This window comes from Phytohabitans aurantiacus (assembly GCF_027923225.1).
GTDB classification, from domain to species: Bacteria; Actinomycetota; Actinomycetes; order Mycobacteriales; family Micromonosporaceae; genus Phytohabitans; species Phytohabitans aurantiacus.
Genome location: NZ_BSDI01000087.1, coordinates 1 through 41429 on the forward strand (window position 1 = coordinate 1; position 41429 = coordinate 41429).

41 protein-coding genes are annotated in these 41429 nt (G+C 69.0%); 15 read left to right on the top strand and 26 right to left on the bottom strand.

Going from position 1 to position 41429, the window contains the following annotated elements; genetic code table 11:
• From QMG73_RS43700 to lysS, 3 genes are all read right to left on the bottom strand, one after another.
• A partial coding sequence (locus tag QMG73_RS43700) for an ATP-dependent Clp protease ATP-binding subunit (RefSeq protein ID WP_281905754.1) occupies positions 1 to 1589 on the bottom strand: 1589 nt, incomplete at its 3' end.
• Positions 1590 to 1918: 329 nt separating this feature from the next.
• Entirely contained in the window at positions 1919 to 2269 is a 351-nt protein-coding gene (locus QMG73_RS43705; RefSeq protein ID WP_265252365.1) for a histone-like nucleoid-structuring protein Lsr2, read from the bottom strand.
• 100 nt (positions 2270 to 2369) lie between these two features.
• The gene (gene lysS, locus QMG73_RS43710; protein ID WP_281905815.1) at positions 2370 to 3824 is read right to left on the bottom strand and encodes a lysine--tRNA ligase; all 1455 of its coding nucleotides are present in this window, start codon (positions 3822 to 3824) and stop codon (positions 2370 to 2372) included.
• A 139-nt stretch (positions 3825 to 3963) separates the two neighbouring features.
• Between lysS and QMG73_RS43715 the strand changes: the two genes are divergently transcribed.
• Entirely contained in the window at positions 3964 to 4716 is a 753-nt protein-coding gene (locus QMG73_RS43715) for a class I SAM-dependent methyltransferase (protein ID WP_281905756.1), read from the top strand.
• Here the strand turns inward: QMG73_RS43715 and QMG73_RS43720 are convergent.
• From QMG73_RS43720 to QMG73_RS43750, 7 genes are all read right to left on the bottom strand, one after another.
• Positions 4698 to 5456 carry a type III pantothenate kinase gene (locus QMG73_RS43720; RefSeq protein ID WP_281905757.1) on the bottom strand — a complete coding sequence of 253 codons (759 nt, stop codon included), beginning with the start codon at positions 5454 to 5456 and terminating at the stop codon, positions 4698 to 4700. The two genes, QMG73_RS43715 and QMG73_RS43720, sit on opposite strands and share 19 nt — an antisense overlap.
• Positions 5457 to 5459: 3 nt before the next feature.
• Positions 5460 to 6335 (bottom strand): carboxylating nicotinate-nucleotide diphosphorylase, encoded by an 876-nt coding sequence (gene nadC / locus QMG73_RS43725; RefSeq protein ID WP_281905758.1) that lies wholly within the window; start codon positions 6333 to 6335, stop codon positions 5460 to 5462.
• Positions 6332 to 7966, bottom strand: coding sequence for an L-aspartate oxidase (locus QMG73_RS43730; RefSeq protein ID WP_281905759.1), 1635 nt, complete (start codon positions 7964 to 7966; stop codon positions 6332 to 6334). Before QMG73_RS43730 ends, nadC begins: the two co-directional genes overlap by 4 nt.
• Positions 7967 to 8025: 59 nt before the next feature.
• Positions 8026 to 8934, bottom strand: coding sequence for a septum formation family protein (locus QMG73_RS43735; RefSeq protein ID WP_281905761.1), 909 nt, complete (start codon positions 8932 to 8934; stop codon positions 8026 to 8028).
• Between the two features lie 86 nt (positions 8935 to 9020).
• Positions 9021 to 9434, bottom strand: coding sequence for an aspartate 1-decarboxylase (gene panD / locus QMG73_RS43740; protein ID WP_281905762.1), 414 nt, complete (start codon positions 9432 to 9434; stop codon positions 9021 to 9023).
• A 1-nt stretch (position 9435) separates the two neighbouring features.
• The gene (panC, locus tag QMG73_RS43745) at positions 9436 to 10257 is read right to left on the bottom strand and encodes a pantoate--beta-alanine ligase (RefSeq protein WP_281905763.1); all 822 of its coding nucleotides are present in this window, start codon (positions 10255 to 10257) and stop codon (positions 9436 to 9438) included.
• The gene (locus QMG73_RS43750; protein WP_281905764.1) at positions 10257 to 11126 is read right to left on the bottom strand and encodes a Rossmann-like and DUF2520 domain-containing protein; all 870 of its coding nucleotides are present in this window, start codon (positions 11124 to 11126) and stop codon (positions 10257 to 10259) included. The genes panC and QMG73_RS43750 overlap by 1 nt, the downstream gene beginning before the upstream one ends.
• Positions 11127 to 11238: 112 nt before the next feature.
• Between QMG73_RS43750 and QMG73_RS43755 the strand changes: the two genes are divergently transcribed.
• Complete coding sequence (locus QMG73_RS43755) at positions 11239 to 12201, top strand: SAM-dependent methyltransferase (RefSeq protein ID WP_281905816.1); 963 nt, start codon at positions 11239 to 11241, stop codon at positions 12199 to 12201.
• Positions 12202 to 12205: 4 nt separating this feature from the next.
• The gene (locus tag QMG73_RS43760; RefSeq protein WP_281905766.1) at positions 12206 to 13348 is read left to right on the top strand and encodes an NADH-quinone oxidoreductase subunit D; all 1143 of its coding nucleotides are present in this window, start codon (positions 12206 to 12208) and stop codon (positions 13346 to 13348) included.
• A gap of 3 nt (positions 13349 to 13351) precedes the next feature.
• Here QMG73_RS43760 and QMG73_RS43765 read toward each other — a convergent pair whose 3' ends face one another.
• The 4 genes from QMG73_RS43765 to QMG73_RS43780 form a co-directional block, all read right to left on the bottom strand.
• The gene (locus tag QMG73_RS43765; protein ID WP_281905769.1) at positions 13352 to 15250 is read right to left on the bottom strand and encodes a hypothetical protein; all 1899 of its coding nucleotides are present in this window, start codon (positions 15248 to 15250) and stop codon (positions 13352 to 13354) included.
• 132 nt (positions 15251 to 15382) lie between these two features.
• The gene (locus QMG73_RS43770) at positions 15383 to 16387 is read right to left on the bottom strand and encodes a glycine betaine ABC transporter substrate-binding protein (protein ID WP_281905772.1); all 1005 of its coding nucleotides are present in this window, start codon (positions 16385 to 16387) and stop codon (positions 15383 to 15385) included.
• Between the two features lie 137 nt (positions 16388 to 16524).
• Positions 16525 to 17256 carry an ABC transporter permease gene (locus tag QMG73_RS43775; protein WP_281905774.1) on the bottom strand — a complete coding sequence of 244 codons (732 nt, stop codon included), beginning with the start codon at positions 17254 to 17256 and terminating at the stop codon, positions 16525 to 16527.
• Positions 17253 to 17939, bottom strand: a complete 687-nt coding sequence (locus tag QMG73_RS43780; RefSeq protein WP_281905777.1) for an ABC transporter permease — start codon at positions 17937 to 17939, stop codon at positions 17253 to 17255. Before QMG73_RS43780 ends, QMG73_RS43775 begins: the two co-directional genes overlap by 4 nt.
• A gap of 2 nt (positions 17940 to 17941) precedes the next feature.
• Here QMG73_RS43780 and QMG73_RS43785 point away from each other — a divergent pair, with 2 nt between their 5' ends.
• The gene (locus tag QMG73_RS43785; RefSeq protein WP_281905779.1) at positions 17942 to 18931 is read left to right on the top strand and encodes an ABC transporter ATP-binding protein; all 990 of its coding nucleotides are present in this window, start codon (positions 17942 to 17944) and stop codon (positions 18929 to 18931) included.
• Positions 18932 to 19009: 78 nt separating this feature from the next.
• Here QMG73_RS43785 and QMG73_RS43790 read toward each other — a convergent pair whose 3' ends face one another.
• From QMG73_RS43790 to folP, 7 genes are all read right to left on the bottom strand, one after another.
• Entirely contained in the window at positions 19010 to 19504 is a 495-nt protein-coding gene (locus QMG73_RS43790) for a hypothetical protein (protein WP_281905781.1), read from the bottom strand.
• A 47-nt stretch (positions 19505 to 19551) separates the two neighbouring features.
• Positions 19552 to 19848: a hypothetical protein gene (locus QMG73_RS43795; RefSeq protein ID WP_281905782.1), complete on the bottom strand. Its 297-nt coding sequence runs from the start codon at positions 19846 to 19848 to the stop codon at positions 19552 to 19554.
• Positions 19849 to 19895: 47 nt separating this feature from the next.
• Positions 19896 to 21233, bottom strand: a complete 1338-nt coding sequence (locus tag QMG73_RS43800; protein ID WP_281905785.1) for an ABC transporter permease — start codon at positions 21231 to 21233, stop codon at positions 19896 to 19898.
• A 172-nt stretch (positions 21234 to 21405) separates the two neighbouring features.
• Entirely contained in the window at positions 21406 to 21873 is a 468-nt protein-coding gene (locus QMG73_RS43805) for a DUF3180 domain-containing protein (RefSeq protein ID WP_281905818.1), read from the bottom strand.
• A 53-nt stretch (positions 21874 to 21926) separates the two neighbouring features.
• A complete protein-coding gene (gene folK, locus QMG73_RS43810) occupies positions 21927 to 22451 on the bottom strand; it encodes a 2-amino-4-hydroxy-6-hydroxymethyldihydropteridine diphosphokinase (protein ID WP_281905787.1) in 525 nt (174 codons plus the stop codon).
• A complete protein-coding gene (gene folB / locus QMG73_RS43815) occupies positions 22448 to 22810 on the bottom strand; it encodes a dihydroneopterin aldolase (protein ID WP_281905789.1) in 363 nt (120 codons plus the stop codon). Before folB ends, folK begins: the two co-directional genes overlap by 4 nt.
• On the bottom strand, positions 22810 to 23652 hold the full coding sequence (gene folP, locus QMG73_RS43820; protein ID WP_281905791.1) for a dihydropteroate synthase: 843 nt from the start codon (positions 23650 to 23652) through the stop codon (positions 22810 to 22812). The genes folB and folP overlap by 1 nt, the downstream gene beginning before the upstream one ends.
• Positions 23653 to 23928: 276 nt before the next feature.
• On the opposite strand from folP, the gene QMG73_RS43825 reads away from it, so the two are divergent.
• The 7 genes from QMG73_RS43825 to QMG73_RS43855 all read left to right on the top strand — a co-directional run bounded on the left by QMG73_RS43825 (position 23929) and on the right by QMG73_RS43855 (position 32317).
• The gene (locus tag QMG73_RS43825; protein WP_281905792.1) at positions 23929 to 24243 is read left to right on the top strand and encodes a hypothetical protein; all 315 of its coding nucleotides are present in this window, start codon (positions 23929 to 23931) and stop codon (positions 24241 to 24243) included.
• A gap of 14 nt (positions 24244 to 24257) precedes the next feature.
• Positions 24258 to 24620 (top strand): hypothetical protein, encoded by a 363-nt coding sequence (locus QMG73_RS43830; RefSeq protein ID WP_265252341.1) that lies wholly within the window; start codon positions 24258 to 24260, stop codon positions 24618 to 24620.
• A gap of 34 nt (positions 24621 to 24654) precedes the next feature.
• Entirely contained in the window at positions 24655 to 28122 is a 3468-nt protein-coding gene (locus QMG73_RS43835; protein WP_281905794.1) for an ATP-binding protein, read from the top strand.
• A complete protein-coding gene (locus tag QMG73_RS43840; protein ID WP_281905796.1) occupies positions 28123 to 30039 on the top strand; it encodes an MFS transporter in 1917 nt (638 codons plus the stop codon). It abuts the gene before it with no gap.
• An 84-nt stretch (positions 30040 to 30123) separates the two neighbouring features.
• Complete coding sequence (locus QMG73_RS43845) at positions 30124 to 30594, top strand: hypothetical protein (protein ID WP_281905798.1); 471 nt, start codon at positions 30124 to 30126, stop codon at positions 30592 to 30594.
• Positions 30595 to 30605: 11 nt separating this feature from the next.
• Positions 30606 to 31724 (top strand): M23 family metallopeptidase, encoded by a 1119-nt coding sequence (locus tag QMG73_RS43850; RefSeq protein ID WP_407676947.1) that lies wholly within the window; start codon positions 30606 to 30608, stop codon positions 31722 to 31724.
• Between the two features lie 11 nt (positions 31725 to 31735).
• On the top strand, positions 31736 to 32317 hold the full coding sequence (locus tag QMG73_RS43855) for a hypothetical protein (RefSeq protein ID WP_281905820.1): 582 nt from the start codon (positions 31736 to 31738) through the stop codon (positions 32315 to 32317).
• Between the two features lies 1 nt (position 32318).
• On the opposite strand, the gene QMG73_RS43860 is transcribed toward QMG73_RS43855, so the two are convergent.
• The gene (locus QMG73_RS43860) at positions 32319 to 32756 is read right to left on the bottom strand and encodes a hypothetical protein (protein ID WP_281905801.1); all 438 of its coding nucleotides are present in this window, start codon (positions 32754 to 32756) and stop codon (positions 32319 to 32321) included.
• A gap of 197 nt (positions 32757 to 32953) precedes the next feature.
• Between QMG73_RS43860 and QMG73_RS43865 the strand changes: the two genes are divergently transcribed.
• From QMG73_RS43865 to QMG73_RS43875, 3 genes are read left to right on the top strand one after another with little or no spacing between them, the layout of a single operon-like run.
• Entirely contained in the window at positions 32954 to 35542 is a 2589-nt protein-coding gene (locus tag QMG73_RS43865; RefSeq protein ID WP_281905822.1) for an FtsK/SpoIIIE domain-containing protein, read from the top strand.
• The gene (locus QMG73_RS43870) at positions 35539 to 36204 is read left to right on the top strand and encodes a hypothetical protein (RefSeq protein ID WP_281905804.1); all 666 of its coding nucleotides are present in this window, start codon (positions 35539 to 35541) and stop codon (positions 36202 to 36204) included. Before QMG73_RS43865 ends, QMG73_RS43870 begins: the two co-directional genes overlap by 4 nt.
• Positions 36205 to 36214: 10 nt before the next feature.
• Entirely contained in the window at positions 36215 to 36475 is a 261-nt protein-coding gene (locus tag QMG73_RS43875; RefSeq protein WP_281905806.1) for a hypothetical protein, read from the top strand.
• An 8-nt stretch (positions 36476 to 36483) separates the two neighbouring features.
• Here the strand turns inward: QMG73_RS43875 and folE are convergent, their stop codons facing one another.
• From folE to QMG73_RS43895, 4 genes are all read right to left on the bottom strand, one after another.
• A complete protein-coding gene (folE, locus tag QMG73_RS43880; RefSeq protein ID WP_281905830.1) occupies positions 36484 to 37170 on the bottom strand; it encodes a GTP cyclohydrolase I FolE in 687 nt (228 codons plus the stop codon).
• Positions 37167 to 39182, bottom strand: a complete 2016-nt coding sequence (gene ftsH / locus QMG73_RS43885) for an ATP-dependent zinc metalloprotease FtsH (RefSeq protein ID WP_281905807.1) — start codon at positions 39180 to 39182, stop codon at positions 37167 to 37169. The genes folE and ftsH overlap by 4 nt, the downstream gene beginning before the upstream one ends.
• Positions 39183 to 39436: 254 nt before the next feature.
• Positions 39437 to 40012 carry a hypoxanthine phosphoribosyltransferase gene (hpt, locus tag QMG73_RS43890; RefSeq protein ID WP_281905809.1) on the bottom strand — a complete coding sequence of 192 codons (576 nt, stop codon included), beginning with the start codon at positions 40010 to 40012 and terminating at the stop codon, positions 39437 to 39439.
• 58 nt (positions 40013 to 40070) lie between these two features.
• On the bottom strand, positions 40071 to 40211 hold the full coding sequence (locus tag QMG73_RS43895; protein ID WP_281905811.1) for a hypothetical protein: 141 nt from the start codon (positions 40209 to 40211) through the stop codon (positions 40071 to 40073).
• Between the two features lie 156 nt (positions 40212 to 40367).
• Here QMG73_RS43895 and QMG73_RS43900 point away from each other — a divergent pair, with 156 nt between their 5' ends.
• Positions 40368 to 41324: a GlxA family transcriptional regulator gene (locus tag QMG73_RS43900; RefSeq protein WP_281905813.1), complete on the top strand. Its 957-nt coding sequence runs from the start codon at positions 40368 to 40370 to the stop codon at positions 41322 to 41324.
• Positions 41325 to 41429 lie beyond the last annotated feature (105 nt).

The following is a 41429-nucleotide window of genomic DNA, read 5'->3' on the forward strand; positions in this document are numbered from 1 at the left end:
CGGATCGCCTTGGAGACCGCCTTGACCGCGTCTTCCTGGCCGACGACCCGCTTGTGCAGCTCGTCTTCCATCCGCAGCAGCCGGGACGTCTCCTCCTCGGTCAGCTTGTAGACCGGGATGCCGGTCCAGTTCGCCAGAACCTCGGCGATCTGCTCGTCGTCGACCTCGGACACGACGTCCAGGTCGCCGGCCTTCCACTCCTTCTCCCGCTGCGCCTTCTGACCCAGGAGCTGCTTCTCCTTGTCACGCAGCTGGGCGGCCCGCTCGAAGTCCTGAGCGTCTATCGCCGACTCTTTGTCGCGACGGACCTGTGCGATCCGCTCGTCGAAGTCGCGCAGGTCTGGCGGTGCGGTCATGCGACGGATCCGCATCCGCGCACCCGCCTCGTCGATCAGGTCGATCGCCTTGTCCGGCAGGTACCGATCGGAGATGTACCGGTCGGCGAGGGTCGCCGCGGCCACGAGCGCGCCGTCGGTGATCGACACGCGGTGGTGCGCCTCGTACCGGTCGCGCAGCCCCTTCAGGATCTCGATCGTGTGGGCCAGCGACGGCTCGCCCACCTGGATCGGCTGGAACCGCCGCTCGAGCGCGGCGTCCTTCTCCAGGTGCTTGCGGTACTCGTCGAGGGTGGTCGCGCCGATCGTCTGCAGCTCACCACGGGCCAGCATCGGCTTGAGGATGCTCGCGGCGTCGATCGCGCCCTCGGCGGCACCAGCGCCGACCAGGGTGTGGATCTCGTCGATGAACAGGATGATGTCGCCCCGGGTGCGGATCTCCTTGAGCACCTTCTTCAGGCGCTCTTCGAAGTCACCGCGGTAGCGGGAGCCGGCGACCAGCGCGCCCAGGTCGAGGGTGTAGAGCTGCTTGTCCTTCAGCGTCTCGGGCACCTCGCCCTTGACGATCCGCTGGGACAGGCCCTCGACCACGGCCGTCTTGCCGACGCCGGGCTCGCCGATCAGGACCGGGTTGTTCTTGGTGCGGCGGGAGAGCACCTGCATCACCCGCTCGATCTCCTTCTCGCGCCCGATGACGGGGTCGAGCTTGCCTTCCCGGGCGGCCTGGGTCAGGTTGCGGCCGAACTGGTCCAGCACGAGGCTGGTGGACGGCGCGGCCTCACCCGCGGCGGCGCCGGCGGCAGCCGGCTCCTTGCCCTGGTAGCCGGAGAGCAGCTGGATGACCTGCTGGCGAACCCGGTTGAGGTCGGCGCCGAGCTTGACCAGCACCTGGGCGGCGACGCCCTCGCCCTCCCGGATCAGCCCCAGCAGGATGTGCTCGGTGCCGATGTAGTTGTGCCCGAGCTGCAACGCCTCACGCAGCGACAGCTCCAGCACCTTCTTGGCCCGCGGCGTGAACGGGATGTGCCCGCTCGGCGCCTGCTGACCCTGACCGATGATCTCTTCGACCTGCTGGCGGACGCCCTCCAGGGAGATACCGAGGCTCTCCAGGGCCTTGGCCGCAACGCCCTCACCCTCGTGGATGAGGCCGAGCAGGATGTGTTCCGTGCCGATGTAGTTGTGGTTGAGCATCCGGGCTTCTTCTTGAGCCAGGACGACAACCCGTCGCGCTCGGTCGGTGAACCGCTCGAACATGCCCTCGTGCTCCTCACTTGCCGTGCGCCATGATCTTGGCGGGGCCAGCGCCGGCGGACGTCCCGTCGGACGCCCGTGTCCTTACTCTATCGCCGCGGACCGACTCTGCTGTGGCCGTGCGTGCCTGACTAACCCTCGTCCGCGATGTTTTCCCCAACTCTGCCCGCTCTCGCGGTGTTCCCCCACGGTCCCGCAGTACGCGCAGAGCGAACACGCCCCCGCTGTCCACAGTCCGACAGGCCAGTTATCCACAGGTTGTGGATAACACGGCCGGGCCCGCGGCGCGCTGCGCCACGGGCCCGGTGCCGAGTTCGGTGATCAGCCGGGGCTCAGCGCCCGGCCTTCGCGTGGTACTCGTCAACAATCTCCTGCGGGATGCGCCCCCGGTCGGAGATGTCCTTGCCTTCCTTCTTCGCCCAAGCACGGATCGCCTTGTTCTGCTCGCGATCAGCCGCGGCACCGCCACGACCCCGGGCCGCACGACCGCCGACCACGACGCCGCCACGTCCGATCTTTGACCCGGCGACCAGGTATGGGGACATTACTTCCCGCAATTTGTCCGCGTTCTTCTTGGACAGGTCGATCTCGTACTGCACGCCGTCGAGCGAGAACTTGACCGTCTCGTCTGCGTCGCCACCGTCGAGGTCGTCGACCAACTTGTGAATGATCTGCTTGGCCACGGGCCGTTATCCTTCCGAGCAGGTTCCTCCCGCAAACAAGAGAACAATAGCTTGGAAGGCGCTCCTTCCGTCAATAGGATCGAAGAATCTACCCAGCCATCTACTCGGAGCGGACCAGCGGGAAGAGGATGGTTTCCCGAATACCGAGGCCGGTGAGCGCCATCAGGAGACGGTCGATTCCCATTCCCATGCCACCAGACGGCGGCATTCCGTACTCCAAGGCCCGCAGGAAGTCCTCGTCGAGGCGCATCGCTTCGTCGTCGCCCTTGGCAGCCAGCCGGGCCTGCGCGACAAGGCGTTCGCGCTGCACAACAGGGTCGACCAACTCGGAGTACCCGGTCGCCAGCTCGAAGCCGCGCACGTATAGATCCCACTTCTCGGTCAGCCCCGGCTGCTCCCGGTGGCTACGGACCAGCGGGCTCGTCTCCTCCGGGTAGTCACGCACGAAGGTTGGCGCCACCAGGTTCGGTACGACGAGCTCCTCGAAGAGTTCTTCGGCTAGCTTCCCCGGTCCCCACTTAGGGTCGACATCCAGATTGTGCTTCTCGGCGTACTGGATGAGCCGCGGCATCTCAGTACGGACGGTGACCTCCTCGCCGAGCGCCTCGGAAAGAACGCCGTAGAGAGTTACGGAGCGCCACTGCCCACCGAGGTCGAACTCGCTACCGTCGGCGTGGGTAACAACATTGGACCCAAAGGTCGCATGCGCCGCCTCCTGTACCAGTTCCCGGGTGAGGTTGCCGATCGTGTTGTAGTCGCCGTACGCCTCGTACGTCTCGAGCATCGCGAACTCGGGAGAGTGGGAAGAGTCAACTCCCTCATTCCGGAAGTTGCGGTTGATCTCGAAGACGCGTTCGATGCCGCCAACGACGCACCGCTTCAGGAATAGCTCAGGAGCGATTCGCAGATACAGATCAGTATCCAATGCATTGCTGTGCGTCACGAATGGTCGAGCCGTCGCGCCACCGTGCAGCAACTGCAACATTGGCGTCTCGACCTCAACGAACTCACGACGGTGCAGCGAGTCGCGCAGACTCCGCATCACGCCGGCACGTACTCGAACCGTTTCACGCGCCTGCGGACGCATGATCAGGTCGACGTACCGCTGCCGGACCCGAGCCTCCTCGCTCATCGGCTTGTGCGACACCGGAAGCGGACGGAGTGACTTGGCGGTCATCGCCCAGGAGTCGGCGAGTACGGACAGCTCGCCGCGCCGACTGGTGATCACCTCGCCGGTCACCCCGACGTGGTCCCCGAGGTCGACGACCCTCTTCCACTCCTCCAGCCGGTCGGGGCCGACCCGGTCGAGCGAGAGCATCGCCTGCAATTCGGTGCCGTCACCGTCGCGCAGTGTCGCGAAGCACAGCTTTCCGGTGTTGCGGATGAACATCACCCGGCCGGTTACGGAGACCGTGTCGCCCGTGGCGGTGTCGGTCGGCAGGTCGGCGTACCGCTCGCGGAGCTGGGCCAACGACGCCGTACGCGGATAGGTGATCGGGTACGGCTCGGCGCCGTCAGCGAGGATCCGATCTCGCTTGGACCGGCGAACCCGCATCTGCTCGGGAAGATCCTCGGCTGGTGAAGAGGCGGGTGTCTGCTCAGTCACGGCACGGCTTTCTGCTCAGAAGTGAAGAAGTGAAGTGGGATTCGTCCCCGAGCCTACTCAACTGGGAAATCGGTTAACCTTCGCCACGATGACGGACCACGTGCACGCGCTCTCGTTCGGAGCCGCCGCGGCGGCCTACGACCAGAATCGACCCACGTATCCGGTCGACGCCGTGACCTGGGCCGCCGGTGGGCCACCACCCCGCCGGGTCGTCGACCTGGGCGCCGGCACCGGCAAGCTGACCCGGGTCCTGCTCTCCGCCGGCTACGACGCGGTACCCGTGGAGCCGGACCCGAAGATGCGAGCGCGCCTGGCGGACGCGACGCCGGGCACGACGGCGCTGGCCGGTTCGGCAGAGACGGTTCCACTGCCTGACGGCGGCGCGGACGCGGTCGTAGCCGGGCAGGCGTACCACTGGTTCGATCCGGAGCGCGCCCATCCGGAGATCGCCCGGCTCCTGCGGCCGGGCGGCACGTTCGCGGCGATCTGGAACAGGCGTGACGACTCGGTGCCCTGGGTCGCCGAGCTGACCGTGATCACGCACGACCAGCCGGCTGTCCACGGCGGGTTCGATCCGGGCGACGAGCTGAGTTTCGGTGACACGTATTTCGGTCCGGTCGAGCGCGCCGAGTTCCACCATTCGACCACGCAGACGCCCGAAAGCCTGGTCGCGCTGGTCGCCACCCGCTCGTACTATCTGGTCGCCACGCCCGAGCACCGCGCCGAGATCGACGCGGCGGTTCGCCGGCTCTGCGCCGAGCACCCCGCTCTGGCCGGCCGCGAAACCTTCGAGCTCCCGTTCCAGACCTTCGCTTATAAAGCTCAGGTGTTGCGGTCGTAGACCATTCGCAGGCCGATCAGGGTGATCATCGGCTCGTGGTGGGTGATGGTGCGGCACTCGTCGATCACCACGGGCGCCAGCCCACCAGTCGCGATCACCGCGCGCAGCGGTCCAAGCTCTTCAGCCATCCGCTCCACGATCCGGTCGACCTGCCCGGCGAACCCGAAGTACATGCCGGACTGAAGGCACTCGACCGTGTTCTTGCCGATCACCGAGCGCGGCTTGGTCGGCTCGACCTTCCGCAGTTGCGCCGCTCGGGCCGCCAGCGCGTCGAAGGAAATCTCGATGCCCGGCGCGAACGCGCCGCCCAGGAACTCTCCGCGTTCACTGATCACGTCGAAGTTCGTGGTGGTGCCGAAGTCGACCACGATCGACGGGCCGCCGTACAGCGCGTGCGCGGCAAGTGTGTTGACCACCCGGTCGGAGCCGACCTCCTTCGGGTTGTCGATCGCCAACTGCACGCCCGTCTTGACACCCGGCTCGACGATCACGCTGGGCGTATCGCCGTAATAGCGCGCCAGCATCGTCCGCAGCGAGCGCAGCGCCGCCGGCACGGTCGAGCAGGCGGCCACACCGGTGATCTCCACGGCGTCGCCGGCCAGCAGGCCGCGCAGCTTCAGCCCCAGCTCGTCGGCCGTCGAGCGGGCATCCGTCTTGATCCGCCACGAGTGCACCAGCTTGTCGCCGTCGAACGTGGCGAGCACCGTGTTGGTGTTACCGATGTCAATGCACAGCAGCACGCGCTACTCCCGCAGGTCCATGGCGATGTCAACGATAGGCGAGGAGTGTGTGAGGGCTCCCACCGACAGGTAGTCGACGCCGGTGGCCGCGTACTCGGCAGCCACCTCCAGGGTCAGCCCACCGGTCGCCTCCAACTCGGCGCGGTCGCCCACCGCCGCCACCACGTCGCGCAGCGCGGCCGGCGTCATGTTGTCGCAGAGCAGGAACGTCGCACCGGCCTCCACCGACTCGACCGCCTCCTCGACGGTGGTCACCTCGACCTGTACGGGCACGTCCGGGAAGGCCTCCCGCACCCGCTGGTACGCCGCCGTCAGCCCACCCGCTGCCAGCTTGTGGTTGTCCTTGATCATCGCGACGTCGTAGAGGCCCATGCGCTTGTTCGCGCCGCCGCCGGCCCGCACCGCGTACTTCTCCAGGACGCGCAGCCCGGGCGTGGTCTTGCGGGTGTCGAGCACCTGCGCCTTGCTGCCCGCGAGCGCGTCGGCCCACTCCCGGGTGTGGGTGGCGACGCCGGACATCCGGCAGAGCAGGTTGAGCGCCGTGCGCTCGGCGGTGAGCAATGCCCGGGTCGGCCCGGCCACGGTGGCCAGCACGTCGTCGCGGGCCACCCACGCGCCGTCGGGCACCAGAGCTTCGCATCGGGTACTGGGATCGGCCAGCTCGAACACCGCGGCGGCGACCGGCAGTCCGGCCACGACACCGTCGGCGCGCGCGACCAGCTCGGCGGTCCCGACCTGGTCCTCGGGGATCGTGGCGATGCTCGTCACGTCGAGCCCGCCCGGGCCGAGGTCCTCCTCCAGCGCCCGGCGCACGATCAGCTCGACATCCAGCGGCGGCAGCCCGACCGCGACCAGCGCCTCGACAGTGGCCTTTTTCATACTGCCCCCTTCCAGGTTTCGGTGACCGAGCCATCCTGGCCGATACCGCCGAGGAAGTGGCCGAGCCACCGGTCGTCCGCGGCCGGAAAGTCTTCGCGCCAGTGGCAGCCGCGCGTCTCCTGGCGGGCGTACGCGGCGGCGACGAGCGCCGACGCGACCGTGACCAGGTTTGTGGCCTCCCAGCTCGCCGTGCGCGCCGTGCCTCGGGTCGCGCCGAGCGTGGTCAGCTCAGCGGCGGCGCCGGCCAGCGACTCGGCCGAGCGCAGTACGCCGGCGCCGCGAGTCATGGCGCGCTGCAGCGCGGGACGGCTGTCCTGGTCCACCACCCATCCGGCGTCACCTGCGGGCTCCGCCGGGTCGGCCTGCGGAGGCAGGCCGCGGGCGATGTCCTCGGCGATCCGCCGGGCGAAGACCAGCCCTTCGAGCAGGGAGTTGCTGGCGAGGCGGTTGGCGCCGTGCACTCCGGTGCAGGCCACCTCGCCGCACGCGTACAGGCCGGGAATCGAGGTGCGGCCGTGCAGGTCGGTGCGGACGCCGCCAGAGGCGTAGTGCGCGGCGGGCGCCACCGGGATCAGGCCGGTCGCGGGATCGATGCCGGCCGCGCGGCAGGCCGCGGTGATCGTCGGGAACCGGTGCGCCACGTCCGCCAGGTGCCGGGCGTCCAGGTAGACGTGGTCGGCGCCGGTGGCTGCCAGTACTCGATAGATCCCCTTCGCGACCACGTCGCGCGGCGCCAGCTCGGCCAGCTCGTGCTGGCCGACCATGAAGCGCTTCCCGTCGCCGTCCACGAGGTGCGCGCCCTCCCCGCGCAGCGCCTCCGAGATCAGTGGCCGTTGCACTGCGTGCATGTCGCCGCCCACGAAGGAGGTGGGGTGGAACTGCACGAACTCGATGTCGGTGACTGCGGCGCCCGCCCGCATGGCGACCGCCACCCCGTCGCCGGTGGAGACCGGCGGGTTCGTCGTCGCCGCGAAGATCTGGCCCATCCCGCCGGTGGCCAGCACGACCGCGCGACCGAGGATCGCGCCGACACCGTCTTCGCTGCCCTCTCCGAGCACGTGCAGCGTGATGCCGCAGACCCGGCCGTCCGCCGCGCGCAGCAGGTCCAGCACCAGCGCGTGCTCGACGAGCCGGATCCATGGGTCGCGGCGTACCGCGGCGTGCAGCGCACGCTGCACCTCCGCGCCGGTCGCGTCGCCGCCGGCGTGCACGATGCGGTTGGCCCGGTGCCCGCCCTCGCGGGTCAGCATCAGCGAGCCGTCCGGGTACCGGTCGAACTCCGCGCCGAGCCGCATGAGCTCACGTACCCGGGCGGGCCCCTCATCTACCAGTACGCCGACGGCTGCCGGATCGCACAGGCCGACCCCGGCGATCTCTGTGTCGGCGGCGTGGGCCGCCGGGGTGTCCAGCGGATCGAGTACCGCGGCGATGCCGCCCTGTGCCCAGCGGGTGGACCCGTCGTCGATGTTGACCTTGGTGACGACCGTGACGTGCAGGCCGGCCTCGCGCAGGTGCAGGGCGGCGGTCAACCCCGCGATGCCCGAGCCGACCACAACGACGTCGGTGGTCTCAGCCCAGCCGGGCGTCGGCGCGCCCAGCCGGTGGGGCACCGCCGGCAGTCCAACACTCATCTCATCAGTAGATCGCGTTGCGGCGCGTGGTAACGGGCGGGGTGGGGTAGGACACTCACCTAATCCGCGTACCGGATGGGCAGCCCGTTGGGGCCGGCGCCCTTCATCGACCGGTTGACCGTGCGCTCACTCAGCCACAAGTAGCAGCGGACGCCGCGGTTTCCGCCCTTCCATTCGTCTTCGCTGCCCGGCAGCGACACGACGCCCGTGCGGTACTTGATGTTGCCGTCGTTCGGCACCCCGGCGAACTTCGCGATCACCTTGCGGCACTCGTTGTGGAACTTGTCCCAGTCTGCACTCTTTGTGGGGTATGCCCCATCGGGCGCGGTCCATACGCCGGCGAACTCGCTGTTGTGGTCCTTGGCACACTCGGCCGCCGGCATCGTGTCGATGCTGCTGTCCTTCGCCAGCTTGACCGAGTAGCACCCGAGTGAAAGGGGCGAAGCGGCCTTGAGGACACCCTTGAGGGTGCCGGTGCGGGCCGCGGTGTCGCCGTTGTCCTCCACGTTGGTGACCTCGGTGACGTCACAGCGGAACCACCGGGCCCCGCCCGTCCACGCCTGCGCGGACGGCAGTGCCACAGCCAGCCGGAGCCGCCCGTTGCGCCAGTCGCTGCCCACGTACTCCTTGGTCTTGGTGTCGCACTCGGCGAACGCCGCCTTGATCTCGGCGGAGTCCTTGCCGGGCGGTGCGGTCAACCCGGCGGCCGCGCCGGTGAAGGTGCCCACGTACACGGTCTCCAACCGGTGCGTGGTGGCACAGTCGACCGGCTCGTACGAAGACAGGTACGCGGTCTCGGCGTAGTCGCTCTCGTGACAGATCTCAGCGGTAGGCGTGAACGGCTGGGGCTCCGCGACCGCCTTCCAGTCGTCGGACAGGTCGCCGTCGACGCCTGCCGGCTTGCCGCACGCGGAGAGCGCCAAGGTGGCAGCTCCCCCCACCGCCAGCACGGCTATCCACCGTCGCATCGTGCGTCCTCCCCAAGAGCACAACGATTTACCGGACGGCCGAGCATACGGCACCCGGCTGTGACGCCCTCCAACTTGAATCTCTTCTAACCTACGGAGGGTGCGCAAGCGCCGACCACACCCGGTGCCGCCACCGACGGGTCGGTGCCGAGCTCGATGACCCGATTGTGTGAGTCGACGTGCACCACCCTCGGCCGGTACGTCCGGGCCGTCGCGTCGTCGAGCTGGGCGTACGAGATCAGGATTACCAGGTCACCGGGGTGGACGAGGTGCGCGGCGGCGCCGTTGATGCCGATCACGCCGGTGCCGCGGGCGCCCGGGATCACGTACGTCTCCAGGCGCGCCCCGTTGGTCACGTCGACGATCGCCACCTGCTCGCCGGCCAGGAGATCGGCGGCCTCCATGAGGTCTTCGTCGACCGTCACGGACCCGACGTAGTGCAGGTCTGCCTGGGTCACCGTGGCTCGATGGATCTTGGACTTGAGCATGGTCCGGTACATCTCAGGCGACCTCCACGGCAGCGTTGTCGATCAAGCGCGTCGCACCGACCCGGGCCGCGACCAGCAGGCGTCCAGGGCCGTGCGCTGGCGCCGGGCCCAGGTCGGGATCGGTCAACACCAGGTAGTCAAGCTCCGCAGTGCTCCCGTCGAACACCGCACGGGCCGCCTTCTCCGCGTCTTCACCGCGCCGCGCCGCATCGGCACCCGCCCGGAGCGCCTTCGACAGCGTCAGCGCCGCGTCGCGCTCGGCGTCCGACAGGTACCGGTTGCGGCTGGACAGGGCCAGACCATCCACCTCGCGGACCGTGGGCACGCCGATGACCTCCACCGGCACGTCGAGGTCGCGCACCATCCGCTTGACGAGCGTGAGCTGCTGATAGTCCTTCTCACCGAAGAACGTGAAATCCGGTCGCGTGAGCTGGAGCAGCTTCAGCACGACGGTCAGCACGCCGTGGAAGAAGCCGGGCCGGCTGGCACCCTCGAACCGCTCGCCCAGCGGGCCCGGGTTGACCCGCACGAGCGGCTCGCCCGCCGGGTACATCTCGGTGCGGTCCGGCGCGAAAACCAGATCGACGCCGGCCGCCGCACATATCGCCAGGTCCGTGTCCAGGGTGCGGGGGTACCGGTCGAAGTCCTCGTTCGGCCCGAACTGGAGCGGGTTCACGAAGATCGTCGCGATCACCCGGTCGGCCCGGGCGCGAGCCGCACGCAGCAGCGCCTTGTGGCCCTGATGCAGCGCGCCCATCGTCATCACGACCGCGACCGTCCCGTCCAGGGCAGCTCGCCCCGCCGCCAGTTCAGCGCGGGTGTGCACCAGATCCATTACGTCGTCGTCTCCTCGCGATCGGTTAACGCGTCGAGCAGGGGCTCGGCGTCGAGTGGCCGCAGGCGGCCGGCGGCGATCGCCCGGTCAGCGGTGCGGCGGGCGAGCGCCAGGTACGCGGGCACCGACTCGGGTGCCACAGCGGAGAGCCGATCGAGGTGCCGGGCGACCGTGCCGGCATCGCCCCGGGAGACCGGGCCGGTCAGCGCGCCGTCGCCCAGCCGCAGCGTGTTGTCGAGCGAAGTGCGCAGCAGCGGGCCGAGCACCTTCTCCGGGTGGACCACGCCCGCGTCGCGGAGCCGGTCGAGCGCCTCGTTCACGAGCGTGACCAGGTGGTTCGCCCCGTGTGCCAGCGCGGCGTGATAGAGCACGCGGTCGTCCTCCGCCACCCACTCGACGGTGCCGCCGAGGTCTGCGACAAGCCGCTCGGCGAAGGGGCGCAGCTCCGGCTCGGCGGTCGCCCCGAAGGCGGCACCGGCCAGCTTGGCCAGGTCGTCGGCGGTGCCGGCGAACGTCATCGCCGGATGCAGGGCGAGTGGACGCGCACCGCTGGCCAGTACCGGGGCGAGAACCGCGAGACCGTGCGCTCCCGAGGTGTGCGCCACGACCTGCCCCGGACGCAGGGCCGCCGCCACGCCGGCGGCCACCTGGGCAAGCGCGTCGTCTGGAACGGCGATGATCAGCAGGTCAGTGGCCTCGCGGGCCACCTCGACCGGGGTCAGCTCGGCGGCTCCGGGCAGGAGGCGAGCCCTGCGGGCCTTCGACCCGGTGGAGGCGCCGGAGGCGGCCACCACACGGTGGCCGGAGCGCTCGAGCGCCGCGCCGAGCACAGCACCGACGCGGCCGGCGCCGATAACACCGACGATCATGCGTTGATCCAGTCCTTGCGGTCATAGGTACCGGTCGACGCAAGTATGCGTCGTTGTTACAGACGTGAGACAAGAGGGTGTGAAGGTTTTCACCGTGGTCGATCACGAGCGAATGAACTGGCAAAACGCCATGGAGGACGCCCTCTACGGCCCGCACGGCTTCTTCACCTCGGGTGCCGGGCCGGCCGCGCACTTCCGCACCAGCGTGCACGCGTCCCCGCTCTTCGTGTCTGCCGTGCTCCGCCTGATCACGCACCTCGACGAGGCGCTCGGCCATCCCGACCAGCTCGACGTGGTCGACGTCGGCGCGGGTCGCGGCGAACTCCTGACCGCCCTCGCCGCGGCGGCTCCACCGGCACTCCGCGACCGGCTGCGCCTGACCGCGGTGGAGAAGGCCGCCCGGCCGCCCGACCTGCCGGACGGGATCGGCTGGCGATCGGAGCCGCCCACCGGCGTGACCGGGCTGCTCATCGCGACCGAGTGGCTCGACAACGTACCGCTCGACGTGGTGGACGGGGATCGGTACGTCACGGTGGATCGGGCCGGTGCCGAGAAGCCGGGCGCCCCGATCAATGCCGACGACACGGCGTGGCTCGCCCGCTGGTGGCCGGACGGTGGCCGAGCCGAGGTTGGCCTGACGCGCGACCGGGCGTGGTCGGGAGCCGTGGAGATGGTGGTGCGCGGGCTGGCGCTGGCCGTCGACTATGGCCACCTGCGCGACGCTCGGCCGTACGGCGGCACCCTCACCGGGTACCGTGCCGGGCGCCAGGTGCCCCCGGTGCCGGACGGGAGCTGCGACATCACCGCGCACGTGGCGATCGACTCGGTGGCCGAGGCGGCCGGCCGGCCGTACACGCTGATCTCCCAACGGGAGGCGCTGCGCGCGCTCGGTATCAGCGGCACCCGACCGCCGATCACCATGGCCGGTACGGACCCGGTGGGCTATGTACGCGCGCTGGCCACCGCGTCGGCGGCGGCCGAACTGACCGAACCGGCCGGCCTCGGCGGGCACTGGTGGCTCCTTCACCCCATCGACCTCGACAGTCTGCCCTTCCCCGCCGGCGTGGGACGATGACCCAATGACTGACCTGCGCGAGGTCACGGTTGGCACCGGTGCTGGGCTCGACACCGCCGACATGGTGCTCAACATCGGTCCACAGCACCCGTCGACGCACGGAGTGCTGAGACTCAAGCTGGTGCTCGACGGCGAGCGTGTGGTCTCGTGCGAGCCGATCGTCGGATACATGCACCGGGGCGCGGAAAAGCTCTTCGAGGTGCGCGACTACCGGCAGATCATCGTGCTCGCCAACCGGCACGACTGGCTGTCCGCGTTCGCCAACGAGCTGGGCGTGGTACTGGCCGTCGAGCGGCTCATGGGCCTGGAGGTGCCGGAGCGGGCGGTCTGGCTCCGCACCGCATTGGCCGAGCTGAACCGGATCCTCAACCACCTCATGTTCCTCGGCTCGTACCCGCTGGAGATCGGCGCGATCACGCCGGTGTTCTACGCGTTCCGGGAGCGGGAGACGCTGCAGGCGGTACTGGAAGAGGCCACCGGCGGCCGGATGCACTACATGTTCAACCGGGTCGGCGGCCTCAAGGAAGAGGTGCCCGCGGGCTGGACGCGGCGGACCCGGGAGGCCGTCGGTCAGGTGCGGCGGCGCCTGCCAGACCTGGAAAACCTGATCCGTCGCAACGAGATCTTCCTCGCCCGCACGGTCGGGGTGGGTGTGCTGACCGCTGCGCAGGCGGCGGCGTTCGGAGCGTCCGGGCCGGTGGCGAGGGCGTCCGGGCTCGACTTCGACCTGCGCCACGACGAGCCGTACCTCGCGTACGGCGACCTCGACGTGCCGGTGGTGACCCGCGAGGCGGGTGACTGCCACGCACGCTTTGAGGTGCTCCTCGACCAGGTGCACGTCTCGCTGGACCTGGTCGACCGCTGCCTGGAGATGGTCGACCGGATCACCGGACCTGTCAACGTGCGGCTGCCGAAGGTGGTCAAGGCACCCGAGGGCCACACGTACGCCTGGACCGAGAATCCCCTCGGCCTCAACGGGTACTACCTGGTGTCGCGGGGCGAGAAGACGCCGTGGCGGATGAAAATGCGCACCGCTTCGTACGCGAACGTGCAGGCGCTCTCCACGCTCATACCCGGGTGCCTGGTGCCGGACCTGATCGCGATCCTGGGCTCGATGTTCTTCGTCGTCGGCGACATCGACAAGTAAGAGTCAGCGCCAGCGCTGGTCTTCCTCGGCGCGACGCGACCGGCGACCCGCGTCCGGCTGGTACCGGTACTCGTCCTCGTCATCCTGATAGCGGCGCCGCCGCCCGGACGTATCCTGCTCGGCGGCGTTCCAACCCTGGCCCCACGACGTTGTGGGCTCGATGGGGCCGGCCGGCAAAGCTGCGGGCCCGCCGCGCCGGTCCCAGCCGTTGTCGCTCTGGGGACCGCGCAGGTCACGCAGCCAGGCGCCGTCCTCGTGCTGTTCCTCGCGGTGGGGTTCCGCTCGGCGCGGCTCTTCACGGCGAGACTCTTCACGGCGCGGCTCTTCGCGCCGGACCGCGGCCCAGCGGTCCTGGATCCGCACCTCGCTGCCGGACTCGTCAGCGCGGACGGCGGCGCGCCGCTCTCCCATCCGCAGCTCCTGCACGTGGTCGTCGCTGCGCACCGAGGCCCACCGGTCACCGGCCTTCACGTCGGTCCACCGGCCCTCGTCGCGCGGCTCCTCTTCGCGGTCGTACGGGCGCGGCCGGCGGGCGTCGCCACCGCCTCGGGCCCGGTCGCCCGCCCAGGAACCGTCACGCGGATGCTCGCCCTGCCGATCACCCAGCCGTTCGCCCTGCCGATCACCCAGCCGTTCGCCCTGCCGATCACCCAGCCAGGCGCTGTCAGGCCCGCGGCGCCCGTCCTCCGGCCAGGACTGGTCGGCGCCACGCGACCGGTCACCCTGCCAGGAACTGTCAGGCCCCCGGCGCCGCTCCTCAGGCCATGAGTCGCCACGGCCACCCGACCACGGCTCTTCGCCGCCTCGTTGCCGGTCATCCGGCCATGGTCCGCCACCGCGCTGGCGGTCGTCTTGCCACTGCGCGTCGTCGGGTTCCGCGGCGCGGCGGCGGCGACCGCCCGGCGGCGGGGCCGGGGGTGCCGACCACTGCGCGGCGTCGCCGCCGTAGCGCCCCGGCCGGGCAGCCGCGTCATCGGCCGGCGGAAACTCCGGACCGCCGTATCCGCCGCCCTCGTATCCGCCGTAGCCGCCCGCGCCGTATACGCGGCCCGTGCCCGACTCGTCGTCGCCGTGGGGGTCCACGATGGTCTGGCGGGTGGTGACCTGCACGGTTTCGGTGTGCCGGACGATCCCGCCGGGCACCCGCGCCCTCGCACCGACGTGCCCGGGGCCGGGGCCGGGCGGCGGCAAGGCTATCCCGGCGTGGGCGGGCTGCGGAACGCTCGCCATGCCCGCTGGTTGGGCGATGCCGAGGTGACCGGCTTGGGCGACGCCCGCCACGCCCGGCGGTTGGGCCACGCCGGCGTGCATGGGCTGACCGTTGGCGCCGGCCGGTGGCTCCGGGCGGGCAAACCCGGCAGCGACTGGGGCGGCCGTGGGGAAGATGGCGCCCTCGCGGGCGGGCGCTGGTGGCTGAACGGGGCCGCCCCCTGCCACTCGCGCCGCTTCGACCTGCATGCGCAGCGCTTGCACGCTCTCATGCATGACTTGGAGCTTTTCCGAGAAAGCTTTGTGTGTCGCCCGAGCGGCGGTGGCGATGTCGTTGCGCACGTCTTCGCGGAGCATGTCGACCTCTTCGAGAAGGGTCTCCTCCATGTCCAGACGCATACTCTCCGCGTCTCGGCGCAACGTGATCGACAGGCCAATGAGGACAACGGCGAGCACCGCGAGGACGGCGGCCACTCGCAGCGCCCCGGCACCTTGGCCTAGCAGCAGCAGTAATGCCGCCAGCGGAGCCAGCCCCACCCCGGCCCAGAACACAATGGTGAGCAGCCGTGCGCCCCGCCGCTCAGATGGCGGTTCGGAGGCCGGCATGGCTGTGGAGCCTACCGATACTTCCGGGTCAGCGGAATGGCCGGCCACGTATTCCGGCACCGGCTCGCCTAGCAGCGGATCGGTCACATGGGGACAACGATGATGCGACCCGGGACACGCTCCGGCACCGGAAAAGTCGAGCGATTTGGCCGCCCTGGGTCGCCCAGAAGGCCGAACGGCGCGGGACTTGCCTGTCCCGCGCCGTTTCAGCAGCTACCGTCAGCCGGCCGCGAGCGCCCCGTCGGACGAGAACACCAGGCCGACGCTGATCGCACCGGTGGTCAGCGCGTTTTTGGTCTGCGGACCGCCAGCGTCAAGAGAGCTGAACGACCCGGCCTTGAACCCGTACGTGTCTACGAGCCCCTTCTGGCACTTGGGGCGCTGCGGGCACTCCGGCGGGCCGCCCATGACCGTCGCCGAACCGGAGCACTTCGCCGCCAGGTCGGAAAGCGTCTTCACGCTGTACTTGTCAGCGAACTCCTGCGTCACCGCGAAGGCGTTCTGATCCTGCGCCGCGGAGGGCCGACCAAACGTGAGGCCGACCTTCTGCCCAGCCTCTTTGAGGCCCGACATGGTCTTGTCGAGGTCGGGTGACGAGATCGCTGGTGCGCTCGCGCCATTGACCTTGGCGTTGAGGAAGTCGGCCAGCGTGGCGGCGTATTCGGGCACCACCTGGATCTCGCCCTTTTCCAGCGCCGGCTCGTACAGCTCACGGTTACCGATCTGCTGCACGGTCACCTGGTAGCCAGCCGCGGTGAGCACGATCCGGTACAGCTCGGCCAGCGTCTGGTTTTCGCTGAAGTTGGCCGCGCCGATGATCACCTTGCCGCCCTGACCCTTTTGGAGGTTGTAGGCCAGGGCATTGGCCTGCGCGAAATCCTCGGCCGCCACCTTGGGCGTCTTGCGGTCGACGTCGACGGCCTTGTTGAGCGCGATGAGCTTGGTCGTGTCGAGCGCGCCCGACACCTTGTTGAGCGCCGCGATCATTTCCGGCGTGGACGCCTTCGCGTTGATCGCCGGCACCACGTTGTCGGTGTTTTGAAGCTTCTTGTCGTCTTCGAGCACGACGAGCTTGCTGCCAGCCGCCGGGGCACAGCCGGCACCGGAGGCGTCGGCCGCGGGCGCGTCGGTGCCCGAGGACCCCTCTTCCCCGCAGCCCGTGAGAATCATTGCGCCGGCCAGGGCGCCGAGGGCGCCAAGGACCAGCCGTTTGCGTGCGCGCATACCTGCCCGCCTTCCGTGTCCCGGCGCGGCCATGACGGCCGGCCGCGTGTCCGACAGGCGACTGATGCCGCCCGTAACTCAGCCAACATCCTTACAGGGGGTACCGACAAACTTCCCGAGGACTCGCAACCGGATCGTCATGCCCTGCCGGTGGCGCTGGCGGTGCGGCGAGCGGCCCGACCGCGCGAGCGCCGCAGCGGCCGCGGTGTGACCACCCGCTCCACCCCCGCGAGTACCACCTCGACCAGCAGGGCGAGCAGCGCCACGAGCAGACCGCCAGCGAGGATCTGACCGCCGCCGGTGGCGATGCCCAGGCCGAACCCGGCACTGATGATCTGGCCGAGCCCACCGCCGTTGACGAAGGACGCCAGCGCGGCGGTGGCCACCACCTGTACCGCCGCCGTGCGGAATCCGGCCGCCAGGTACGGCACGGCCAGCGGCAGCTCCACGCGGCGCAGCACCTGCATGCCGGACAGCCCCATGCCGCGCGCCGCGTCACGGGCCTCCGGATCGACCTCCCGCACCCCGGTGTACGCGTTTGCCAGCAGCGGCGGCACCGCGAAGACCGCAAGAGCGACGATGACCGGCCGCTCCCCGAAACCGAGGAAGGTCAGCGGCAGGATGGTCAGCAGCGCGATCGTCGGGATAGCGAGCGTGACGTTCGAGATCATGACGACCACGCCGCCGCCGCGCCCGATGTGCCCCAGCCAGAGCCCGAGCGGCCAGGCCACCAGGCAACCCAGCGCGACCGCGGCGGCCGAGATCCACAGATGCTCGCCGAGCCGGTCCAGGACGCCGCCCGGATTTGTCCAGTTCAACGGGTCGTTGAGCCAGGTCACCGCCTGCTGGATCGGATCTTCCGCGATCATGACGCCCTCCGGCGGGCCCACGGGGTCAGCAGCCGGCCGGCGGTGGCCAGTAGCAGGTCGAGCACCAGCGCGAGCGCGACGCACAGCACGGTGCCGGTGACGATCTCGGCTCGGTAGAAGTTGTTACGGAAGCCACCGAGGATCAGGTCACCCAGCCCGCCCTTCCCGATCAGCGCGCCGACCGTGACGAGTGCCACGGTCGACACGGTGGCGAGCCGGAGCCCGGTCAGGATGCCCGGCAGGGCGAGCGGCAGGTCGATACGCAGCAGCCGCCCGAACCGGCCGTACCCCATGCCCTGCGCCGCGTCGCGCACCTCGGCCGGTACCTGGTTGAGCCCGGCGAGCGTGTTGCGCACGATCAGCAACAGGGCGTACAGGACCAGGGCGATCAGCACCGACGTGGTGCGGGTGGTGCCGACGTACGGAGCGATGAAGGCGAGCAGGGCCAGCGAGGGGATGGTGTAGAGGACGCCCGAGAGTGCGAGAATCGGGCCGGTGAGCGGGCGGATCCAGTACGCGACGACGGCGAGCGGCACGGCCACGAGCGCGGCGATCACGACGGCCTCGGCGGTCAGCGTGGCGTGCTCGCGGAGCGCCTCCGCAATGGTGTCCGAATTGTCCCGCACGTACTGCCACGAAAACCACGGGTTCCCGGGGTCGTCGCGGTAGCTCTGGAAGGACATACGTGGACGTTACCCCGACAGCTGCCTCGATCGAACTCGACGGCATTCGCAAGCAGTATCCGGACGGCACCGTCGCCGTCGGCGGACTGAGCCTTCAGGTGCGGGCCGGCGAGCTGGTGGTCCTCATCGGACCATCTGGATGCGGCAAGTCGACCGTGCTCCGGATGATCAACAGGCTCATCGAGCCGACCGGCGGCCGCATCCTCATCGATGGCGAAGACGCCACCGCGGCCGATCCGGTCCAGTTGCGCCGCCGGATCGGATACGTCATCCAGAACGTCGGCCTCTTTCCACATCAGACGATCCGCACGAACGTCAGCACGGTGCCGCGGTTGCTCGGGTGGCCCAAGACCCGCATCCGCACGCGCACCGACGAGCTCCTCGAACTGGTCGGGCTCGACCCGGGACAGTTCGGTGACCGGTACCCGCAGGAGCTCTCGGGCGGGCAGCGCCAGCGGGTCGGCGTGGCACGCGCGCTCGCCGCCGACCCGGTCGTACTGCTGATGGACGAGCCGTTCTCCGCCGTCGACCCCATCGTGCGCGGCCGGTTGCAGGAGGAGTTCCTGCGGCTTCAGGCAGACGTGCGCAAGACGATCGTGCTGGTCACGCACGATCTCGACGAGGCCGTGCGGCTCGGCGACCGGATCGCGGTGCTCTCCGAGGGCGGCAAGCTGGAGCAGTACGCCACACCAGCCGACCTGCTCGGCAAGCCCGCTTCCCCGTTCGTGCGCGAGTTCGTCGGCGACGACCGGGGCATCCGCCGGCTGGCGGTCACGCCGATCAGCCGCGAGATGTTGAGCCCACTGTCCGAAGGGGACGGCCTCGACGGGTACCCGGCGGTCGACCTGGGTTCGTCGCTGTACGACGCGCTCGCGACGATGCTCACCAGTAACTCCGACAACGCCAAGGTGACCGACAACGGGCAGCCGGTCGGCCTGCTCACCCGCCATCGGGTACTGAGCATCGACTACCCGGCCGAGTCGGCCGGGTAGTTTCTCGTGATCAGGGCGTCCCTCAAGTCGTTAAAGCGACTTGAGGGACGCCCTGATCACGATTCAGGGTGAGCGGCGTCAAGCCGTGCCGCGTCTGCCGCCCAGGGTGGCCGCGCCGACGATCCAGCCGACGAACAGCCCGTACGTGGCGCCGGAGCCGGCCGCCTGGAAGGCGCCCAGCAGCGACGGGTTGGAGTGGATCAGCGCCGCGAGCAGTGATGCGGCGCCACCGGCGAAGATGAAGGCGGCCCAGCCGGCGAAGAACTGGCTGAGCGTGCCGCGCGCCCGGGCGAGTTGCGAACCGGGCAACGCCATGAGGAACAGGGCGGTGAAGACGACGACCAGGATGGCCCGCAGGTTGGTGGAGAGAAGGTCCCGGGCTGGCTGGTCCGAGTCGACACTCCACGCTGGCCAGGTGAGCAGGCGCAGGAACCAGCCGCCCGCCGTGTTCGGATCAGTGTTGTCCGCGGCCCAGTCCCGGTACCAGGGACTGCCGAAGACCAGCACCAGCACCAGCGCGGCTAGCGTGCCCGCACCGGTTGCGGTCTTATAACGAGTGGCTGTGAGCACCATGGCGCCGTATTGCCCCGTGTGGCGCCGCGCTCAAACCTGTCGATCACTCAGGCGGCGTCATGGCTCAGCAGATAGTCGATGAACGCGGCCCGCAGCAGCGGCTCGGTCTCGTCGTCGTAGCCGTGGCCCGTGAACTCGCGCCACAGCGCGACCGCCTCGTCGATCGTCGGCCCCACCGAGTTGGGCGAGCCGTCCAGTTTCTCGACGTCGTCGGCGTGCGGCAGGTGCCGCAGCACCGACCAGAAGAAGCGGACATCGCGGCGCCGGCGCGCAAGCGCGAAGGCCCGCTCACGCAGGTCCTCAGTCGACAGCGCGTCCAGCTCGGCGAACGTGACTCCGGCCATGAGTGGAGCTTACGCGGCTGATCAGCGGCGCCCGACGGCTGGCCGGATCACCGGCCGGTACCCCACCGATCGTTGTCCCACTGGTCGGCCCGCCCGGCCGGCGGCTGCGCCGACAGCGACGACCACGAGTCCTGCCGATCCGACTGGCTCCACCCGGCCGAGGGGGTCGCCGTGGTCTCCGGCGTCCACTCCTCCTCGTCGTAGTACCCGTCGCGCGCCGAGCGCGGGTGGCCGTACGTCTCCACCAGCCGTGTGACGACCAGCCCGGCCACGAGTACGCCCGCCGCGATCGCGAACTTCGAGATGTCCCAGCCCATCTTGTCCTCGTACACGAGGAAGACGGTGATCAGTACGACGGCCAGCAGCGTGCCGAGGATGCCCCCGCGCCGGCCGAAGCCACTGGTGCCGCCCAGCAGCGCGGCCCCGATCGCGAGGCCGGTCCACTCCAGGCCGGTCGCCGGCACGACCGGGCCGTCGGTGCTGGCCGCGATCAGGATGCCCGCCACGGCGGCGAAGGCGGTCGAGAGGATCAGGGTGCCGGCGGTCAGCGCCGCGGCAAGCCCGCCCCGGCGCACGGCGGGGTCGCCCACCGGCCGGAACCTCCCGACCGCACGGCGTACCGGTTTGATCGTGCCGATGAGTCCACCGATCACGGACAGTGCCGCCACGCCACCAAAGAGATACAGCGCGTATTCGGTGGGGTCCCACTCACCCTGCAGGTTGACCGGTGCCAGGCGCTGCTGGATGTAGACGATCGCCACCAGCGTGCCGGCCAGAGTGCCCGCCCAGCCAGGGACGTGGAATCCGACCACTACGACCGCCATGAGGGCACCGAGAATCGCAGCCGCCACGGCGGCCTCTCCCGCGGCGGTGACGACACCGCGGTCGCCCTGCTCCGCGAAGTGCAGGCCCGCGGCGACGGCGACCGGCCCGAGCGCGAGGTTGGGCACGCCGGCCCGCAGCGCGAGGCTCGCACCCACGGCGAGCAGGCCGAGGGCGGCCGCGGAGACGAGCAGCGCGTCCAGCGCCGCGCCGCGCAGGGCGCTGGCGTCCTCGCGGTACAGCAGGAAGGCCAGGCCACCCGCCGCGATCAGGAGCACGACCTCCCAGGCCACGTGTACCGCGATCCGGTCGCGCCCGGGCTCGCCGTGCGTCGGGTCGTCGAAGACGTCACCGAGAGCCGCCGGTGACACGGCGCGCCGCTGGGTGGTCTGCATCGGGTCGGGTTCCCGGAACTCGTTCGCCACCGGGAAGCTGCCGGTCTGGTAGCCGCCACTGGCCGAGCCGAAACCGGCGTCGGAGCCGAACCGAGTGTCTTCGCGGAGTCCACCGGACACGATGGGGTCCGTGTCCCGCCGCCGGAAGGACGGCTCGTCGTACGCCATGTCGCGCGCCTCCTGTGCTCTTTCGGGACCCGTTCCGCGCCGCATAGCTGTACGGATAGGGACGCTCGACGGATTGAAATCCGTCCCCACGGAAAGAGCCCAGCAGCCGCACCGTACTCGGCGGACCCCGGGGACGTCACCCCCGGTGGCCGGTCAGCGGCCGGGACGCAGCCTACTTGTCCGGCTTATCCGATTCTTTCTCACTATCTGGCTGCTCAGGCACCCGGCAGGATCGCTCCAACCAGAGCGCGGCGCCGACGAGCGCCAGCGACGCCACCAGCCCGGCCGTCGCCGCGGGGATGTCGTTCGAGCTCGCCCGGGTGCGCTCGATCAGCAGCCAGCCGAGAATGCCCGCGTACGTGCCGGCGAAGATGGCCCCGGCCAGCGAAGACGCCTTCGCGAGGACGACGTACCGCGCGACGGCCAGCGGATCGACCGGCTCGCGGCCGGGCTTGCGCTCGATGCGGGCCCGGGTGTTGACCGCGACGTACCCCTCCAGGAAGGCGAGGGCCGCGATCGTGATCGTCGGCAGCCACGGCAGCGCCGGGATGTTTCCGTAAAAGCGGCTGATCATCAGCCAGGACACCGCCGCGGCGGCCAGACCGGCCACGAGAAGGGTGGCGGGCCGGGTCGGGCCCATCCTTGGACGCTCGGGCGCCGACCCGCTGTCCTGCGGTGGAGACTGCGGTTCCATTACCTCGACTCTAACCGCAGATCCGGGCGCGGGCTGACAGCGAGGGCGTCGCCCGCGACCGGTTCGGCCTGGAGCAGGTCGGTCAGCCAGCCGTGGCCGGGCAGCTGGCCGTACGGCTGGATGTCGATCCACGGCCGCAGCACGAACGCGCGCAGGTGAGCGCGCGGGTGCGGCAGGGTCAGCTCGGGATCGTCGCTGCGCACGGGCTCGCCGGCGTCGTCCCACACGGCGATCACGTCGACGTCCAGCGTGCGCGGTCCGAACCGGCGCTCCGGGTCGCGGACCCGCCCGGCACGTGCCTCAAGGGCGCGGGCCCGGTCCAGCCAGTCGCGCGGGCCGGCGGCATCATCGTGTACCAGCGCCGCCGCGTTCAGGTACGCGGGCTGATCGTCATCGCCCCACGGTGGCGTCTCGTACACGCCGGACACCACCAGCAGCACGTCGTCGAGCCCGCGGACCGCCGTCCACAGATGCTCGTACCGGTCTTCGAGGTTGCTGCCGAGCGACAGTACGGCCCGACTCACAGCTGGCGTTCCCTGCGCATGGTGACGGCCACGTCCGAGAACTCGTGCGGTATCGGGGCCTGCGGCTTGTGCACCGTCACGGTCGCCACCTCGACCCGGGTATCGGAGAGGCACACCTCGGCGAGGCGCTCGGCCAGTGTCTCGATCAGGTTGACCGGCTCACCGGCCACCACGGCGACCAGCCGCTCTGCCAGCTCGCCGTAGTGCACCGTGTCGGCCACGTCGTCGGAGCGGGCCGCCCGGGTGAGGTCCAGCTCCAGCTCCACGTCGACGAGGAAGTCCTGCCCCTGGGCCCGCTCGAAGTCGTACACACCGTGGCGGCCGCGGGCGCGCAGCCCGGTGAGCTTGATCCGGTCCATCAGCGCGCCAGCTTAGGTGCGCCGGACGCCTGCCAGACCGCGAGCGCGTCCACCGTGGCGCGTACGTCGTGCACCCGTACGCCCCATACGCCCGCCGCCACCGCGAGCACGCTGGTCGCGACCGTCGCGGCCTCCCGCTCATCGGCCGAGCGCGGCGCGCCGTCGGGCCCGGCGAGGAGGGCGCCCAGGTACGACTTGCGGCTGGCGCCGAAGAGCACCGGGTACCCGAGCCCGAGCAGCTCGTCGAGCCGCCGGGTCAGCTGCCAGTTGTGCTCGGGCGTCTTGGCGAAGCCCAGCCCCGGGTCGATGACCAGGCGTTCGGCGGCCACCCCGGCGGCCACTGCCTCGTCGACCCGCTGCAGCAGTTCCGCCTTGACCTCTGTCACCACGTCGGCGTACGAGGCCAGCTCCCGCATGTGCCGGGAGTGACCGCGCCAGTGCATGAGGACCCATGGACAGCCGGCGTTGGCGACCACCTTGCCCATGGCCGGGTCGGCGAGGCCGCCGGAAACATCGTTTACCAGGGTCGCGCCCGCCTCCAGCGCGCCCGCGGCCACGCTCGCCCGGGTGGTGTCGATGCTCATCGGCACCCCGGCGGCGGCCAGCTCACGGATCACCGGCAGTACCCGGCCGGCCTCGGTTTCGGCGTCGACACGCTCGGCGCCGGGACGGGTGGACTCACCACCGATATCGATGATGTGTGCGCCCTGACGTCGCATTTCCAGGCCGTGTTCGACGGCGTCGTTAAGACACACATAGCGTCCGCCGTCGGAGAACGAGTCCGGCGTTACGTTGAGAACTCCCATCACGACCGGGTGAGCGGGACTCAACAGATCAGTCACGAACTGACGGTACCGTCGCACCTGATTAGCACGTATGTTCGATGACGGCTACCATGGGCCACGGCGCCACCATGGGCCACAGTCTTCGTAGCTTGGCAGAAAGGGGGGTGCCCCGTACGCTTTGCAACTACTGGTCATTCCATCGTCGTGGCATGAGGAGATGGGCAAAAACCAGGACAAACAGCCCAGAAACGTTCACCATGAGTGGTGGGCGATAAGCAGACAGTGATCTGACTCCCACTGCCGGGCGGACGCGGACCGGGGAGGTTTCCACCCATGAACGCCATAGAGCTCGTCACAGCGGCGTGGTCCACGACCACGCACGCCGGGGACGCGCTCAATCTCATACTGGCCGCGGAGCCGGAGCCCAAGGGCATCGACACAGAGGGTGTCGTCGGCTTCTTCGCCAGCAAGGTCGCTCCGATTCTCCTCGCCGTGCTCGGAGTGATCTTCATTGGGCGAGCCAGCAAGGGCGAGATCTCGAAGGTGCTGACGAGTTCGGCGATCGCCATCGTGGGCCTCGCCTTCATCGCCGGCGCGGCGACGCTGTTCTTCGTCGGCGACTACCTCATCGACCTGATCTTCGAGTAGGTCGCGGGCTCGACATGCGGCTGCGCACAGATGACGACATCTACCGGGCACGCCTGGTCTACCTCGGCCCGCCGGGGTACACCTTGCCCGTCCACCTGCCGTACGCACAGTACGGCGTCTTCATGCTGCTCGTGCCGCTGTACGTGTTCATCCACTACCTGTTCACGTTCAAGGTGGAGCTGTTTCCCGCATGGGAGATAGCACTCGCCATCGTGACCACGTCCTTCATCTTCCGGTACGTAGATCCCGACCGCCCCGCTCGCATGGTCATCCGTACCGCCCTGACCGACTGGCGCCGCACTCGCGAGCCCGCCGTCGAGCAGCGCGACCCGCGCCTCGTCGCCACTCGGATCAAGGTCCGGGAGGAGTTGGTATGAGTCGCCATCACACCCTTCTGCGGGGAGCATCGGCATGACCCCACCCTCCACACCGGGCTCCTCTCGTCCGGTCGGCATGCCAGCCGGCACGAGAGGTAACGGAGCGCGACCAAGTGACTACCCGCTGTCGGACCACGATGACGACGCCCTCGAAGACGACGGCGACCTCGTGACCAGCCCAGATCATGGCGCGGTCGCCGTATTCCAGGCGCCCAAGCCGGCGCGCGGCCGTCCCACGCCTCCACCTCCGCCGGGTGCCCGCCCGCGCAACGAGGTGGAGCACGCCGACATCGACTCGCCGTTCCTGGACCTCTTCGCCGGACCGGCCAGCCGCCCGTCGCCCGCACCGCCGGCACCCGTCGCCCCGCCCGCGGACGCCGCCAGCACCGCCACTCCGACCCGGACGCCGAGCCGCCAGACAACGGGGGAACGGACGCCAGCGGTACACGATGCTGATGGACCGGCGAACGCGTCGCCGACGCCCGCGCAGAAGGCGCGAAGCGGACGCCACGCGGCTCCGGATCCGGAACTGGCGGCCGCGAACCTGCCGGCGGTCCGCGAGTCGGAGCCCCCGGCTCCACGCCCGTCGGAAGCCCTCGCACCGCGGACGCCGGAAGCGTTGGCGCCGCGTGCCACCGACGCGCTGGCGCCACGAACAGCCGAATCGGCCACGCCGCGAACCGCCGAAGCGCTGGCGCCGCGAACCACCGAGTCCGTCACGCCACGGGCTGGTGAGTCAGTCACGTCGCGGGCCGGCGAGTCGGTCGCGTCGCGGGCCGGCGAGTCGCTGGCGCCGCGTCCGTCGGCGGAGCCCGCGCGGCAGGTCGAGCGGCGCCCGGAGCGGCGGCAGCGCCCGGAGGAGAAGGCGCCCGCGCGGCAGCCGCAGAAGAAGGCCGAACGCCGGTCGGAGCGGCGCCCGGCGCCGGTCAAGGCGCCGAAGATCAAGTTCTCTGACCGCGACCCGTCGGTGGATCTCGCGATCACCGAGATCGCCGGCCACCTGACCTTTACCCCCAACACCGTCACCGCCTGGTACTGGCTGCCCGAAGTGCGGTGGGCCTTCCGCCCGGACGCCGAGCGCGAGGCCCTGCTCTCCGCCATCTCCGAGCAGTACGCGGGTCTGGCTGGGTTCCGGTTGCACCTGCGCCGGACGACGCGCCCGTTCCCGGCCGACGAGTGGGCACGCACCGTCGACATGCACACGCCACACCCGCTGGGCGCGGCGACGGGCGGCAACTCGTGGTCGGATCACCTGGTCGCGGCGCAGCGCCACCTGCTTTCGGTGAACCACGCTGAGGGCCAGACCTATCTGGGAGTGACGTTCGCGCGGCGCAAGCTGGGCGATTCCCTCGCGGAACGGCTGCTGCGCGCCTTCGGGCGGGGCGTGGCCGAAGGCGAGCGGCGCAAGCTCGGCCGGACGGTGGAGCAGTTCGACGAGGTACTCGGCGCGTTCGGCATGCGCGGCCGCCAGGTCACGCCGCACGAGCTGGAATGGCTGCTGTACCGCTCCGTGGCGCTCTGCATGGCGCCGCCGACCGCACTCTCGCCGGTGACCGACGGGCGCTGGGAACGCGGCGACCTGCTCGCGATGACCGAGCAGATCGAGCGGTACCGGACGCCGTACGGCTCCACGGTGAAGCTGGTCAACAGGATGACCGGCGAGGAGCGGCACGTCGCCGTGCTGGCCGTCGGGCGCATGGAGCCGCTGGAGATTCCTGAGCGCCACGAGCCGTGGATGCATTTCCACGAGCGGCTGCCGTGGCCGATGGAGCTTTCGTCGCGGATCGACCTGCTGGGGCCCGGCGACTCGTTCAAGAACCTCGAGCACCGGCTGCGCATGATCCGCTCGCAGCAGCTCGACTACGCCGAGCACGGCATCGACGCTCCACCGGAGCTCGAAAGGCTCGCCAAGCGCGCCCTCGTCATCGGTGACGAAATGACCACCGGCCTGCCGGTGGAATCCGCACGGGCGCACGGCTGGCACCGCATCGCCGTGGGCGGTCGCACGCGCGAGGAGTGCCTGGAGCGGGCCCGCAGGCTCATCCAGCTGTACTCCCGAGAGCTGCGCATCTCCCTGCAGCACCCGAAGAATCAGGACTGGCTGGCGCGCGAGTTCATCCCCGGTGAGCCAATCGCCAACACCGGCTACATCCGGCGCATGCCCGTCAAGCTGCTCGCCGCCGCCCTTCCGCAGGCGGCGTCCACAGTGGGCGACCGGCGCGGCGACCTCATCGGCCGCACCGCCGGCACCTGCCGCCGGCCCGTCTTCCTCGACCTCCATTTCCCGATGGAAGTGCGGGAACGCTCAGGCTTGGCGGTTTTCGTCGCCGAGCCCGGTGGTGGAAAATCCACATTGCTGGGTGCGTTGGGCTATCTAGCCGCACGGCGTGGCGTACAGGTCACCCTGCTCGACCCGTCCGGCCCGCTGGCACGGCTCTGCTCCATGCCCGAGCTGCGGCCATACGCACGAGTGCTCAACCTCACCGGCTCCGAGCACGGCACCCTCGCACCGTATTCGCTGATCCCGACGCCCCTGCGCTCCGAGTTCGCCACCGGGGCATCCGGCGACCGCGAGTTCGAAATCGCCGTCTCCAACGCCCGCGCCGAGCGCAGAATGCTCGTGCAGGACATCTGTTCCATGCTGGTGCCGCCGCAGGTCGCCCGCGAGGCGTCGACGGCGACCCTCCTGCGTCACGCCGTCCGCCAGGTGCCCGCCGAAGAGACGTCCACACTGGACGATGTCGTAGCGTGCCTGCAGCAGCTCGACAACGACGAGGGCAAGGAACTCGCCAACCTGCTCCTCGACACCGCCGAGATGCCGCTAGCGCTACTCTTCTTCGGGCGCCCGCCAGAGGGCCTGCTCGGCGCCGACGCCGCACTGACCGTCATCACGATGGCAGGCTTGCGGCTGCCCGACCTGAAAATCGAGCGCGAGTACTGGTCAGCCGAGGAAGCCCTCGCACTGCCCATGCTGCACACCGCCCACCGCCTGGCCGTCCGCCGTTGCTACGGCGGCTCGATGTCCTCCCGCAAACTCGTAGGCTTGGACGAGGCACACTTCATGGAAGGCTGGCGCTCCGGCCGCTCCTTCCTGGTACGCCTCGCCCGCGACTCCCGAAAATGGAACCTGGCCGCGCTCGTGGCGTCGCAAAACCCCCGCGACATCCTCGGCCTGGACGTCCAGAACCTGGTCTCCACCGTCTTCGTCGGCCGTATCGCCGAAGACGTCGAGATCGCGTCCGAGGCGCTACGCCTTCTCCGCGTACCGGTCAACGACGGCTACGAGGCGACATTGGCTTCGTTGTCTAATGTGGACACTTCATCGGCTGCACGGCTGGGGTTCCGGGAGTTCGTCATGCGAGATGTAGACGGTCGAGTACAAAAAATACGGGTGGACGTGTCGTACGTCGAAGGACTGCTGGACCACCTCGACACGACGCCGGCGGCCGTAACCGCCACACAGTCCAACCTGCCCACCAGCAGCGACGACCTGGAGGTGTGAATGCGCCCTCGGTTGCGCTTCGCTCCGCGCGCGGTCGCGTTCTTTCTTGCGGTGTTCGTGGGGGCGGTCGCCTCGATCAGCTGGCCCGTCCAGCCCGCAACAGCCGCCCCCGTGCCTGCGCAGGCTCCGGGCGATCTCTGCTCCACCAAGGAGTGGCAAGCCGACTTCCGAGCCTGCGTAAACAAACTGGAAGCTGTCGTCGATGACGGTTCTAAATGTCGTGAAGCACCGAATCCAAGCACGCCAGATGCCGGCCTCGCAGGCTGGTTCGCGAGCCGGCCGGATTCCGCCAAACAGCCCGGTCCCAGAGGTCTCTATAGCGACTACGGCTACGCCGGTTATAGCTACAACACTTACGACCTGAAAACGGGATGCATATCCGGTATAACCAATCCCGAGTACAGATTCACGACAACTGTAGCCAACGGAGAGTTTATGATCGCGACAGCGATCATTGGAGCCTCAAACGCGTTACGGGAAATTGCCTGGAATCCCCAGTCAATGTGGGGCTGGGCGGACCCCCTCGTCGATCAGGCAACAAAAGCGATCTACGAGAAGGTGTTCAGCACCTTCGGCATCGTGACACTTTGCGTCGTTGGCCTCTATCTAATCTGGCGATCCCGTCAATCCGACATGAGCAACGCCATGACAACTGCCGGATGGGCGCTGTTTGTCATGATTGCGGTCACTGCAATTGCGGCCTGGCCAGTTCGGTCAGCGAACATTGCGGATTCAACGCTCGTCAGCACACTAGGTGTAGTTCACGATGCCGTCGGCCCCAGGGCCAGGGACGTACCTGCAGAACAATGCGACGACCCCACGCCCGGCGCTTGCACAGACAATCGACCACCCGCGGTTCGAGCAAGTGATACCGCGACAGAAACGATGCTTTATCGAAACTGGCTACGCGGCGTCCTTGGTTCCGCCGATAGCGAAACAGCCAAGAAGTATGGCCGAGCCCTTTATGACGCCAAGTCAATTACGTGGGAAGAAGCGGAAAAGCTCAGAGCTAACACGGCGACACGTCAAGCAACGATTGATGCCAAGAAACAACAATGGATGAAGGTCGCCAAGGCAATCGAGACCGAGGATCCGGAGGCGTACGAGTATCTCCAAGGCACCAAAGACATGGAGCGTATCGGTGCTGGGTTTATTGCCATGCTCGCTGCGATCTTGTTTGCGATGTTCGACCTTACGGCGTCGCTGCTCGTCCTGCTTGGTTTCTTGATATTCAGGTGGGCTGTCATCGCTGCGCCGATCCTTGGCACTGTCGGGCTCATGCGGCCGGCGAGCGCGGGGCTGCGGCGGCTGGCCAACGCGGTCGTGGCGGCTGTTTTCAACATCGCGATCTTTGGCACCGGCGCGGCCGTTTACCTGTTCGCGGTGGACCTCATCATGAGTACTCCCACTTTGCCGGGCTGGCTTCAGGTGGTGCTCGTCTGGCTGTGTGGTGTGGTCGGCTGGCTGCTGTTGCGCCCGTACCGCCGGATCACGCAGTTGGGCGGCAAGGACAGCACCGCTGCTGTGACGTCGGCCGGCTCGTGGCACCGGCGGTTCTTCCGTGACATGCGGGAAGCGGCCAAGCTCAACGTTTCCGAGCCCGGTGGTACTAGTGAGCCACAGGGTGGAAAGCGTCGCCAGGTCGTGGTCGAGCAGACCAGCCTGCGACCTGAGGCCCGCCATGAGGATCCCTCGCACGCCGCGACGAGTCGCCCAGATGGCCGTGAGCGGGACGACGAGGTGACTGGCGGCGCTGGGCCTTCTCGCCGGCCAGCGCCCTCACGCACGCGACGTCCGGTCGAGTGGTCGGAGCCTGATGTTCCGGAGAGTACGCCCTCCTATGCCATCTACCGGCCAGACGGGGAGCCGGCGACGGCACCGGCTCCAACGCCGCGGATACGCGCCGAAGCGAGGTGAATTAGCGTGCGTCGGGCCCTCCAGCTGATCGTCCGGGGATTCCTGCGATCGCGCGTTGGAGTGGCTCTGTTGCTAGCTGTCGTGGTGTTGGTGATCGTTGGTGCGGCGAATGTGTTCTCGAACTCGGCCGACATCGGGTCCGGGCTGGCCGGGGCGCCGGAGCAGCCGATCGTGACGGTCAGCCCGACCGTGCCCAACGATGGCCTTGCCTCGCCCCAGGTGGTGCCGTCACCCTACGTAAGTCCCGGCACGGCCGCCCCCGCGAAGGTGGCCAAGGCGTTCGCCCAGGCGTGGGTGGATCACCTCGATGTATCCGCGGACGACTGGTACGCGGGCTTGCTTCCACATTGCACGGAGAATCTGGCGGCAAAGCTGTCAGGCGTCGACCCTGCCGTCGTTCCAGCTGATCGCCTCACCGGTGATCCGACGGTGATCCCATACGCGGAGAACGTGGTCGACGTGGCCATTCCGGTGGATTCGGGCCGGCTGCGGCTGCGGCTCACCACAACGGACGGACGGTGGCTCGTCGACGGCGTGGATTGGGAGCGAGCGTGAGCGATGCGCTTTTGGCTGGTATCGACCGGCCGCGACGCCCTCGGCGCCGCATCGCTCTCGTGGTCGCCCTCGTCGGCGCTCTGGCGCTGCTCTGCTGCGGTGGTGGCGTGAGCTCCTACTTTCTCACCGAGCTCGCTGGCGAAGACGACAACCTTCTCAACAACGCCTTCGGGTGCGGCGAAAACGGCCTCGTCGATACCAACGGCAAAATCAGCAGCATCGGTCCGTACGGCGAAGAGCAGATCCGCAACGCGGCCGCCATCATCAAGGTGGGTGCGGAAATGCGCGTACCGTTTCGCGGTTGGGTGATCGCGGTTGCCACCGCGATGCAGGAGTCCGCGCTTTCGAACCTTGGGCATCTGGGTGCTCGCAACGACCACGACTCGGTCGGCCTGTTCCAGCAGCGGCCCAGCCAAGGCTGGGGAACGGCGCGCCAGATCCAGGATCCTGAGTACGCCGCGCGCAAGTTCTACCAGAAGCTTCTCACCGTCAAAGGCTGGGAGCGGATGGCGCTGACCGACGCCGCACAGAAGGTACAGATCAGCGCATTTCCGGACGCGTACGCGAAGCATGAGCCGCTCGCGACCCAAATCGTGAACGCGCTCACCGGCGGCGCCGGACGTGCCGCCGGCAACAGCACCACCGCGCGGTGTGCCGGGGCCGGTGAGATCGCCGCCTCCGGATGGACGCTCCCGGTTCGTGCGCTTGTCGTCTCCGGCTTCCGTACCGCCGAACGGCCCGACCACGACGGTGTCGATCTGGGGGCGAGCCGGTACACGCCGATCCGCGCGGCCGCCGCGGGACAGGTGATCACCGCAGCCTGCGACGTCGACCGGTCCGGCCGGCTGTGCAACCGTGACGGGTCACCATCCACGCCAGGGTGTGGCTGGTACGTCAAGATCCGCCATGCGGGCGACTTCGTCACCATGTACTGCCACATGGTGACGCGGCCAAAGGTCCGGGTTGGTCAAATGGTCGCCGCGGGTGAGGAGATCGGCGTCGTGGGAACGAGTGGACATTCATCGGGACCTCACCTGCATTTCGAGGTGTACGACCCGCGCGAGGGTGATGAGGTCGATCCGGCGAAGTTCATGCGGGAGAACGGCGCGCCGCTCGGTGGAAAGCCGTGAGCCGCGAACCGATGCCGGACGCATTCGGTGGACAGTCTGGCTGGGCGCCGCAGCCGCCGCGGTCGATAGTTCCTACGCCAGCGGCCACCCGAGAGGATTTGCGAGGGCGGCGCGTCATTGTCGGGTTGCCCGGATTCGGGTGGCGGGGTGATCTGCGGGCCGATGAAAAGGTGGTCCAGGGAAGTCGCACCTATGTTCCGGTGATTCCCGAGCATGAGTGGTACAAGGCGGAGGCGGAACAGATCGAGGTGTTCGCGCCGTTGGTGCCGGTTGATCGGGTGTGGGTGGAGGTGCTTGCTTCTCTCGACCAGCCGCTGCCGGATGTGGTCTCACGGTTGGTTTCGCTGGATGCGCCGCCGCGGCGGGAGGCTGTGCCGATCGCCGATGGGATTCGGGTTACTGGGCGGCGGGTTGTGCAGGTGGTTGATGGGGTGGAGCGGCGCGATCTGCGGGCGGTTACTGAGATGTATGCGAGTGCGGATGGGGATGTTTGTCTGCGGGTTGCTACGGAGTTGGAATGGTATCGGTGGGGTTGGAGTGGTCAGTCTCCGCGGACTCTGGAGATCTCAACCAACCTCCTGTGGCTCGAGTGATCTACACCTTAGCCGCCGAACAAACCCGCCACCCGCTTTCGTCCACGGTTCGAAATTCCCAAGTCTCAACCCGTCGGGCACGAGCCTGGCCGTCGGCAAAACTGGCGACGGTCAAATCTGTACGAACGAGGCGCGCCTGATCACCAGCCTCCGAAACTGACAATGATCCCCAGGTCAGCTGTACCGAAACGTTAAAATCCTTCTCGCGTCGGTCTATCTCAGAACGTAACGCCGCTACAGATTCAAGACTCGGCTGACCGCATACATACTGTTCTGCCCGAACCTGGTTGCGGTCGACTAGGTAGGCGCGGAGATAGTTGTCTACGGCTACGTCGGGGGCGGAGCGGTCTGGTTCGGTGGCTTCGCGGTAGGCGACGAAAACGACCCCCGCTCCCCCGAGACAGAGCAGCGCCACCAACCCACCCACCATCATCAACACGAGCCGCCCCTTCCGCACACGAGGGGCGGGCGCGCTACGACCGGGCTGCTGGGCTGCGTCCACACATCGAGGTTATCGGTTCCACGCACCGCCGCCATAATGTCTCAAATCAGACATCGAACGGCATTGCCGACGGTAAACGGCGGCGCGTGCGCGAAGATGCCAGCCGGCTGGGATACCGTCTCACTCCAAAGGAGGTGGACGGCGTGGCGAGCGCGAGGGCACGTATCAGCCAGGCCGCCGCACTGCATCGTCAGGCTGCCGCCACCGCCACCGCTGCCGCTGCCGCGCTCGAGTCCTTCCGGCCCGCTCCGCCCGATCAGCGCGAGCAGCACGATCTCGCCGAGCGCCTCCGGGCGGCTGCGGCCGTGCTGGTTCCAGGGTGGTTGGGCGCGCCCTTGGACGCCCAATCGGAGGACACTCCGCTGGGCGGGCCGCGGCAGCCGCAGTTCGTGCGGGTGGGCACCGCGCAGCCGCTTGACGATGCCCGGTTCCCGGCGATCGTGCCGTTGCTGGGCACCGGCCATCTCACGATCGACGCCGACGCTCGTGATCCACGCGTCGCTGGCCTGCTGCGGGCGGTACTGCTGCGCCTGCTCGCCGCGGCGCCGGCCGGGTCGTTGCTGGTCCGGGCGATCGACGCGGCGGGCGCGGGGTTGGTGTTCGCGCCTTTCGCGCCGCTCGCGGACGCCGGCCTGATGCCGCCGCCGGTCACCGACCGCACGGGCCTGCGCGCCGTTCTGGCGGAGGCGGAGCAATGGGTACGCCCAGCACGGCCGGCCACGGCTCGATACGCGCGGCGCGACCGCACTCTGCTGCTCGCGATCGCCAGCCTGCCGGAGTTGACGGAGGGCGCCGATCTGGCCCGGATCGCGGCGTTGGCGCAGCACGGCCCCGAGGCCGGGTTGCACTTGGTGGTCGCCGGGTGGCCACCGCCGCCGCTGACCGCCGAGACCACCCAGCAGCCTCTGCCGCGCGCCACGATGATCGCCTTGCGCAACCCGTACGCGCTGGTCAGCGACCCGCCGGGCGCCTCGTTCAGCAATCCCACGCCGTCGACTCCCGCGAACGGCCTCAACGCCCCCGTCTTCCTCGACGACGATCCGCCCCCGCACCTGTTCGAGCGGGTGTGCAGCGAGTTGTCGGAGCGTTCCGCCGCGAGCGCCCGCCTGCGGCTCAGCGACTTGTTGGCTGAGGACAGCGAAGGGTTGTGGGCCGAGGAGTCGGTGGATGGCCTGGCCACCACGGTCGGCTTCGACAACGACACTCCGGTGACGGTCCAGTTCAACGACTTGACTCCACACTGGATGATCGGCGGCCGGTCGGGTGCCGGTAAGACGGCTTTCCTCGTCAACGTGCTGTACGGGCTCTGTTCCCGGTACGCGCCTAGTGAGCTCGCCCTGTACCTGCTTGATTTCAAGGAGGGCGTCTCCTTCGCGGAGTTCGTGCCGAGCGAGCGTGACCGCACCTGGCTGCCGCACGCGCGAGCGGTCGGCATCGAGTCCGACCGGGAGTACGGCCTGGCGGTGCTGCGCGAGCTGGACGCCGAGATGACCCGCCGCTCGGTGGCGTACAAGAAGGCGGGCGTGACGCGCTTCGCCGACCTGCGCGAGCACCACGGGTTGCCGCGGATCATCTGTGTGATCGACGAGTTCCAGGTGTTGTTGACGGGTTCCGGGCCGCTGACCGCCGAGGCGGTGAGCCTGCTGGAGTCGCTGGCGAGGAAGGGCCGCTCGTACGGCATCCACCTGATCCTGTCGAGCCAGACCGCGCTGGGCGTCGAGGCCCTGTACGACAAGCGCGACTCGATCTTTGGGCAGTTCCCCGTCAGAGTGGCCCTGCCTGGCGGCGGCGACGTGCTGGAGCCCACCAACGACGCCGCCGCCGGCCTGCCGCTGGGCACCGCCGTGGTCAACACAGCGGGCGGGTTGGGCGGTCCACGCGGCGCGACCCGCGGTCACGAACGCACCGTCCGGTTCCCCGATCCACACAGCGACAAGGCGGAGCTGGCGGCGATACGCCACAAGCTGTGGGAGGAGCGCGACAAGGCCGGGAAGCCACCGAAGATCTTCGCCGGCTACGCCCACCAGTACCTCGACGACGATCCCACGTACCGTGCGGTGCTCAAGGGCGCCGGCGGCCGGCCAACCGCGCTGGTGGGGCGAACCATCGACGTATCGCTGTCGAGTGCGGCGTTCCCGCTCGACAGTTCGCCCGGCCGTCACCTGGCGGTACTCGGTCCCAGCGCGCTCGGAGCCGATGTGCTGGACGCGGCCGCGCGCAGCGTGGCGGCCTATCACGCGCCGGGAAGCGCACGGTTCGTGATCGCCTCGTTGGTCGCCGACGGCGACGAGTTGGCGAGCGCGCTGGCGGACGACCTCGCTCGCCGGCACACCGCGGAACGGGTCGACGGCGCCCGGCTGGGCAAAGCGCTGGACAGCGACGAGCCGGGGTACCTGGTGGTCTTCGGGATGGACGCGATCAGCCGTGGCGGGCTGCCCACCGACCGGCTGCGGCACCTGTTGCGCGAAGGGCCGGGCCAGGGGCTGCACCTGCTGTCGTGGTGGCGCAGCCTGCGGCGGTTCACCGAAGAGGTGGGCGGCAGCGCGGCACGCGAAGACGTCGCCGGTCTGGTGTTCCTCAACGTGCCCGGCAACGACGTGTCGCTGCTCCTCGGCCAGCAGGTCGACTGGCAGCACCGGCCCAATCGAGCCCTCATGTACGACCGGCACGCCGACCGCACCACCGTGATCGTCCCGTACGTACGCCCGGAGCGAGACACATGAAAAGCCCGGAGCGGAAGACGAACGGCGTGGACGGAAACGACGCCTGGGACGACTATGTCGCGGCGGCCCGCCGTCTCGACGCGGTGCGCCGGGGCGCGGCCACCGCCGCCAGCGAGCAGGCGCAGGCCGCTCACCGCGCGCGCGAGGAGCTGTCGGCGCTGCGCGCCCGGCTGGGCGTTGAGCGCGGCCGTTTGCTCCAGATGGGGGTACCGGAGGCGGAGCTCTCGCCGTCACCGTCCGAGGTGTCGCTCGCGGCCCAGGCGATGGCTGGTGGTCCGGTACCGGTGCGTGCCTCCCTGGAGAGCGCCCGCGCGGTCGTGACCGGGGCGGCTCAGCTGGCCGTTCAGCAGGGCACGGCACGCGGCGAGACGCCGGTGTGGCTGCGTAACCTCATGGTGTACGGGCCGTTCGGCTTCGTCGTGTTGATCGTCCAGGTGGCCCTGTACGCCACGGCCGGCACCGAGTTGCCGCTGTTCGCCGTGCTGTGCGGGCTGACCATGCCGGCGGCGGCGTTCGGGCTGAGCTGGCTGACGATCGGCTGGTCGTTCGACCGGTCGCCGGAGGGCACAGTGGACCGTACGCCACTGCTCGGCATCGCGGTCTGCTTCGCGCCGGTACTGGTGACGTGCATGGGCGTGGGCCTGCTCAGCCTGTTCAACTAGGGGTAAGCGAATGGCGAATGTGGAAGAGGTCAAGGCGCACGTGGCGGCCTCGGTCGACCAGACCCACCGGGCGGTGACCGCGCTACGCGGGGTGTCCGACCAGCTCGACGAGGCGCTGGCACGGTTGCGGCTGACCGCCGTGGGTTCGGTCCATCCGACGGTGCTCGACGCGATCTCGCGGCTGGAGCAGGCGAAGAACCGCCTCGACGAGGCGCAGACCCTTGCTCGCGGCGCGATCGACTCCGCCGACCGCTATCGCCTCACTGTCTGAACGAACAGTCAGCCGATGATGAGGCTCATCGCCTCGGCGCGCGACTTGGCGTCGCGCTGAAGGATGCCGCGCACCGCCGACGTGATGGTCTTGCTGCCGGCCTTCTGGATGCCCCGCATCGCCATGCACATGTGCTCGCACTCCAGTACGGCGATGACTCCGCGCGGCTCGAGCTTGGCCATCAGCAGGTCGGCGATCTGAGCGGTGAGGCGCTCTTGCACCTGTGGACGGCGGGCGTAGACCTCGACCAGGCGGGCGAGCTTCGACAGGCCGGTGATGCGACCATGTTCGCCGGGGATGTAGCCGATGTGTGCGACGCCCCGGAACGGCAGCAGATGGTGCTCGCAGAGGCTCATCACCTCGATGTCGCGCACCAGTACCAGTTCTTCGTGGTCGGCCTCGAACGACGTGGTGAGCACCTTGGCGGGGTCGACCCTCAGCCCTGCGAACAGCTCGGCGTAGGCGCGCGCCACTCGGGCCGGCGTGCGGATGAGCCCGTCGCGGTCGGGGTCTTCGCCGACCGCGATGAGGATCTCGCGAACCGCCTTCTCGATGCGTGCCAGGTCGACGGCGTGCTCGACCGGGGTGCCGGTCAGCTTGCCGTCGACCAGTCGCGCGGCGAGATAGTCAAGGGCGTCGTCACCGTCGCCGTTCGGCTCCGTCGACGACGCCCCTGGGTACGCCTCGGTGCTCAGTGGACGCCGTCCGAGTTGGCCGACGAACCGCCCACGGTCGCCTCGGCCCCATCGGCTCGCGCCTGCGCCTGCAGCGCCTCCTTCTCCGACGGTGTGAGCACCGGCGGCTCGGTGGAGGGCTGGCGCTTGCCGAAGCCGTTGTACGGCGCCATCGGCGGCCGCTTGACGACGCGGGCGCAGACGCGGGCCATGTCGGTCTGGGAGAGAGTCTCCCGCTCCATCAGCTCCAGCACGATGTTGTCGAGCACGTCGCGGTACTCGACAAGGATCTCCCACGCTTCGTCGTGCGCCAGCTCGATGAGCGCGCGCACCTCGCCGTCGATCTCGGCGGCGACCGAGTCGGAGTAGTCCCGCTCGTGCCCCATGGTGCGCCCGAGGAACGGCTCGTCGCCGCTGGTGCCGTACTTGACCGCACCGAGCTTCGAGCTCATGCCGTACTGGGTCACCATGGCCCGCGCGAGCGCGCTGGCCTTTTCGATGTCGTTGCCGGCACCGGTGGTGGGCTCGTGGAAGACCAGTTCCTCCGCCGCCCGGCCGCCCAGCGCGTACGCCAGCGTGTCGATCATCTCGGCGCGGGTCTGGGTGTACTTGTCTTCGGTCGGCAGGACAAGCGTGTGGCCCAGCGACCGGCCGCGGGACAGGATCGTCACCTTGTGCACCGGCGCGGAGTGCGGCAGCGCGTACGCCACCAGCGCGTGCCCGCCCTCGTGGTACGCGGTGATCTTCTTCTCGTGGTCGCTCATCACGCGGGTGCGCCGTTGCGGGCCGGCGACCACGCGGTCGATCGACTCTTCGAGGTTGTCGTTGGTGATCGCCCGCTTGTTGTGCCGGGCGGTCAGCAGCGCTGCCTCGTTGATGACGTTGGCCAGGTCGGCACCGGTGAAGCCGGGCGTGCGCCGGGCCACCGCGTCGAGGTCGACGTCGGGGGTGAACGGCTTGCCCTTGGCGTGTACCCGGAGGATGGCCTTGCGGCCCTCCATGTCGGGGGTGTCGACGGCGATCTGGCGGTCGAAGCGGCCCGGGCGCAGCAGCGCCGGGTCGAGGATGTCCGGCCGGTTGGTGGCGGCGATCAGGATGACGCCGCCCTTGGTGTCGAAGCCGTCCATCTCGACGAGGAGCTGGTTGAGCGTCTGCTCGCGCTCGTCGTGGCCGCCGCCCATGCCGGCGCCGCGGTGCCGGCCGACGGCGTCGATCTCGTCGACGAAGACGATGGCGGGCGCGTTGGCCTTGGCCTGCTCGAAGAGGTCGCGGACCCGGGAGGCACCCACGCCGACGAACATCTCGACGAAGTCCGAACCGGAGATCGAGTAGAACGGCACGCCTGCCTCGCCGGCGACCGCGCGGGCGAGCAGCGTCTTACCGGTACCGGGCGGGCCGAAGAGCAGCACGCCCTTCGGGATCTTCGCGCCGAGCGCCTGGTACTTCGCCGGGTTCTGCAGGAAGTCCTTGATCTCGTGGAGCTCCTCGACGGCCTCGTCGGCACCGGCCACGTCCGCGAAGGTGGTCTTCGGCGTGTCCTTGGTGATCATCTTCGCCTTGGACTTGCCGAAGTTGAGCACCCGGGAGCCGCCGCCCTGCATCTGCGACATGAACAGCAGCAGGAGGATCACCAGTACCGCGATGGGCAGCAGGTTGACCAGCAGGGTGAGGAAGACGCTGTCTTCGGAGACCTCGGTGGTGACCGGACCGGTGACCCGGCCGGCGCTCTGGGCGTCCTGGACGTCGCTCCAGATCTCGGCGCCCACCTCGTAGGGGAACTGCGCCTGGATCTTGTCGGTCTTGGTGTCGCCGAACTGCTCAGGGCCACTCAGGTCAAGTTGGAGCGTCTGCTCCTTGTCTTTGAAGACGACCTTCTTGATGTTGCCCTTGTTGTTGAGCTGGTCGAGGGCGACCGATGTATCGACCTTGTGGTAGCTGGGACCACTGGTGAAGAAGGAGCTGAGCGCTATCGCTCCGATGATCACCAGGATGATCCAGACCACCGGTCGGCGGAAGAAACGCGTACGTTCCATACTGTTATCGAGCGCTGCGGCGCCCGGATCCTCCTGATCGACGTCCTGACCGTCTGGTTTGCCCGACAGACCATGCCATCGGTCATTCGAAGGTACACCCCACGTGGCCGCCCGCGGTCCTCGGATGCGGCAGCCCCCATTCAATCCCGGCAAATAGGGCGTCCCAGAAAGCGGGATGCCCACATCCGCGCAGGTCGCAGCGCTTTCTGAGAGTACGCTGTGGGTTCTATCGAACTACTGTTTCCGCAGCATACTCACGCGCGGGCGTACACCTCGGGCTTGAGGACGCCGACGTACGGCAGTTCGCGGTAGCGCTCGGCGAAGTCGAGCCCGTAGCCGACGACGAACTCCTTCGGGATGTCGAATCCCACGTACTTCACCGCCACCGGCACCTTGACCGCCTCCGGCTTGCGGAACAGCGCCACCACCTCGACGCTCGCCGCCGAGCGGGACGCCAGGTACTTCAGCAGCCACGAGAGAGTCAGCCCGGAGTCGACGATGTCTTCCACGACGACGACGTGCCGGCCGGCGATGTCGCGGTCGAGGTCTTTGAGGATGCGTACCACCCCGGACGAGGTGGCTCCCTGGCCGTAGGAGGACACGGCCATGAACTCCAACTCGATGGCCGGACCGTGCCGGCCGAGCGCGCGGGCGAAGTCGGCCATGAACATGACCGCGCCCTTCAGCACGCAGACCAGCAGGAGCCCGCCTTCGACCGTGGCGTGGTCGGCGGACACCTGCTTGGCGAGTTCTTCGATCTTTTCGCGGATCTGCGCTTCGGTGATGATCACGTGATCGATGTCGGCGTCGTACCAGGAGCCGTCAGCCATGCTCTAAGCCTGCCGTACGCGGGTTTCGGCACGTCGCCGGGGGCGGAAACTCGGCAGGTCAGGACATGCGGGGGCGGGAACGCCTCCGTCCGCCTTCAGACGGCTTCCAGTCGGCGGAGTCGCGGCTGTCCTTGGTCCAACCGAACAGCGAGGCGAGGGCGAGGAATACGAAAAACAGCAGGAAAACGAGGAGTTCCATGGCGGCACAACCTTCTTGATCGAGTGTCTTTTTGAGGTTCGCCGCCGGTGCGCACCGGACGTCTGTATCTAGTTTCCGCCGGACGTCACCGCACTGACAGTGGCAGAAATGCCATCACCCCTAAAAATCCTGCCAAGCCTGCGCTACGCTGGTGGCATGCTTCACAAAGTCGCCGTCATCGTGTTCGACGGGGTCGCCGCGTTCGAGCTCGGCGTGCTCTGCGAGGTCTTCGGCACCGACCGCACGGCCGACGGTTTTCCCGGTTACCGCTTCGACCTGTGCAGCGCCGACGGCAAGCCGGTGCGCTGCAAGTCCGGCTTCGAGATCTCGCCCGGTGCCGACCTCACGCCGGTCGAAGACGCCGACCTCGTCGCCGTCCCCGCGCACGCCGACGACGCCTTCGTGCCCGACTCGGTGCTGGAGGCGATCAAGCGCGCCAGCGACCGTGGTGCGTACATCTTCAGTGTCTGCTCCGGCGCGTACGTGCTCGGCGAGGCTGGCCTGCTCGACGGGCGCGAGTGCACCACCCACTGGAAGCACGTCGACGGGCTCCAGGAGCGGTTCCCCAAGGCGCGGGTTCACTGCGACATGCTGTACGTGCAGGACGGCAACCTACTCACCAGCGCCGGCACGGCGGCCGGCATCGACGCGGCGCTGCACCTCGTGCGGCAGGAGCACGGCTCGGCGTTCGCCACCAAGCTCGCCCGGCGGATGGTCGTGCCGCCACACCGCGACGGCGGCCAGGCCCAGTTCGTCGAGGCCCCGATAGCGAAGACCCCGCAGGCGCCCACGCTCGAACCCGTGCTGACCTGGCTGATCAGCAGCCTCGACCACCCGGTGACCGTGGAGGAGATGGCGGCCAAGGCCCACATGGCGCCGCGCACGTTCGCCCGGCGGTTCCGGGCCGAGACCGGCACGACCCCGCACGACTGGATCACCAACCAGCGCGTGCTGCTGGCCCGGCAGCTGCTCGAAGACACCGAGCTGAGCGTCGAGGCGATCGCCACGCGGGCCGGCTTCGGCGATGCCGCCACGATGCGGCACCACTTCACCAAGCGCGTGAAGGCGACCCCGCAGGCGTACCGCGCGACGTTCCGCGACCGAGCCGCCTAACCAGCCGCCACCTAGATGATCGATTCCAAGGGGTCAGTGGTCGTAGGCGGTCAGGGATCGCATGATCGGTTGGCCGGTGTGCCAGTTGTGCCAGATCGCTGCGGT

Coding starts and splice junctions, on each gene's coding strand:
- QMG73_RS43760 (WP_281905766.1), top strand. CDS start 12,206: ATGACTGACCTGCGCGAGGTCACGGTTGGCACCGGTGCTGGGCTCGAC.
- QMG73_RS43855 (WP_281905820.1), top strand. CDS start 31,736: ATGCCGGACGCATTCGGTGGACAGTCTGGCTGGGCGCCGCAGCCGCCG.
- panD (WP_281905762.1), bottom strand. CDS start 9,434: ATGTACCGGACCATGCTCAAGTCCAAGATCCATCGAGCCACGGTGACC.
- ftsH (WP_281905807.1), bottom strand. CDS start 39,182: ATGGAACGTACGCGTTTCTTCCGCCGACCGGTGGTCTGGATCATCCTG.
- QMG73_RS43780 (WP_281905777.1), bottom strand. CDS start 17,939: ATGTCCTTCCAGAGCTACCGCGACGACCCCGGGAACCCGTGGTTTTCG.
- QMG73_RS43730 (WP_281905759.1), bottom strand. CDS start 7,966: ATGAGTGTTGGACTGCCGGCGGTGCCCCACCGGCTGGGCGCGCCGACG.
- QMG73_RS43900 (WP_281905813.1), top strand. CDS start 40,368: ATGCTTCACAAAGTCGCCGTCATCGTGTTCGACGGGGTCGCCGCGTTC.
- QMG73_RS43805 (WP_281905818.1), bottom strand. CDS start 21,873: ATGGGCCCGACCCGGCCCGCCACCCTTCTCGTGGCCGGTCTGGCCGCC.
- QMG73_RS43835 (WP_281905794.1), top strand. CDS start 24,655: ATGACCCCACCCTCCACACCGGGCTCCTCTCGTCCGGTCGGCATGCCA.
- QMG73_RS43825 (WP_281905792.1), top strand. CDS start 23,929: ATGAACGCCATAGAGCTCGTCACAGCGGCGTGGTCCACGACCACGCAC.
- QMG73_RS43735 (WP_281905761.1), bottom strand. CDS start 8,934: ATGCGACGGTGGATAGCCGTGCTGGCGGTGGGGGGAGCTGCCACCTTG.
- QMG73_RS43770 (WP_281905772.1), bottom strand. CDS start 16,387: ATGCGCGCACGCAAACGGCTGGTCCTTGGCGCCCTCGGCGCCCTGGCC.
- QMG73_RS43775 (WP_281905774.1), bottom strand. CDS start 17,256: ATGATCGCGGAAGATCCGATCCAGCAGGCGGTGACCTGGCTCAACGAC.
- QMG73_RS43830 (WP_265252341.1), top strand. CDS start 24,258: ATGCGGCTGCGCACAGATGACGACATCTACCGGGCACGCCTGGTCTAC.
- QMG73_RS43795 (WP_281905782.1), bottom strand. CDS start 19,848: ATGGCCGGAGTCACGTTCGCCGAGCTGGACGCGCTGTCGACTGAGGAC.
- nadC (WP_281905758.1), bottom strand. CDS start 6,335: ATGAAAAAGGCCACTGTCGAGGCGCTGGTCGCGGTCGGGCTGCCGCCG.
- QMG73_RS43750 (WP_281905764.1), bottom strand. CDS start 11,126: ATGATCGTCGGTGTTATCGGCGCCGGCCGCGTCGGTGCTGTGCTCGGC.
- hpt (WP_281905809.1), bottom strand. CDS start 40,012: ATGGCTGACGGCTCCTGGTACGACGCCGACATCGATCACGTGATCATC.
- QMG73_RS43800 (WP_281905785.1), bottom strand. CDS start 21,233: ATGGCGTACGACGAGCCGTCCTTCCGGCGGCGGGACACGGACCCCATC.
- QMG73_RS43715 (WP_281905756.1), top strand. CDS start 3,964: ATGACGGACCACGTGCACGCGCTCTCGTTCGGAGCCGCCGCGGCGGCC.
- panC (WP_281905763.1), bottom strand. CDS start 10,257: ATGGATCTGGTGCACACCCGCGCTGAACTGGCGGCGGGGCGAGCTGCC.
- QMG73_RS43755 (WP_281905816.1), top strand. CDS start 11,239: ATGAACTGGCAAAACGCCATGGAGGACGCCCTCTACGGCCCGCACGGC.
- QMG73_RS43790 (WP_281905781.1), bottom strand. CDS start 19,504: ATGGTGCTCACAGCCACTCGTTATAAGACCGCAACCGGTGCGGGCACG.
- lysS (WP_281905815.1), bottom strand. CDS start 3,824: ATGCGGGTTCGCCGGTCCAAGCGAGATCGGATCCTCGCTGACGGCGCC.
- QMG73_RS43870 (WP_281905804.1), top strand. CDS start 35,539: ATGAAAAGCCCGGAGCGGAAGACGAACGGCGTGGACGGAAACGACGCC.
- folB (WP_281905789.1), bottom strand. CDS start 22,810: ATGGACCGGATCAAGCTCACCGGGCTGCGCGCCCGCGGCCGCCACGGT.
- QMG73_RS43895 (WP_281905811.1), bottom strand. CDS start 40,211: ATGGAACTCCTCGTTTTCCTGCTGTTTTTCGTATTCCTCGCCCTCGCC.
- QMG73_RS43875 (WP_281905806.1), top strand. CDS start 36,215: ATGGCGAATGTGGAAGAGGTCAAGGCGCACGTGGCGGCCTCGGTCGAC.
- QMG73_RS43840 (WP_281905796.1), top strand. CDS start 28,123: ATGCGCCCTCGGTTGCGCTTCGCTCCGCGCGCGGTCGCGTTCTTTCTT.